This window comes from Enterococcus sp. DIV1316a (assembly GCF_050536915.1).
Taxonomy (GTDB): domain Bacteria; phylum Bacillota; class Bacilli; order Lactobacillales; family Enterococcaceae; genus Enterococcus; species Enterococcus faecalis.
The window spans coordinates 1611614-1669284 of sequence record NZ_CP172913.1 but is presented as its reverse complement, the minus strand read 5'-3'; the positions used below and the strand labels follow the sequence as shown (position 1 = coordinate 1669284).

Sequence of the window (57671 nt, the reverse complement as noted above, 5' to 3'; positions counted from 1 at the left end):
AAAAAAATTCTTGTCTTGCTTGCAGGTTTTTCTTTCCTGCAAGCAGTCTTTATAATTGGGCAAGCTTTTTTTCTTTCAAAAGCCATTGTCGGCCTTTGGAGTGGCGGGCATCTTAACCAACAACTACAGAGTATTTTACTCTTTTTTATTTTTTATCTTGGTCGACATGTTATTACGTATTTTCGTGAGAGAATGCTCGATACATTTAGTTATGAACGCTCGAAAGAATTACGCGAACAATTATTAACCAAAATTTTCCGTTTGGGGCCAAATGTTGTTCAAAAAAATGGAACTGGAAATATGGTTACCATGGCTTTAGAAGGCATCAGTCAAACCGAAAATTATTTACAATTGATTTTGACAAAAATGATGAATATGATGATTATTCCTTGGATTATTTTGGCCTTTGTTTTTACACAAGATATTCGTTCAGGCGTAACATTGCTGATTGTTTTTCCGATTATTATTATTTTTATGATTGTGTTAGGTTATGCAGCACAAAGTAAAGCGGACAAGCAATATGCGGCGTTTCAAATGCTTTCCAATCATTTTATTGATTCCTTGCGAGGAATTGACACGCTGAAACTGTTTGGGTTGAGTAAAAAATATGCTGGAAGTATTTACCATACAAGTGAACGATTCAGAAAAGCGACCATGAGTACATTGAAAATTGCTATTTTATCAACCTTTGCGTTAGACTTTTTTACGACATTATCGGTAGCTGTTGTGGCAGTTTTCCTTGGATTAAGTTTATTAAACGGCACGATTTTATTATTTCCTGCCTTGGTTACTTTAATTTTAGCACCTGAGTTCTTTTTACCGATTCGTGATTTTTCAAGTGATTATCACGCAACCTTAGATGGAAAAAACTCTTTTCAAGCGATCCAAGCGGTATTAGCATTGCCAGAAGCAGAACAGACCGATGTGCTCACGTTAGATGATTGGCATCAAGAAAGTCAGTTGTCAGTCACAGCGTTAAATTTTTCCTATGAAGATGCAACGCAAGAAGCGATTCAATCGTTGCAATTCTCTGTTGATGGTCGCAAAAAGATTGGAATTATCGGGGCGAGTGGTTCTGGTAAGTCAACGTTAATTAATTTATTAAGCGGCTTTTTATTACCAACAGAAGAAACGAGTCAATTGGCGATAAATGGCCAAACGATTCCACATTTTTTACAAAAAGACTGGCAAAAACAAATCCTTTATATTCCGCAAGCACCATATATTTTTCAAGATACTTTGGCAAACAATATTCGCTTTTATACACCTGAAGCAACAGATGAGGCGATTCAGCAAGCGATTCAGTTAGTTGGCTTAGACGAGCTGGTTAAAGACCTTCCCGAAGGAATTCATACCTTGATTGGGGAAAGTGGTCGAATGTTAAGTGGGGGACAAGCGCAACGAGTAGCGTTGGCCCGCGCCTTTGTCGATCAAAAACGCCACGTCTTGCTGTTTGATGAGCCGACAGCGCATTTGGATATTGAAACAGAAGTTGAAATGAAAGAGCGCATGTTGCCATTAATGAACAATCATCTTGTCTTTTTTGCGACACATCGTCTGCATTGGATGGAAGAAATGGATTACATTTTAGTGATGGAAAAAGGTCAATTAGTGGAACAAGGAACGCTAGCAGAGTTGATTGAAAAAGATGGCTACTATGTTCAATTAATGAAGCAAATGAGGGGAGGACGCCAATGATGGAAAAACAGCCGACAACGAAAGACGTTTGGAAAAACGATCAATGGGTTCGTCCTTTCTTAAAACGCTATAAAAAAACCTTGTATTTTGCCTTACTTTTAGGCTTCTTGACGTTCTTTAGCGCAGGGGCATTAATGTTTACGTCTGGTTACTTAATCAGTCGTGCGGCTTCCTTACCAGAGAATATTTTATTAATTTATATTCCCATTGTTTTAACAAGAGCATTCGGGATTGGCCGTCCTGTTTTTCGTTATGTGGAGCGTCTAACGAGTCATAACTGGGTGTTAAAAATGACCTCTGATCTGCGCTTGAAACTTTATAATGTACTAGAAAAAGATGCGATTTTCTTTAAGACAAAATATCGCACTGGGGATATCTTAGGTTTGCTTTCGGAGGATATTAATCATATCCAAAACTTGTATTTACGAACGATTTTCCCAACCGTTATTGCTTGGATTTTGTATATCTTTTTAGTGATTGCATTAGGTTTCTTTTCTTGGTGGTTTGCTTTATGCATGTTACTGATGTTAGGAGTGGTTGTTTTTCTATTACCACTTGTTTCAGTTCTAGTGAATGGTGCGCGTCAAGAAAAACATAAATATGCCAAAAATGAGTTATATCAAACACTAACCGACAATATTCTAGGTGTGTCTGATTGGGTATTTAGTCAACGTGGCTCTGAATTCGTTGCTCGTTATGAAACAGATGAAGCAAACGTTCGTGCATTAGATGAAAAAATGAAGCAATTTAACCGTGGCCGAGACTTTGTTTTACAACTTCTGTTTGGCGTGATTGCGATTGCTGTCTTAGCTTGGACTAGTGTGCGGTTTCCAGGTAATCATGGGGGCGCAGCCAATTGGATTGGTGCCTTTGTTTTAACCGTTTTTCCGTTAATTGATGCCTTTGCTCCGCTACCTGCTGCAGCACAGGAAACAACGATTTATAAGGATTCCATTCGTCGTTTTAATGAGCTTCCTGAAGGGGAAGATGACTCAACAGAAGCGCCTGTTCAGCCAAATGGCACCAGTTTATCGATAGAACATTTGTCTTTTGCATATGAAAATCAAGCGAAAAAGGTATTAAATGACTTATCGTTAACAATTCCTGAAAAACAAAAATTAGCGATTTTAGGGCGCAGTGGTTCCGGAAAGAGTACGTTGGCTTCGCTCATTCGTGGTGATTTACGGCCTACTTCGGGAGAAATCCTTTTAGGAAATATCCCAACTGAGGCATTTGGTGAGACGATGACTGAATATATTGGGGTTATGCACCAAGCACCGTACCTATTTCGAACAACCATTTTAAATAATATTCGGATTGGTAGAGAAGAAGCAAGCGAAGCAGAAGTTTGGGCGGTTTTAGAAAAAGTTGGCTTAAAAGAAATGGTTACCCAATTACCAGAAGGTTTACAAACAATGGTGGATGAAGCAGGTTTGCGTTTTTCTGGTGGCGAACGACATCGCTTGGCGCTAGCGCGGATTCTTTTGCAAGATACACCGATTGTGTTATTAGACGAACCAACTACTGGTTTAGATCCAATTACAGAACAGCAATTGCTGGAAACTTTTTTTGAGGCATTAAAAGATAAAACCGTCATCTGGATTACCCACCATTTGCAAGGTGTAACTTTGATGGATCAAGTGATCTTTATTGAAGATGGCCAATTAGAGATGAGTGGTACGCCAGAGGAATTACTTGCAACCAATGCGCATTATCAGAAACTTTACCGAATTGATCGTGGCATTAGTTCTTTCGAGGAATAAAAAACGACTGGTTGTTGATTAAAGCAAACAATCAGTCGTTTTTCTATTTCAATTAATGGCAATTCTTCTATAAAACGTTTAAAATGAACGATGTAATAAGAGCTCAGTTAAGGAAAGTAAGGTTTCTTTTGCTGTGCCATCAGGCAATTGTTGAATATCAGTGATTGCTTTGTTGGTTACTTTTTTAGCAAAAGCTTGTGCTTCTGTAACGCCATGATAGTCATTGACTAGCGCCGCAACTTCAGCTGCCTCTTCTAAGGTAATGGCACGTCCTTTATCCAAATAAGGGCTGAATACGTCAGGTGCTGCTTGATAAGCGAAGAGAAGAGGTAACGTATAAACACCTTGTGACAAGTCTTCTAAAGCGGGCTTTTTCAAGGTTTCCGTGTCGGCAGTATAATCTAAAATATCGTCATAGACTTGAAAAGCAATGCCAATATGACGGCCAATTCGTTTAGCTAAACGTTGGACTTCTTTTGAACTATGACCGAAATAGGCCCCTTCAAGACAGCTTAGTGAAAAAAGTTCGGCTGTTTTGCCGTTGACACTTCTTAAATAAGCAGGAATCGACATGCGGCGGTCAAATCGATGACTCATTTGATCGAGTTCACCAAGTAATAACCGTTTCATTCCTTGTGCATTGATTTTCATAAATTCAGAGCCATTCATGGCATCTGCAATCAAAGTAAAGAATTCAGTGAATAGTAAATCACCTGTGTAAACAGCAACGTCTTTACCATATTGTGATTGAATAGTCACAGCGCCTCGGCGCAATGGAGAATCGTCAATAATGTCATCGTGAATCAACGTAGCCATATGTAGGATTTCCAAAGATGCAGCTATTTTTAATAGTTGTTGTTTCTCTTGTTTTTCTTCATCACCCAGTTGAGTAAAAAGAAAGAAAAAAGCGGGGCGTAATAATTTGCCGCCAGAACGAGCCAAAGTTACTAAGGCTTCTTCAATGTCTTCGTTGCGTGTATGCAACGTTTGTTCAATTAATTCACATGTTTCCGTTAAAGAACGTTCAACGTCAGGAAACGACTTCCAAAATGTGTTCATAAATATACTACGATCCTTTCAGTGGTTCAATACTATTTGATTGTATACGAATTGGCGACAGAAATACAGTAATTAAGTTTTAAAAGTAACAAAGTTTGTAAAAAAGTAGCGGAGGGATAGTTTGAATCGAGAAATATTTTTTGAATTAGTAGAATTAAAAGCAAAAACAGCGAGTGTTTTGCCATTTTTGTTAGGAATTTGTTTTAGTTGGTACCAATATGGGCGGCTTCATGTTGGTTATGTTTTAATTTTTTTCATTGCGATGTTTATTTTTAATATGGCGGTCGATATTTTAGATAATTATAATGATTACCATCATGCCACAGAAGTTCATGATTATAAGGAAAAAACGAATATTATCGGTCGAGAAAATTTATCTTTGCCATTAATACGCAAAATGATTTTTTGGATGATTCTCGTTTCTGCTTTAATGGGGATTGGGTTGTCATTTATTGTCGGCTGGCCGTTATTAATTATGGGTCTTTATTGTTACTTAATTGGTATTTTTTATTCATCAGGACCGAAACCTTTGTCCAGTCTACCATTAGGGGAAGTTTTCTCAGGATTTACAATGGGGTTCATGATTACCCTTATTTGTGTCTACATTAATACGTTTGAAGTTTTCAATTGGTCAGCAGCTAATTTATGGGGGATTTTCTTAGTCGCTTTACCTAATACTTGTTACATTGCTAACTTAATGTTAGCAAATAATATCTGTGACTTAGAGGAAGATGAAAATAACAAGAGATATACATTAGTTCATTACCTTGGCAAAGCAAGTTCTTTGAAATTATTCGTCGGATTAAATACAATAGCAATGTTAGCCATTTTGTTAGCTGTCGGTTTAGGATTAACCCCGCCAACAATGTTACTCATGCTTTTAACTTTACCTTTTGTACGGAAACAAACCCAAGCCTTACTGAAGGAACAAGTGAAGAGTAAAACATTTGTTTGTGCTGTGAAGATCTTAGCTGTGGGAGCAACTGCACAAGTGCTATTTTTTGCCATAGGTTTGTGGTGGCTGTAAATTTTTTATAGAGTGGAAGGGAATCAAAATGAATAAGAAACATGTTGTTATTTTAGGTGCTGGTTATGCAGGCCTAAAAACATTACGCGAATTACAAAAAGGCGCCAAAGACGTCGAAATTACTTTAGTGGATCGTAACAACTATCACTACGAAGCAACGGATTTGCATGAAGTTGCTGCTGGAACACAACCAGCTGAAAAAATCACATACAATATTATGGATGTTGTCGATGAAAAAATGACCACCTTTATCCAAGGAACAGTTAAAACAATTGATGCTGCAACACAAACAGTTGCTTTAGAAGATGGCCAAACAATCAATTATGATTACTTAGTTGTTTCTCTTGGGTTTGAATCAGAATCATTTGGTATCCCTGGTGTGCAAGAACATGCTCTACAAATGGTAGATGTGAAAACGGCTTTAAACGTGTATGAACATATCCAAGAACAAATGCGTCAATACAAAGCAACTCAAAACGAAGAATTCTTAAAAATTGTTGTCTGCGGAGCAGGCTTTACAGGGATTGAATTATTAGGTTCTCTTGTTGAAAACAAACCAAAATTTGCTGAAATCGCAGGTGTCTCAGCAGATCAAATCCAAATTTATTGTGTCGAAGCAGTTACTCGCCTATTGCCGATGTTTAACGAAAAACTTGCGAACTATGGTGTGCAATTATTAAAAGATTCAGCTATTCATTTATTATTAGGTAAACCGATTAAAGAAATCAAACCAGGCGCAGTTGTTTATCAAGATAACGAAGCAGGCGACTTGGCAGAACTTTCTGCTAAAACAATTATTTGGACAACGGGTGTTAGTGGAAGCCACGTTGTAGGCGATTCTGGATTTGAAGCTCGTCGTGGTCGTGTCATGGTTCAACCAGATTTAACAGATGCGAACCATAGCAACGTCTATATTATTGGTGACTGCTCAGCAGTTATGGATACAGAAACTAATCGACCTTACCCAACGACAGCACAAATCGCCTTGAAAATGGGGGCGCATGCTGCTAAAAATATTCAAGCACAATTGAAAGGGGAAGCAACTAAACCTTTCAGCTTTAAATCACAAGGTTCTGTTTGTTCTGTCGGAAATACACGTGCTTTAGGAATTGTTGGTAAAACAGACATTAAAGGATACCCAGCTTCATTCATGAAAAAAATTATTATGAACAAAGCGCTCTTTGAAACAGGTGGTACCAAAGAAATGATGGCTAAAGGTCGTTTCGACTTATACCATTAAGAATCAGCAAAATAAGAAATAATGAGGTCGGGACAGAACCGTTTAGCTCCGAGAAATAAGAAGAAATTTCCGAAAATTGCTCTTTGATTTTTGGAGAATTTCGGCTTATTTCCGAAGGAGTTGGTTCTGTTCCCGCCGTTTATCAGTTTTTGAGCGTGGAGCAAAAATCCAAAGTGATTTTTGTCCCACGCTCATTTTTCTTAAATGAAAGTTTTTAAAAAATTTCCATGATTTTTCAAGTAAAATGAGGTGGGCACTTTTGTTCGATTCCATTTTTATGTATAATGAGAAGTGATGGAAAGAGGGAAGTTAAATGGCACAAAAAAGAGCAACAAATAAGAAAAAAAGTACGACAAAGAAAAAGACCAAAAAACAACAGCAACAACAAGAACGTTTAAATTATATGTTTCTTGGCCTGATTTTTATTTTATTCGGTGTCTTTGGACTCTTTCGCTTAGGGTTTTTAGGCACGTTATTAGCGAATTGTTTACGCTTAGTTGTAGGTAATACCTTTCCATTTGCAGCGATTTTACTAATCCTGTATGGCTTATTAGTCATGATTTATGGGAAAGATTTTCCGTTAAAAAGAGGGCGCCCTATTTTTGGGGCTGTTCTGATTTATATTAGTGTTTTGTTATTTTTCCATGCCTTTATGTTTCGAAATGTTAGTGGCAGTCAACCAGATATTTTAGGTAACACTTGGGAATTTTTGCAAAGCGATCTAAAAGCTAACCAAGTGACGCAAAACGTAGGGGGCGGTATGATTGGCGCACTGCTTTATCAAGGAACGTACTTTTTGGTGGCACAATTTGGTAGCTATTTAATTGCCACCTTGCTACTGTTAGCGGGTATTTTCTTGATGAGTATGTGGGATTTTCAGCAAATTGTTGATCATTTCCAAAGTATTCAAGATCGCCTAAGTCATGTTTCGGCAAAATCACAGGCGCGACAAGAAGAAAAAGAGGCGAAGCGAGCAGCGAAGAAAGAAGCCAAAGCTGCAGAACGCCAAGCAAAAATTGAAGCCGCTGCCCAACAAAAATTACAAGAGCGGGAACGCATGGAACAAGCGGCAGCCGAGCGCTTAACAAAAACACCTGTTGAAACCCACCAACCAATGGTGGAAGAACCGGCCGCACCAACGCCTGTTCAAATTGATTCGTTTCAACAGCAAAATCAGGCGATGCCTGTACCACCAATTGCAGCAACAAAACCGCAACGAGAGCAGGAAGAAGAGGCGGCAGATGAAGCTGGTGTTCTCGAATTTGAAATTTCTGAAGAAGCGGAAGATCGTGATTATCAACTACCACCAACTGATTTGTTAGATACAATTCAAGCAACGGATCAAAGTGGTGAATATGAAAAAATCGAAAAAAATATTGGCGTCTTAGAACAAACCTTCAAGAGTTTTGGTGTTGATGCTAAAGTAGTCAAAGCTAGTTTAGGACCATCTGTCACAAAATTTGAAGTTCAACCCGCTGTTGGGGTAAAAGTTAGCAAAATTGTTAACTTGACGGATGACATTGCTTTAGCGCTTGCGGCCAAAGACGTTCGTATGGAGGCTCCGATTCCTGGGAAATCACTAATCGGGATTGAAGTTCCTAATAGTGCAATTAGTACAGTATCCTTTAGAGATATTGTTGAGGCACAACCAAGTCATCCAGATAAACTATTAGAAGTACCTTTAGGTCGAGATATTTCAGGGATGGTTCAAACTGCAGATCTATCAAAAATGCCGCATTTATTAATTGCGGGATCGACAGGGAGTGGGAAATCGGTTGCTATCAATGGCATCATCACAGGTATTTTGATGCAAGCGAAACCTCATGAAGTAAAATTAATGATGATTGACCCGAAAATGGTAGAATTGAATGTGTATAACGGGATTCCTCATTTATTAACGCCAGTGGTTACTAATCCGAGAAAAGCAGCACAAGCCCTGCAAAAAGTAGTTCAAGAAATGGAATTTCGTTATGAAAAATTTGCAGCAACAGGCGTCCGAAATATCACTGGTTACAATCAACTAATTCAACAGAAAAATGCGGAAGATGGCGAAAATCGTCCAATTCTACCATTTATTGTTGTCATTGTTGATGAGTTAGCTGATTTAATGATGGTGGCAAGTAACGAAGTAGAAGATGCGATTATCCGTTTAGCCCAAATGGCACGGGCAGCAGGTATTCATATGATTTTAGCGACACAACGGCCAAGTGTGGATGTCATTACAGGAATCATCAAAGCAAATGTCCCTTCTCGAATGGCTTTTGCGGTCTCAAGTGGGACAGACTCGCGTACCATTATTGATACCAACGGGGCGGAGAAACTATTAGGTCGAGGCGATATGCTCTTCTTACCAATGGGAGAAAATAAACCAATTCGTATCCAAGGGGCCTTTATCTCTGATCAAGAAGTCGAACGAGTGGTTGCGTTTGTAACGGATCAACAAGAAGCTGAATATCAAGAAAGCATGATGCCAACAGATGAACCGACCACTTCAGGCGGTGGCGAAGCTCCTCAAGATGAGTTGTTTGAAGAAGCGAAAAACTTGGTGGTTGAAATGCAAACAGCTAGTATTTCATTGCTACAAAGACGTTTTAGAATTGGCTATAATCGTGCGGCTCGCTTAGTAGATGAATTGGAAGCACACGGAGTTATTGGACCATCAGAAGGTAGCAAACCAAGAAAAGTCTTTCTACAAGCGGAATCAGAAGAGGCAGCAACCGAGACGCCAGAACAATAAACAAAAGAACAAAAATAGATAAATTTATCTATTTTTGTTCTTTTTTTATAATTTCAGCAAAGCATCATGTTATAATCATCATTTTCTGGTAAAATAGAAAAGAATAGTGCGGTTGGGAGGGAGCGTATCATGAGAAGAAAGAGCGTGCTTTATTTAGAAGTAGCAGATCAGATTAAAGAAGATATTTTGAGTGGCAAGTATCCAGTAGGAACGTTTTTACCAACAGAAACAGAATTGGAAGAGATGTTTAACGTTAGTAAAATTACGATTCGGCGGGCAATCGAAATGTTAGCAACAGAAGAATTTGTTGAGAAAAAAAGTGGCCGGGGCACAACTGTGTTAAGCAATCGTCCCTATAATAAACTATCAAAAGCAGGGACATTCACTGAATTTTTGAATGAATCAGGTCAGAAAGTAACTAAAAAAGTTTTACAAGTTGAAAACTTGACGTTGTCAAAAGAGATGCCGGCTTATCAATTTTTAGGAGAAGAAGTGGTTCACCTTTCACGGTTATATTTAATCGATGAACAACCCTATATTTATTTTAATTACTATTTGCCAGCTGCCATGAAAGACGTATCATTGACTGAATACAAAGAAGAATCCTTGTATCGTTTGATGGATCGACATGCCATTGAAATTTATAAATTTGAAGACCGTTTTGAAGTTGCAACTTTGACAGAAGCAGAGCAAAAGATGTTGCAAACAACTGAAACAACGGGCTTAAAAAGAATTCGGCGTTCGTTAAGCCCAACAGGTCGTTGCGTAGAATATTCAGAAGCTATTTATAATACGAAGATTCATCCTTATGTGATTGAATATGAAGCATAACTTTTAAAAGAATAACAGTGCACTTACAGTAATGTAAGTTCATTGTTATTCTTTTCTATTGTCGTTTTTTTTCGTTTTCGATACACTAAATGAGTGAGAAGAATAGGAGTGGAAAATATGTTAGAAGTACAAAATTTGAAAAAAGTTTACGGAAACGAAATTAAATATGAAGCTTTAAAAGGGATTAATTTAACTGTCCAAGATGGTGAATTTATTGGTATTATGGGACCTTCTGGAAGTGGGAAAAGTACACTTTTAAATTTATTGGCAACAATCGATAGTCCAACAGACGGTGAAATACTTTTAAATGGAAAAAATCCAAACAATTTGAATCAAGAACAAATTGCTAAATTCCGTCGTACAGAATTAGGATTTGTTTTTCAAAGCTTTAATTTAATGCCAACATTAACTGTTGAAGAAAATATTATTTTGCCATTGACGCTTGATGGAGAAAAAGTCTCTGTAATGAAACGACAATTAGCAGAATTAAGTGAGCGTTTAGGTATCAATCATCTGTTGAAAAAACGAATTGCAGAAATTTCTGGTGGACAAGCACAACGGGTCGCCGTTGCTCGGGCAATGATTCATCATCCACAATTATTATTGGCTGATGAACCAACAGGAAACTTAGATACGAAATCATCTAAGGATGTGATGGGCTTGTTACAACAATTAAACGAAGAAGAAGCGGCGACTATTTTAATGGTAACCCATGATCCGCTAGCCGCAAGTTATTGCAAGCGCATCGTCTTTATTAAAGATGGTGAATTAATTGATGAAATTGTCCAAAATGGCAATCAAAAAGAGTTCTACGATTTAATCATGGTGAAACTGGCTGAGATTGAAGGTGTCGATAATGAATTTTAATCAGTTTGTTATAAGAAATACGATTCGAAATAAGCATTTATACTTGGCTTATTTCCTAAGTACAATGTTTTCTGTGATGATCTTTTTTACGTTCACTGGTTTTGTCTTTCACCCAGCCTTAGCTAATGGTTTAAATCCTAAAGCACAAATGGGAATGACGGCTGCGGCAATTATAATCTATGGTTTCTCTTTCTTATTCGTTTTATACTCGATGGATGTCTTTATCCAATCTCGGAAAAAAGAGTTTGGAACCTTGATGATTCAAGGGATGAGTCCAAAACAGTTAAAGAAAATGATTTTTATTGAAAACTTAGTGATTGGTTTCTTTGCTACAATTTTTGGTAGCATTTTAGGTGTTGGATTTTCACAATTTATTTTATGGATTAGCAATTTATTGATGCATCTAGGTTTAGGTTTTTATTTGCCAGTGATGCCGTTTATCATTACTGTCATTTCATTTGCGGTCTTGTTCTTAGTAATTTCTTTCTTTATTCAATTCCGCTTGCCAAAAGCGACACTTCAAGAGCTATTAAAAGCAGGAGAAATGGGTAAAGGTGAAATCAAAAGCTCTAAAGTTAAATCTTTCTTAGCCGTGTTGCTTTTAGTTGTCGGTTACGGAATTGCTTTAGTTGCTAAGGGACAGTTAGTTTTAATGGTGATGTTCCCAGTAATTTTCTTAGTTATTTTAGGGACAAAATTCTTATTTGACCAATTGAGTGTTTCTGTCATTGAACGTTTAAAACGGAAACCAAAAATCTTTTGGAAAAAAACCAATATGGTCGTTTTATCAGATTTAGCATTCCGCATGAAAGATAATGCACGTTCGTTCTTCTTGGTTTCGGTGATATCAACGGTTGCTTTTGCTGCCATTGGAACGTTATACGGCGTGAATGAGATGATTTTTAAAGGAATAAGTTCTGTACCGTACGAACTGACATTGTCTGATTCGACCAACCCAGAAAATCAAGAAATGAAACAATTTGCGACAAAAACATTCCAAGAAAAAAATATTCAGTTTGATCAGATTGATTACACAATGTACAAAACAAGTGCCGGTATCCAATTAATCAAAACATCTGAATATAATAAACTCGCAAAATTTATAGATGAACCAACTTTAACAGGTGAGAAAGTAGTTAATTTATCACAAAAAGATGCTCCTTCTGCTGCATCAGTAGATGTCAAATCTGTTCAATTGGCAAATGATCAAGTTTTAAACATTGATAAAACAGAAGAAACCAATGTATTACCGACTTTTGGCGGTGTGGTTGTTATCCCAGATAGTACCTCAACAGATGGAATCAAAGAGGAAACAGAAACAATTTGGCAACCAAAAGAAGGCACAGATAAAGAAACCTTAATTGATGCTGAAAATATTATTGGTGAAAAATACCCAATGTTACTAGGAACCGCGGCTACAGTTGCAGGCATTACGCAATTTTATACGCCAGTTCTTTTTGTCGGACTATTTATCGGTATCGTGTTCTTTGTTTCGGCGGGTAGTTTCTTATACTTCCGTTTATATAGTGATATGAATACGGACGTTGAAAAATTCAAGATGATTTACAAACTTGGCTTGACGAAAAGAGAATTGAAGAAAATGATTTACCAACAAGTAGGTATTTTATTCTTTACACCGATTGTTGTTTCATTTATTCATGGAGCTGTTGCTTTGAAAGCAATGTATGCCGTGTTAGATCAGCCAATGCAATTAGCTGGCTGGCAAGTTTTAGGCGTTTTCTTATTGATTCAGGTCGTTTACTATTTAATTGCCAGAACGTTCTACTTCAAAAAAGTTTATCACTTAGTGAAAGATTAATTATAAAAAATCGTTAAGTATGCACGCTTAACGATTTTTTTTTGAGGCTCTTCGTGATATTGCATTCAAAGTGAGAATACGTTATAGTTATGAAGCGAATGTAATAGCAGAAATGAGGAAAAGAAATGCAGAAAGAATCCATTTATGGACTGACGAGAGAACAGCTTGTGGACTGGTTTTTAGCCCATGGCGAGAAGAAATTTCGCGCAACACAAGTGTGGGAATGGTTGTATACAAAACGTGTTGCTTCATTTAGTGAAATGTCGAACATTTCTAAATCGTTGATGACTTTATTAGAAGAAAATTTTTCATTAAATCCATTAAAACAAGTCATTGTGCAAGAAGCGCAAGATGGTACCGTGAAATATTTATTTGAATTACCAGATAAAAATATGATTGAAACAGTCTTGATGCGTCAAGAATATGGATTATCTGTTTGTGTGACCACTCAAGTTGGCTGCAATATTGGGTGTACATTTTGTGCTAGTGGGCTATTAAAAAAACAAAGAGATTTAACTGCTGGCGAGATTGTTGCCCAAATTATGTGGGTGCAACATTATTTCGATGAACGTGGGTTGGATGAACGTGTTAGCCATGTCGTTGTGATGGGAATTGGTGAACCATTTGATAATTATGCCAATGTCATGAACTTTTTACGAACGATTAATGATGATAAAGGCTTGGCTATTGGTGCCCGCCATATTACAGTTTCAACAAGTGGTTTAGTGCCAAAAATTCGTGAATTTGCAGACAGTGGACTACAAGTAAACTTAGCAATCTCATTACATGCTCCTAACAACGAAGTTCGTACATCAATTATGCGGATTAATCGTAGTTTTCCAATTGAAAAATTAATGGCAGCAATTGATGAATACATTGAAAAAACCAATCGACGTGTTACATTTGAATATATTATGTTGAGTCAAGTGAACGACCGACCAGAACATGCTCAACAATTAGCAGATTTACTACGGAATAAGAAAAAACTTTCTTATGTTAATCTGATTCCGTATAACCCAGTGAGTGAACACGATCAATATAGCCGAAGCTCTAAAGAAGCGGTTTTAAAATTTTATGATGTACTCAAAAAGAATGGCATCAATTGTGTTATTCGTAAAGAACACGGAACAGATATTGATGCGGCTTGCGGACAATTACGCAGTAAACAAATGAAAAAAGAAAAAGTCAAAAACCAATAACGTAGTTAAAATCGGATCAGAAAGGTTTCTTTTTGATTCGATTTTTCGTTTATTTAATAAAAAATCGTCGGTTTTTCAATTCTTGTTTATAAACAAAAGATGAATGCTCTAAAACTTTTATGACAAATTTTCTTTTTGTGGTTTTCAAACTTGAAATTCTAAAAGAAATAGCTATACTGAAAAGAGATCGTCACAGAATTTTTCATGAAAACAGCTATTATTTTCGTTATCTTTTCAAGAAAGTGAAATTTTGTTACGCTTTTTTAGTTTAAATGAAATGAGGGAGTCTATGGAGAAAAAGCAATTAAAAAGAGAGATAACAACGTTTGGTGCGTTATCCACGGTAATGGGTACGGTGATTGGCGCTGGTGTTTTCTTTAAAGCTGCGAGTGTCGTTGGACACGCACAGTCAGCTAGTTTAGCTATCTTTGCTTGGGTGTTAGGTGGTGCCTTAACCATTTGTGCAGGATTAACCAGTGCCGAACTTGCTACAGCAATCCCTGAAACAGGTGGCGCAGTGAAGTATATTGAATATACATATGGTAAATTAGCTGGTTTTCTTTTAGGGTGGGCACAAAGTATCATTTATTATCCTGCCAACATTTCGGCGTTATCCATTATTTTTAGTACACAACTAATCAATTTGTTTCATTTATCGGCAAATTTATTGATTCCAATTGCCATTCTTGCGGGAACCAGTATCACGATAATTAATTTATTAGGAACAAAAATTGCTTCTTTGGTCCAATCAACGACATTGGTGGTAAAACTGATTCCAATTGCCTTGATTTCTTTAGTAGGATTATTTACTCCCGGACAGGTAGCTGTTTCACTTTTTCCTGTTGAAACAACAGCGAATACTGGCTTTTTAGTTGCTTTTAGTGGCGCCTTAGTCGCCACCATGTTTGCTTATGATGGCTGGCTAGGTGTGGGTAACGTGGCTGGTGAAATGAAGCGACCAGAAAGAGACTTGCCTAAAGCCATTATTTTTGGTTTGTTATTGATTACTTTAATTTATGCTTTAATTAATTTTGTATTTCTAAAAACATTACCAATTGAGCAAATCGCTGGGAATTTGAATGCAGCTTCGGATGCTTCTGTGGCTATTTTTGGACCAATTGGCGGCAAAATCGTAACTATTGGGATTTTAATCTCTGTATATGGTGCGTTAAACGGCTACACAATGACAGGGATTCGGATTCCTTATGCCTTAGCCTTAGATAATCTGATGCCTTTTAGTCGTCAGTTTCAAAAGTTGTCTAAACGCTTTGTTGTTCCTTACGTTGCTGGAATTTTCCAGTTAGCTGTAGCCATTATCATGATGTTTTTCGGAACCTTCGATTTATTAACGGATATGTTAGTTTTTGTTATGTGGCTGTTTAATCTATTAATTTTCTTAGCCGTTTTTATTTTAAGAAAACGCGAACCTGAATTAAAACGACCGTATAAAGTTCCTGGCTATCCAATTATTCCAATTATCGCAAGTCTAGGTGGTATCTTCATCTTGGTTACAACGAGTATTACACAGCCTATTCTAGCATTGATTGGTATAGGGATTACGCTTCTAGGAATTCCAGTTTATTTAGTTAATAAACAAAAAATGAAGCCAAAAACGTAAACGATCCAATCGGATTATCATAGTTTTTCTCAAAAATTTTGTGATTCAGAGAAATTTTTGAAAACTAAACGCAAGATTTTTTTAGTATAATATTAAGTGTCTAGGAGTTCCACTATTTTGGGGAAGATAGATGGACAGCGCAAACTTCAAAAAAAGAACCTTCATCTTATTGGTGAAGGTTCTTTTTTTTGCTGAAATCATAAAATAAATGCGTAGTTTATTAGTGAGAGGAGGAAATGAATGACTGAAAATGTAAAAAAATTGGCTCATCAATTAATTGAATGGGGCGTCCTTCATGGGGCGCAAGACGTTTATTTTTTACCCAATGATACCGAAATAGCCATCTCTTTTCGGACAGGGATGCAACGGACACTTTACACACAAGTTTCCGCAGAAATAGGCGAAAAGTTAATTTTCCACTTTAAATTTATAGGCGGCATGGATGTCGGAGAAAGACGAAAAGCACAATTAGGCGCGACAACTTATCTAATTGGCGAGACGAAGCAACGCTTGCGTTTATCATCTGTGGGAGATTTTCAGAATCGAGAGAGCTTGGTAATTCGTTTTTTGCACCGATTTGGTGAACAAGCTGAACATTTTTTCTTTCCCCACCAGCTGAATGAAATTGAAGCATCTTGTCAGAAACGAGGACTTTATTTATTCAGTGGGCCAGTTGGTTCCGGGAAAACAACAACCATGTATCGTGTGGCTAAACAAAGAAGTGGCGAACAACAAGTGATAGCGATTGAGGATCCTGTTGAAATTGAGGAAAAACAGTTTTTACAGTTGCAAACAAATGAAAAAATTCAGTTAACGTACGAAGCCTTGATAAAAGTTTGCTTGCGCCATCATCCTGATATTTTGATTATTGGTGAAATTCGTGATGGCGAGACGGCTCAAGCAGTTATTCGAGCCGCCTTAACGGGTCATACTATTTTTGCGACAATTCACGCCCGTAACTTATTGGGGGTGCAACGGCGTTTGATAGAATTAGGTGGCCCAGAGCATGAATTGGCTGAATGCTTGCAAGGTATCATTTATCAACAGATTTTGACAACCACGATTAATAAGGAACAAGTAGCGGGAATTCTTTATGATTATTTCTTCTTTAAGGAAGCCGTTATAAAGAGTAGTTGGCAAAAGAATCTAAGAAAGGCGTGGGCGTATGGGTTTATTACAGAAAAAACGTATTTTCAAGCCATCGAATAAATTAACGAAAAAACAACAGCAGCTTTTTCTGAAACTATTAGCGGATTTGCTTGCAAATGGTTTTAATATACAAGAAAGTTTTTCCTTCATGAAAAAATCAAACGCCTTACCTCAGCACAGTATAACTTTTTTAGTTGAAGGCTTTTCCTCAGGCATTGCCTTACAAGCTTTAGTTGAAGAATTAGGATTTTCAACAATGGTCTCGGCACAATTGTCGTTTGCTACTGCACACGGGGATTTGGTAGGGACACTACAAGCGATTTCCGAACATTTTTTTCAAACGGAAAAATATCGGCAACAGTTCTATAAAATAATTAGTTATCCGCTGCTCCTGATTGTTTTTTTGATTCTCGTCATTGTTGGTATTCGGCAATTTTTATTGCCCCAATTAATGGAAAATGATGCCAATAGTTATTCTAAAAATATTGGGATTCTTCTGATTGTTTACAGTCCATACATTCTGGTTACCTTAGTTTTTGTCCTCTCATTTAGTTTCTTCATTTTAAACCGTTATTTGAAGCATCAGTCTGCTATTCAGCGGGCCTTCGTATATCTGAAACTGCCAATTATCCGTGGCCTTTATCGGGAATACGTCAGTGCTTTTTTTGCACTAGAATGGGGGAAGTTGCTTGCGCAAGGATTAGAAATGAAAGAGGTCATCGATTTGATGCGCCATACAACCAATTACCCCTTAATGAAAGAATTAGCTGGAGCAATTAGTGAAGGACTGCTAGTTGGTGAAACCTTACATAGACAATTAGCTGCTTATCCTTTTTTTACGAAAGCATTGGGTTTAATGATTCAACAAGGGGAAGTAAAAGGAAAATTAGGCAAGGAGTTGATGGTTTATAGTAATGTCTGTTTCCAAGGTTTTTTCAAAAAAATTGAACGAGTCATTACTCTCGTTCAACCACTTATTTTTATCATAATTGCTTGTTTAATTATCGGTGTTTATGGGGCAATGTTGCTGCCTATTTATGGCAATATGGAAGGAGTTTTATAATGAAAAAGAAACAAAAATACGCAGGGTTTACATTATTAGAAATGTTGATTGTCTTATTGATTATTTCCGTATTGATTTTACTTTTTGTCCCTAACTTAGCGAAACATAAAGAAACAGTTGATAAAAAAGGCAATGAAGCAATCGTAAAAATTGTAGAATCACAAATCGAGCTCTACACACTAGAAAAAAATAAGACGCCTTCCTTAAATGAATTAGTCAACGAAGGCTACATTACTAAAGAGCAGTTAGATAAATATACAGCAGAAAAGCAATGAACAAGTCAGCAGGATTCACATTAATGGAAACACTTGTTAGTTTAACGATTGTTTGCTTTATGACTATGCTCCCGACACTCGCTATTCACCGCTGGCAAGAAACGTTAAAAATTGAACAGTTTCTTGCTACGGTAGAAAAACAACTTCGTTTTGCGCAACAGCAAGCAATTGTTTTAGAGGAAACACAAGAAGTTTGGTTTTTTGAAGAACAACAAAGCTTTTCATTTCCTGATAAATTGAACCAATCAGCTCGGAGGACTTTACTAGCTGTACCTGAAAAAATGACAGTGAGTGGTCCAAGCAAGCTCAGTTTTCTTCATTCGTCAGGGAACAATGGCCGTTTAGTGAAATATATTTTTACTTGGACTGAAAAGAAACAGCAACTTATTTTACAATTTCAGATGGGGAGTGGCAAATATACGAAGAAAATTAACTATTTATAGCGGTTTTATTTTATTAGAGAGTCTCGTTAGTTTTAGTATTGTATGTGTGATAGCAGGGATATTCTCCCTGACTATTACACAATTAATTCAGCAAAATTATCAACGGGAGCAAGAATTAACGCGCACTCGTCTAGGATACGAAGCAATTTTATTTTTAGAGCAGACGGGTGATTTACGTTTCAAAGAGCGGATATATCAAGGAGAAACTTACCGATTTTCTTTGATGGAGAACGATGGAAGAAGGATACTAAAAGTCACAGATTCAAGAGGAGCGATTTTGATTGGTCAATAAAAAATATGCGGGTTTTACGATGTTAGAGTGTTTAGTAGCACTAGTCGTTTTAAGTTGTATGTGTCAATTGTTTCAGTTGATGATTCAACAAAGTTTTATCGGAAATCAATATTTGAAAAACAATGATTCGAAATCCTGGCATATTTTTTTAATTCAATTAGAAAAAGAATGTCAAAAGCTCGTTTTCCAAACAGGCTCTGCTCAAGAGATTTCTTTCCTCGACTCAGAAACAAACAAGACTATTTCAATTCAAATCAAAGAAGATAAAATTATTAAGCGAGTCAATGGTAAAGGCTATCAACCGCTGTTAATTGGTATCAAAAATGGACAGTTTAAAAATGAAGGACAATCGTTTACTTTGGAAGTTACTTTTACTTCTGGAAAAACATTTGATAGTTTTTTTCCGATAAAGGGAGAATTTTAATGAGGCAAAAATATTCAGGAAACTTATTGTTCACGGCCATGGCCATTGTTTATTTGATGAGTTTTCTCGCCCTTCAGTTACTAGAAGAACGTCAGTTAACACAAAAATTTACGCAAGCTACCCAGGAATACTATGCAGGGAAAAGTATCTTTCATTTATTTCTTGCAGATGTTAAACAAAATAGACGAAAGTTAAAAACAGAAGAAAGGCTCGTATACGCGCAAGTGACCCTCGATTATACATACAAAAATGAACAATTAAGAATAACTGTTTTATTAAACAAATCTGGTCGAAAATACCAATATCAAGAGAGAGTTTCTCATCAAAAAAAAGCGGAAACAATACTGGAATAGCGTTGTTTTTCTACAAATTATTAGATTTTAGAAGAAAGACAGTAAAGGCATTGATTATTCTTTCTTTTTTCGTTAAAATAAAACAGGTATGGAAGTTGTTACATTTTGAATAGAATAGAGGTGCTAATTTGTTCCCAGAAAAAATTGAAGAGGCTTTCGAGCCAATGGAACAAGCAATCCAGTTATTGCAACAGTCATTGGATACTTCTTTTTTAGATGCGTATATTGAAAATGGTGAAAATATTTTAGATGATTTTCAAGTACGAGTACTTGACGGAGTACCTAATCCAGAGACAGTGAAACAATTAGAAACGCTGTATCATACGATTAAAAAAATTGATTTAGCTCCTGAAGATGTGCGACGCTTGTCCCAATTACTTTTGCTAAAAGGAACGAGAAAAGAGCAGCTTCAAGCAAATCATCAATTGACGCCAGACGGTATTGGCTTTTTGTTTGTTTATTTAGTAGAACAATTAACAAATAAATCAGAGCCATTAAAAATTTTAGATCCTGCTTCAGGAATGGGAAATTTACTGTTAACGGTTCTGCTGAACCTTGAAACAGCTGGTTACAAAGTTTCTGGTTATGGTGTGGATATCGATGAAACACTTTTGGCAGTATCTTCTGTGAACAATGCTTGGTCACAAGCCAATATTCAGTTGTTCCATCAAGACGGATTGCAAGATTTGTTATTGGATCCAGTTGATTTAGCATTAAGTGACTTGCCGATTGGCTATTATCCAAATGATGAGCGAGCAAAGGGATTTGCTGCTGCTGCGGAGGAAGGCCATAGTTATGCGCATCATTTATTAATGGAACAAGCCATGAAATACGTGAAACCAGCAGGGTTCGGCTTATTCTTAATCCCAACCAATATTTTAGAGACTGAGCAAAGTGAATTCTTTAAAAATTGGTTGACAAAAAACGTCTATTTACAAGGAATGATACAGTTACCTGATGAATTGTTTAAGTCAGAACAATCACGTAAAAGTATCTTGCTTGTTCAAAACAAGGGTGCAGATGCTGAGCAAGTGAAGGAAGTTTTGTTAGCAAAACTTGCCTCTTTGAAAGATATCAATAAAGTAACGGAGTTCTTTAAACAATTTGAAGCTTGGAAAGCTTCAAATTTAAAATAAAATAGTAACGAAGAGGAGAAAATTATGTCTAAAACAATTGCAATTAATGCAGGTAGTTCAAGTTTAAAATGGCAATTATACCAAATGCCAAATGAAGAAGTGATCGCTAAAGGAATCGTTGAACGTATTGGCTTAAAAGATTCTATCTTCACAATTAAATATGGTGAAGGACAAAAATATGAAGTAATTGTTGATATTGATAACCATGAAGTGGCAGTAAAAATGTTACTAGACCAATTAATCGACTTAAACATTTTAGGCTCTTATGATGAAATTACTGGTGTTGGTCACCGTGTAGTTGCTGGTGGAGAAGAATTTAAAGATTCTGTTGTTATTACAGACGAAGTATTAGAAAAAATTGAAGCTTTATCTGAATTAGCACCTTTACACAACCCAGCGAATGCAATGGGAATTAAAGCATTTAAACATATCTTACCAGAAATCATTAGCGTGGCAGTCTTTGATACGTCGTTCCACACAACAATGCCAGAACACAACTATTTATATAGTGTACCGCGTGAATACTATGAAAAATTTGCTGCACGTAAATATGGGGCACATGGAACAAGTCATCGTTATGTCTCTCAACGTGCTGCAGAAATGTTAGGTCGTCCAATTGAAGACTTAAAAATTATCACTTGTCACTTAGGAAATGGTGCTTCAATCACTGCAGTTGATGGTGGAAAATCAGTCGATACATCGATGGGCTTCACTCCTCTTGCTGGTGTTACAATGGGGACTCGTTCAGGAGATGTTGATGCGTCACTATTGCCTTATTTAATGACAAAACTTGGCTTGACTGATGTACAAGACATGGTTGATATTTTAAACAAAAAATCTGGTTTATTAGGTTTAACAAATGGTTTATCAAGCGACATGCGCGATATTCAATCAAACTTAGATAAACCTGAAGTTCAAACAGCATACAACATTTTTATCGATCGTATTCGTAAATACATTGGTAGCTATGTCACTGTTATGAATGGCGTTGATGCGATTGTCTTTACTGCTGGAATCGGTGAAAATGCAGTTGGCGTTCGTAAAGATATTATTGATGGCATGACTTGGTTTGGTTGTGAAATCGATGATGACAAAAATAATGTACACGGTGAAGAAGCAGTTATCTCAACTGATGATTCAAAAATCAAGCTTCTATTAGTACCAACTGATGAAGAGTTAATGATTGCCCGTGACGTAGAACGTCTAAAATAATTAAACGAACACACCTTGTGAGATGCTCTCACAAGGTGTGCTTAATAGGTAAATAAGAAAAAACTGAGCCAACTATCAAAAGTGATAGTTGGCTCAGTTTCTTCTTATTTTTTATTTTTCTTCATTTTTTGGTAATTTGTTGTCTAAATCCGTCCGTACAACGAGAACATCGCAGCTAGCGTTACGGATAACTGATTCAGAGACAGAGCCAATAAATAAACGCTCAACGGCATTTAATCCAGTTGCTCCTAACATAATTAAATCAATGTTGTATTCTTTTGGTAATTCTTTGGCAATAATGTTCTTAGGAGAACCATAGGCTAGAACGCTAGAGACTTTTGTTTGTCCCATATCCACCGCTTGTTGTTGGTAGGTGTCTAAGGTTTCTTTTGCCATTGACATTGCTTCTTCTGCTAGCGCACCATCAAAAGAGGACACTGATTGGAAAGAGCGCGTATCAACAACATGTGCTAATAGTAATTCAGCATCGTTTCGTTTAGCAACGTTGACCGCTTTTTTAAAGGCTAAGTCTGCTTCGTCAGAACCATCGATTGCTATCATAATTTTTTGATATTGTTGTAACATAATAACCGCTCCTTTCAGCGTAAAAAAAATCATTAATTGTTTCTATAATAATTGTAAAACAAACAAAGAAAAAAAGAAACTGAAACCGCTTCTTTTTTTCTGAATATTGGCATTTTTTTGTAAAAAAGAACCTGGGACAAAAATCACTTTGGATTTTTGTCCCAGGCTTAAAAATTGATAAACGGCGGAAACAGAAGCAACTCCTTCGGAAATAAGCCGAAATTCTCCAAAAATTAAAGAACAATTTTCGGAAATTCCTTCTTATTTCTCGGAGTTAAACGCTTCTGTCCCGACCTCTTTAAATTCATCGTCTTTTATGACATTTTTTTTGCAAAAGTTAAACTAAACAACGTTGAAAGTAATAAAACAAAAAAGATAAAACCAATTGACAATAACGGGCGATTAAAAATAGCCGCTAGAACACCTAGAATGGCGATAATCAAGTAATAACGCCCAAAACGTTCGATAAACTGTTGACTTTCTGTTGCAGTTTCTTTTTTTAAGAGTGGTAAAAAAGCTGCACTTTTCTTCATCAAATAATAACTGGCTACGCCTGTGACAACGGCGAGTAATAGTACGAGTATACGAATCATCTTGTCCTCCAAAAAAAAACAACTTGCCAGAGCAAATTGTTTAGAAATCTTCATAAAAATGGTAAAATCCGTCGATGCCGGTAATCGTCCTAGAGTATTGAACCCGCAAGATAAGCAGGTGGGTTCCTCGATCGCAGTATTGAACTACCAAAAGAAAAGGCATGTTACCAACTTTGATACAAGCAGGATCCCTAGATATCAATAAAAATGTTCGGTCAACACAGTGAAAGGACAACGCGTACATCACAGATTTACCATCTTTATAATAGCATACTCTCTCAAAATCGGCAACGAGATTGTTTCTTTTTTTGAAAGCGTATTATTTTGTTATTTTTTCTGTTTCCATTCTTGGATACGCTTGAGTTGCTGATGTAAGGCTTGTTCATATTTACCAATATCAATCGGTTCGTAATAACGTGCCTCTTTTAATTTGTCAGGTAAGTATTGCTGATTGACCCAACCGTTTTCAAAATTATGTGGGTATTGATAACCAATACCACGGTTTAATTCTTTGGCTCCAGCATAGTGGGCATCACGTAAATGATCAGGAACGTCTCCCACAGAGCCTTGTCGAATATCTGCCAAAGCAGCATCAATCGCTGTGACTGCAGAATTTGATTTTGGCGATAAACATAAATCAATGACGACACTGGCTAGAGGAATCCTAGCTTCTGGAAACCCTAGCTTTTCGGCGGCTTGAACAGCGGTGACCGTCCGAGCAGCGGCCGCAGGATTCCCAAGACCGATATCCTCGTAAGCAATGACCATTAAACGACGACAAATAATCGGTAAATCACCTGCTTCAACTAAGCGACCCAAATAATGAAGTGCAGCATCTACATCGCTTCCTCGAATCGACTTTTGGAAAGCGGAAATCACGTCATAATGGGCATCGCCATCTTTATCATGCGTTAAGGCTTTTCGTTGCACGCACTCTTCAATAATCGGTAAGGTGATCTTAATTTCGCCTTGTTCATTTTTGGGTGTTGATTTAACAGCTAATTCTAGTCCATTTAGCGCACTACGTAAGTCACCGTTCGTTGCGCGTGTCGAATGTTGTAATGCTTTTTCTTCTAAGTGGACAGGATAATCGCCTAAGCCACGTGTGCTATCGGTTAAGGCTTCTTGAATCGCTTGCTGAATGTCTGTTTCCGTTAAGGGCTTTACTTCAAAGATTTGCGTACGACTACGAATCGCAGGATTAATTGTGATATATGGATTTTCGGTAGTGGCTCCAATCATAATAATTCGTCCGTTTTCTAAATGAGGGAGCAAAAAATCTTGTTTTGTTTTATCTAATCGGTGAATTTCATCAAGCAGTAAAATCACTGTGCCACTCATTTTGGCTTCTTCAGCAACGATTTGTAAATCTTTTTTGGTATCTGTGGCCGCGTTCAACATGCGAAAGGCATAATTTGTTGAACCAGCGATTGCGCTGGCAATACTGGTTTTTCCAGTGCCAGGCGGCCCATAAAGAATCATCGATGAAAGCATTTTGGCTTCGACCATCCGACGAATAATTTTACCAGGGCCGACTAAATGTTGTTGACCAACTACTTCGTCTAAGTGACGAGGTCGCATTCGATAGGCTAAAGGTTGTTGCATAAAAGGACCTCCTTTTTCATAATCATCTTATTATAACATAAAGAACGTACATTCGCTTTTTGGTGGTTTTTTGGGTTTTAGATGGATATAGCGGAAGGTTTCGTGTATGATAGGGAGTGGTGAAAGAAATGAAAGAAACGATAAATATCTTTAACACAAAAACAACTGAAGAAGTGGCACAATACTTGTTAGGGATGTATTTAGAGCACGAAACAGCAACAGGCGTTTTAGGTGGGTACATTGTGGATGCAGAAGCTTATTTAGGTCCTGATGATGAGGCGGCCCATAGCTTTGGCTTGAGAAAAACGCCACGCTTACAAGCCATGTATGACAAACCAGGCACGATTTATTTATATACTATGCACACGCATTTAATTTTAAATATGGTGACACAAGAACAAGGCAAACCACAAGGGGTGATGATCCGCGCGATTGAACCTGTTGAAGGTGTCGATAAAATGATTGAAAATCGCCAAGGACGTCAAGGCGTGGAATTGACCAATGGACCAGGTAAATTAGTTGCAGCCTTAGGAATTGATAAGCAATTATATGGGCAGTCGATTTTTTCTAGTTCGTTACGGCTCGTGCCAGAAAAACGAAAATTCCCGAAAAAAATTGAGGCACTACCACGAATTGGAATTCCCAATAAAGGTCGTTGGACCGAGTTGCCTTTAAGATACGTCGTGGCTGGCAATCCATATATTTCTAAACAAAAAAGAACAGCAGTAGACCAAATAGATTTTGGCTGGAAGGATGAAGAAAATGAAAAAAGCAACAATGCTCACATACTTAGAGGAACAACTTGAAAAACACTTAGGAGATTACGAAGTAGGCCTTGATTGGGATCGCAAAAACCATACCATCGAAGTCATTGTTCGTTTATATGCAGAAAACAATGAGCAAGTGGCGATTGATGATGTTGATGGTACGCTTTCAGAAGAAGAATTCATTGAATTTGAAGATGGTTTGTTATTTTACAATCCGCAAAAGTCTGTCGTTGATGACGAAGAGTATTTAGTCACAATTCCTTATGAAGGAAAAAAAGGGCTACGCAAAGCAGTTTTAGACGGATTCATTCACTATTTAAAAGTGGTTTTAGATGAAGGGCAAAGTGATTTGTTAGACTTTTTATCAGATGAAACAGCGGAAGTTTTTGAATTGCATTGGGAGCCAGCAGATTTTGAAGCGATGATTAAAAAAGTGGCAGAAACAGAAAAAGAACAATGGATTGCGTATCCAAGTTATTAATTTAGAGGTGAGAACATGAAGTGGACAGAAGTAAAAGTAGAAACGGCTAGCGAAGCAGTTGAAGCAATTTCAAACATTATGATGGAAGCTGGCGCAAGTGGTGTGGCCATTGAAGATGCGTTGGACATTGAAAATTTTGAAAGTGATCTGTATGGGGAAATTTTAGATAAAGAGCAATTCACCCACATTAAAGAAGGGGCGATTGTGATGGCTTATTTTCCTGAAACAACCTTCTTACCAGAAATTTTACCATTTATGAAAGAAAATATTTTACGCTTGCCTGAGTACGGCTTATCCATTGGTAAAAACGAAATGACAATTAGTGAAGTAGCAGAAAGCGACTGGGCAACTGCTTGGAAAAAATATTATCATCCTGTCCGTGTCACACGATTCTTAACGATTGTGCCAAGTTGGGAAGCCTATCACGCACAAGATGAAGCAGAAAAAATTATCACATTGGATCCGGGCATGGCTTTCGGTACAGGCACGCATCCAACGACTCGTTTAACCTTGCAAGCTTTAGAAACTGTTTTACGTGGTGGCGAAACAGTTCTAGATGTAGGAACGGGTTCTGGTGTTTTGAGTATTGCAAGTCGCTATTTAGGGGCTAAAGACGTCTACGCATATGATTTAGATGAAGTAGCAGTTGCAGCGGCAAAAGAAAATATGGATTTAAATCCCATTGCGGCCGATGTTCATGTGTCAGCCAATGATTTACTAAAAGGGATTGACCATTCTGCTGATGTAATCGTCGCAAATATTTTGGCAGATATTATTGTGTTAATGATTGAAGATGCTTGGCGTTTGCTAAAACAAGACGGTACCTTCATTATTTCTGGAATTATTGAAGATAAAAAAGCAATGGTTTTAGAAGCACTAACGAAAGTCGGTTTTGTGGTGGACCAACTCTTTAATCAAGGCGATTGGTATGCGATTATCTTGAAGAAACCAGAGGAAGAGTAAAATGCAACGGTATTTCATGAAAGAAGATTATCAAGAAAAAGATTTGTATAAAGTCGCAGATGAAAACTATCATCATATTGTGCGAGTTATGCGAATGACGCCGAATGATCGTTGTTATTTAGTATTTCAAAATAAAACTGCCATTTTAGCTGAGATTGTGGAAATTGATTCAACATCTGTTTACTTTAAAGAAATTAGTAAAGAAGAAATGGACAAAGAATTGCCAATTGAAGTGACGATTGCGTGTGGGTTACCAAAAGGGGACAAGTTAGAATGGATTGTTCAAAAAGGCACGGAGCTAGGTGGCAATCAGTTTATCGGCTTTCCTGCGAAAACTTCCGTTGTCAAATGGGACCACAAAAAAAGAGCAGCCAAAGAAAAAAGATTACAAAAAATTGCCACAGAAGCGGCGGAGCAATCGCATCGGCAGCAGACACCAAGTGTTTCTTTGGTGGAAAAAACACAAGAAATCATTGCGCAATTTGACTCATATGACACAGTCTTGGTTGCGTATGAAGAATCAGCAAAACAAGGAGAAAAAAGTCAATTAGCACAAGTATTATCCACTTGCCAGCCAGGCGCACGTTTGTGTGTGCTCTTTGGACCTGAAGGTGGCTTTGCACCGCAAGAAATTGAACAATTTCTGCAGGCTGGGGCGAAACTTTGCGGGTTGGGTCCGAGAATTTTACGAGCAGAAACAGCACCGTTGTATCTTTTAAGTGCGGTTAGCTACCAAATGGAACTTTTAAATTAAACGAAAGCCCGCCTGTAAAATTCTTGTAGGCATTCTCTTTGAATAAACAGAGAGTAAAAAAGCGACAGTGATTGAAATTTAAGGGAAATTTAGTATAATAGAGTTGTTGAAAGTGCTACTGTTTCAAGTGGTACTTTTCTTTTTTATTAAAATAGATAAAACGTGAACGAAGTGTTCTTTATCCAAAGGTCACCTTCATAGAGGAGTGAATACCATGCCAAAAGAAGAAATACTGACAGGCCCAGCGGTCATCAAAATTGTAAGTACCTATATGGGACCAGAACATGTTGAGTTGGTTCAAAAAGCATTAACTTATGCTGAGAAAGCACACGAAGGTCAAGTCCGACAATCAGGTGAACCTTACATCATCCATCCGATTCAAGTGGCAGGCATTCTGGCTGAATTACATATGGATCCCCATACTGTAGCAACAGGATTTTTACATGATGTTGTCGAAGATACGGACGTAACACTGGACGATTTAAAAGAAGAATTTGGCGAAGACATCGCAATGTTAGTCGATGGCGTGACGAAACTAGGAAAAATTAAATATAAATCTCATGAAGAACAATTAGCCGAAAACCATCGGAAAATGTTATTGGCAATGGCGCAAGATTTACGGGTCATTATGGTGAAACTAGCCGATCGTTTGCACAATATGCGCACATTAAAACATTTACGTGAAGATAAGCAACGACGGATTGCACAAGAAACTTTAGAAATTTATGCGCCTTTAGCACATCGCTTAGGGATTAGTCGAATTAAATGGGAATTAGAAGATACTGCCTTACGTTATATTAACCCCAACCAATACTATCGAATTGTTAATTTGATGCAAAGCAAACGCGATGAACGTGAAGCTTATGTGGCAGAAGCAGTCGAAGATATTCGTTTAGCTACGGAAGATTTAGAAATTTACGCAGAAATATATGGTCGACCAAAACATATTTATTCAATCTATCGTAAAATGAAGGACCAAAAGAAACAATTTAATGAAATCTATGACTTATTAGCTATTCGTGTTATTGTCGATTCCATTAAAGATTGCTATGCCGTGTTAGGGGCGATTCATACACGTTGGACACCAATGCCAGGTCGCTTTAAAGATTATATTGCTATGCCAAAAGCGAATATGTATCAATCTATCCATACGACAGTTATTGGGCCAAAAGGGAATCCAGTAGAGGTCCAAATTCGGACCCATGAGATGCACCAAATCGCCGAATTTGGGGTGGCGGCTCACTGGGCCTATAAAGAAGGCAAAGCGGAAAAAATTGAAACAGATGAACTGACGAAGCAAGTCGATTGGTTCCATGAAATTATTGAATTACAAGATGAAAGCTATGATGCTTCTGAATTTATGCAAGGTGTGAAAGAAGACATTTTTAGCGACAAAGTCTATGTCTTTACGCCAAGTGGAGATGTAACCGAACTGCCAAAAGGCTCCGGACCACTAGATTTTGCTTACAGTATCCATACTGAAATTGGGAATAAAACAACCGGTGCGAAGGTCAACGGCAAAATGGTACAGTTAGACTATGTCCTAAAAAATGGGGATATTATTGAAGTCCTAACATCACCGAATTCTTTCGGACCTAGTCGCGACTGGTTGAAAATGGTTAAAACAAGTAAAGCTAAAAATAAAATCAAACGTTTCTTTAAAGAACAAGACCGTGAAGATAATATTATTAAAGGGCATGATGCTGTCATTAAATACATGACAGAAATCGGCTTTACACCAAAAGAATTTTTAACGAAGAATAAAATGGCGGAAGTGCTAGATAAATTCAAATTTCAAACGGAAGATGATTTATTTGCGGCAGTAGGTTATGGCGAAGTAAGTGCGCAAGTAGTGTGCAATCGTTTAACAGAAAAAGAACGCCGCGAACAAGAGTTGGAACGCCAACGTCAAGAAGCAGAAGAGTTGTTAAATCAGCCAGCTAAAAAAGAATCAGAAAAAATGAAAGTTCGTCATGAAGGCGGCATCGTGATTCAAGGGGTGGACAACCTATTGATTCGTTTAAGCCGCTGTTGTAATCCAGTGCCTGGTGATGAAATCGTTGGTTACATTACCAAAGGACGTGGCGTTTCAATTCATCGTGCGGACTGTCCTAACGTACAACATCAAGAAGAACTAGCACAACGTCTAATTGAAGTTGAGTGGGAAGATACCGAGCACAGTCGCAAAGAATACGCTGCCGATTTGGAGATTTACGGCTATGATCGTAGTGGCTTACTGAGTGATGTTTTACAAGTCATTAGTTCGATGACAAAAAATTTAGTTGGCGTTGAAGCTCGTCCATCCAAAGATAAGATGGCCCAGATTCATGTCACTGTGAAAATTCAAAACCTTTCTCATTTAAAAACCATCGTTGACAAAATTAAAAGTGTACCAGATGTTTATAGTGTTCGTCGAACCAATGGGTAAGTGTTAAAAGTGAGGCAAAAAAGATGAAAGTAGTTATTCAAAGAGTCAGTCAAGCACAAGTTGCGATAGAAGAGCAGATAGTGGGACAAATCAAACAAGGCTTCATGGTGCTGGTGGGCATTCATCAAGAAGACACGCCAGAAGATGTGGCTTATGTTGTTGGCAAAATCAGTAAATTACGTGTTTTTGAAGATGACGAAGGAAAAATGAATCGCAGTATTCAAGAGATTGAAGGATCAATTTTGAGTATCTCTCAATTTACCCTCTATGCAAAAACTAAAAAAGGCAATCGTCCCAGTTTTATTGAAGCGGCTCGTCCAGATGTGGCGATTCCTTTGTATGAATTATTTAATCAACAATTAGAAGCAGAAGGAATAGCGGTAGCCACAGGAGAATTTGGCGCGGATATGCAAGTGTCGTTGACCAATGATGGTCCAGTGACCATTGTGATCGATACACGAGAAAAATAATTGATTTTCCTGTCGGAACCACTTGACTTTCTAAGAGAACTTTAGTAGTTTATAGATAATATTAAAAATCTACGAAGGAACGAGTAAGTTTCATCTGTCTGCGAAGAGAGAGTTGCCGTGGCTGAGAGCAACTTCAACAGTGAAAGTGAAAGACATTCTGGAGATGGACGGAAGAAAAGCCGTCCCGTTACGAGCGTTAATCGTTGAGGAAAGAGTAAAATCTTTCAAAACTAGGTGGTACCGTGTAAAAGAGACTTTTACGCCCTTGTATGTTCAACATACAAGGGCTTTTTTCATTTTTAGAAAAAAGAAAATGACGCACACATTTTTGTGGAATGATAGAAGGAGAGAAAGACAATGAGTTATCAAAAACCAAAAGGAACAAACGATATTTTGCCAGGAACTTCTGAAAAATGGCAATTTGTGGAAGAAACAGCTCGTTTGATTTTTAAAGATTATCAATACCAAGAAATCAGAACCCCGATTTTTGAACATTATGAAGTAATATCTCGCAGTGTTGGCGATACCACAGATATTGTTTCAAAAGAAATGTATGATTTTTATGATAAAGGAGACCGTCACGTGACGCTACGTCCTGAGGGGACAGCGCCAATTGTTCGGGCCTTCGTTGAAAATAAATTATATGGTCCGGAATATACGAAACCATATAAAACCTATTACATGGGGCCGATGTTCCGCTATGAACGCCCACAAGCTGGTCGTTTGCGTCAATTCCATCAAATTGGTGTGGAAGCATTTGGTAGTGAAAACCCAGCATTGGATGTTGAAATCATGGCTATGGCTTTGGACTTCTTCAAACAATTAGGCATCCAACAAATCAAATTAGTTATTAATTCCTTGGGGGATAAAGAAACACGTGCTACGTACCGTCAAGCATTAATCGATTATTTAGAGCCCCATATGGCAGAATTAAGCGAGGATTCACAACGTCGCTTACACGAAAACCCATTGCGGGTGTTAGACAGCAAAGATAAAAAAGACAAGGTGATTGTCGCAGAAGCGCCCTCCATTTTGGAGTATTTAAATGAACCATCTAAAGCACATTTTGAAGCAGTAACTGATATGTTAGATTTACTAGAAATTCCTTATGAAATTGATAGTAATATGGTTCGTGGCCTGGATTATTATACACACACAATTTTTGAAATTATGAGTGAAGCGCCTAAAATGGGTGCGCAATCAACAATTTGTGCAGGGGGCCGATACAATGGTTTAGTTGAAGAATTAGGCGGCCCAGACACACCAGGTTTTGGTTTTGGTATGGGCATTGAGCGAGTGTTGTTAACAATGGAAGCTGAAGAAGTTGTGATTCCAGCGTTATCTGAATTAGACGCATATGTGGTTGGGATTGGTTCAGAAACCAACGTCGCAGCTTTGCAACTTGTTCAAAGCATTCGTAACTTTGGTTTCTCAGCTGATCGTGATTACATGAATCGCAAACCAAAAGCGCAATTTAAAACGGCCGATAAATTACAAGCAAAATTAGTTTTAACAATCGGTGAAAATGAATTGAATGAAGGCATTGTCAACGTAAAATCAATGGCAACACGCGAAGAAAAAGCCTTCCCGTTAAGTACTATTCATGATTCATTTGATGAAGTGTATGACGAAATGATGACAAAAATGATTGAAGAATAAAAAGGAGAGATTGAGAAATGGCAAAACGCACAACCTATTGCGGCAATGTATCTGCCGAATTTATTGAAAAAGAAGTTGTATTAAAAGGATGGGTTCAAAAACGTCGTGACTTAGGAGGCGTTATCTTTATTGATTTACGTGACCGTGAAGGAATCGTCCAAGTGGTCTTTAACCCAGAAAAGTCAAAAGAAGCATGGGAAATTGCTGATAAATGTCGTAGTGAATACGTCATCGAAGTTAAAGGTCAAGTCGTTTATCGTGATAAAGAAGCGATTAATCCCAAAATGAAAACTGGCGAGTTTGAAGTGATGGCGACTGACATTACGATTTTAAATACTGCGAAAACAACGCCATTTACCATTGAAGATGACAATAACGTTAATGACGAATTGCGCATGAAATATCGTTATTTAGATTTACGTCGTCCATCAATGACAAACAACATTAAATTACGTCACCAAGTAACGAAAACAATCCGTCACTATTTAGATAATCATGACTTTTTAGACATTGAAACTCCTTATTTAGGCAAATCAACACCAGAAGGCGCTCGCGATTATTTGGTTCCTTCTCGTGTCCATGCCGGTCATTTTTATGCTTTACCACAATCACCACAACTCTTTAAACAATTATTAATGGGGGCAGGCTTCGATCGCTATTACCAAATCGTTCGTTGTTTCCGTGATGAAGATTTACGAGGCGACCGTCAGCCAGAATTTACACAAATCGATATCGAAACGACCTTTTTAACACCAGAAGAAATTCAAACATATACAGAAAATATGTTGGCTGAAGTGATGAAAGAGACAAAAGGAATTGAGATTTCTGTTCCGTTTCCACGAATGAGCTATGACGAAGCGATGGCACGCTATGGTAGCGATAAACCCGACACTCGTTTTGCTATGGAATTAATTGATGTTGCAGAGGTAGTGAAAGACGTAGACTTCAAAGTTTTCCAAGCAGCGTTGGAAAATGGCGGACATGTGAAGGCTTTGAATGCAAAAGGCGCCGCAGATAAGTATTCTCGTAAAGATATGGATAACTTAGGTAAGTATGTGAGTCAATTTGGTGCAAAAGGCTTAGCTTGGTTAAAAGTTGAAGAAGATGGCTTAAAAGGACCAATTGCTAAATTCTTAACAGAAGTTAGTGATGAATTAATTGCTGCTACCAATGCAGAAGTCGGTGATATTTTAATGTTTGGTGCCGATAAACCTGAAATCGTAGCCGCTGCTTTAGGTGCGGTACGTACACGTTTAGGTAAAGAATTAGGTTTAATTGATGAATCGAAATTCAATTTCTTATGGATTGTGGATTGGCCGTTGTTTGAATATGATGAAGAAGCTGGCCGCTATGTTTCTGCTCATCATCCATTTACACAACCAAAAGCAGAGGATGTGGCCCGCTTAGCAACAGACCCAGCCTCTGTGTATGCGGAAGCTTACGATGTTGTCTTAAACGGCTACGAATTAGGTGGCGGCTCATTACGGATCCATACACGAGAATTACAAGAAAAAATGTTTGAAACGTTAGGTTTTACAAAAGAAGAAGCACAAGACCAATTTGGTTTCTTGCTAGACGCATTAGATTACGGCTTCCCGCCACATGGAGGGATTGCTTTAGGGCTAGACCGCTTAGCAATGCTATTGGCTGGGGAAGAAAATATTCGTGAAGTGATTGCCTTCCCTAAAAACGGGAAAGCAATTGACCCAATGAACAACGCACCAAGTTTAGTTTCTCCATTACAATTGTTTGAATTAAACATTGATGTAACAGCCATTGACGAATAAGTGTTAAATCCAAAGAAAGAGTGACTTCATTGACGGATGAGGTCACTCTTTCTTTGGGAAGGAAAAAGATAACGAAAGACTTAAAAAGTGGCTGAGCTAAAAATCTGCCAATTGGCTGTTTTTTCTTTTTAGAAAACTTTGTATGATAACTGAGTGTATAAAGGAGCGAAACAAATGACAAAAATAATTTTAACAATTGGCGGTTCCGATCCTTTTTCAGGTGGCGGGATTCAAACAGATTTAAAAACGTTTGAAAATCATCAAGTCTTTGGCTTATCAACTTTAACTTGCCTTGCTACAGCCCCCAAGAATCATTTTCAGATTCATGACCTTGAGACTTCTTTGGTGAAAGAGCAACTCGCTTCCATACCTGCCGGGAGTTTAGACGGCATCAAGATTGGCTTGATTCACAGTGAAGAAAGTATGCTACAAATTGCAACCTTTTTGAAAAAGCACGCAGGTCTGCCGGTGGTGTTGGATCCTGTCTTGGCTTTTAAAGAAACGACTTCAGTTTATGAAAAAAGATACATGCAGTTATTGATTGAAAAACTTTTTCCATTCGCAACGATTATAACGCCTAATTTAAAAGAAGCAGAATTACTCATTGGCAGAAAATTAACAACCGTCGAAGAAGTCCAACAAGCGGCGGAAGAGTTAAACTCTTTAGGAGCGGCAACGGTGGTGATTAAAGGTGGTAATCGTTGGCTTGGCCAAGAAGCACGTGACTTTTTTTATGATGGACAACAACATATTCAATTGGCCAAAGAAAAAGTAATGGCCCACACCATTGATGGCGCTGGTTGTTCCTTTGCTTCTGCAATTGGTGCGAATTTAGTTAAAGGATATCCGTTAATTGAAGCAGTTGATTTAGCAAAAACATACGTTCATGAAGCCATTGTTTCTGGGGTCCAGCTAAATGCAGCTTTTGGAAGTGTGTGGCATGAAGGATTACTAGCAGGAGGTGTGGCGGATAATGACAAGAAAAATTAGTCTATATGCAGTAATTACCGCTTTAACAGTGGCTGTGTCAATGGTCTTTATTATCCCCGTCCCAGCAACAAATGGCTTTGTTACATTGGCGGATGCAGGGATTTACATTGCTAGTTTACTTTTTGGTCCGATTGGTGGCTTGACAGTCGGAGCTTTAAGCGGTGGTTTAATTGATTTATTGTCAGGCTATCCACAATGGTTCGTTTTTTCGTTATTGATTCATGGCGGACAAGGTTGGTTAGCAGGGCACTTCTTTAATAAAAATAAAAAGATGCAAACGCTAGGATTACTTTTAGCCAGTCTCCTCATGATTAGCGGGTATGCTTTAGCGACTAGCTGGCTTTATGGCGTGGGTGCGGGGATTGCCTCATTACCAGGGAATATCATTCAATCCTTATTTGGGGTGATTGTAGCATTGCCTCTTAGTCAAACATTAAAACGTGTGTTACCAAAAAATGGTCGTTTAGAAGAAAGAAGGATGAACAAATGACTATCGATGAAAAAATGTTAAAAGAACAGTTAGTGACAATTACAGAAGAAGTCATTACAGCAGGAAATTTACAAAAAGGGGACCTATTTGTTTTAGGTTGTACCACCAGCGAGGTAGTAGGTGGCGTCATTGGTAAAAATTCCAGTGCCGAAGTAGGACAATGGATTGTCTCAACCTTAATTGAACAATTAGATAAAAAAGGCATCTCTTTGGCTGTCCAAGGATGCGAACATATTAATCGTGCTTTAGCGATGGAACGTCGTGTGGCTGAAGAAAAAGGCTTTGAAATTGTCTCGGTAGTACCACAATTGCATGCTGGCGGTTCTTGTTCAGTGGCTGCCTTTGAAAAATTTGATGAACCTGTGGAAGTTGAACATATTGTTGCTCAAGCAGGGATTGACATTGGCGATACATCTATCGGTATGCATGTAAAACATGTGCAAGTTCCTCTTCGCTTGAGCATTCGAACGTTAGGTGCGGCCCATGTTACAGCATTATATTCTCGTCCTAAATATATTGGTGGACCAAGAGCCCATTATGAAACAACCCAAGAACGAAATCGTTAAGATTTCGTTCTTTTTTCATTTCTATAAACATTTGATGAATCTTCCGTAATTATTATAGGAATCTCTTTTTTTCTCTCGGTAAACCACGTATAATATGAAAAGAAATGTAATTTATTGAAAACCTGAAACGAGGCTATTATTTATGAAAAAAATTTATGACGGACTGCCAGTTCATGACTATACAACAAAATTTTCCGTGTCGATTGTCTATGCTATTCTTGCATCAATTGCCATGAACTTTTTCTATCAACCAGGAAATATTTATTCCAGTGGCTTAACAGGCTTGGCACAAATTTTAACAACCCTCTCAACAAAAATTGTCGGTTTTAATGTGCCTGTCTCCATTACATTGTATCTGTTAAATGTGCCGTTATTCTTTATTGCGTGGAAAAAAATAGGTAAGAAGTTTACAATTTTTACTTTCATTACCGTGACTTTAACTTCATTATTTATGCATATTGTTCCGCAAACGGTGATGACCCAAGATCCAATTATCTGTGCTATTTTTGGTGGGGCGATTTCTGGATCAGGAATTGGTTTTGTCTTAAAAAACGGGGTTTCTTCTGGGGGCTTAGATATTCTAAGCATTACCATTCGGAAAAAAACGGGGCGTTCCGTTGGCTCGATTTCAATTTATTTTAACGCACTAATTGTCTTCGTTGCAGGTTATTTATTTGGCTGGCAGTACATGTTCTACAGTGCGTTATCAATTTTTGTAAGTGGAAAGGTCACAGATGCTGTTTATACTAAGCAAAAGAAAATGCAAGTTATGATTGTCACCAAGAACCCAGATCGAGTCGTGGATGAGATTCAAAAGAAAATGCGCCGCGGTATTACAATTATTCATGAAGCGGAAGGGGCATATCGCCACGACCGCCAAACTGTTTTGCTAACTATTGTGACACGTTTTGAGTTGCCAAGTTTAGAAGCAGCCATGAAAGAAAGTGATCCGAATGCCTTTGTCAGCATCTCAGATAATGTTAAAATTTTAGGACGTTTTTACGAAGAAGATTACAAATAAAAGGATATGAAGCAACGAGAGAATGGCTGTGTCTATTCTTTCGTTGCTTTTTTTGAAAAATAAGTAAAAAAATGCTTTGTGTGAGGACCTGAAATTCCCATTTAAACAAGAAGTTAATTGAAAGACGTTCGTGAATTCCTTTGCTTTTGGTTTAATTAGATCTGATTATTCGGAAATAAGTCGCTATTGTTTCTCACAAACGAATGCTTTGTTTGGATTTGAAAGAAAACGATGAAAAAAGAATCATTTTTATTGAAAAGACCTAAAAAAACTGGTACACTAAGTGTGTAATTGATAAGTACTTTTAATACTGTTATGAATAAATAGTAGGAAAAACGAACATCAATTCTATTTTTTTAAAGTTCATAGGTCGTTTTCAGTCTTACTTGGACATATTTCGACCCACAAAAGGAGCGCATCATGTTAAAAGAATTTAAAATGATTGAAGCAGTTGCTCCAGATATGCTCGATGTATTACAAGAAAGATTCCAAATTCTTCGCAATATTTATTGGATGCAACCTATTGGACGTAGAAGTTTATCAGAAACGATGGGAATTACAGAGCGAGTCTTGCGTACAGAAACAGATGTTTTAAAGCAACTCAACCTGATTGAACCTTCAAAAAGCGGAATGACATTAACAGAACGCGGTTTGGAAGTTTACCAAGGCTTAGAATTAGTCATGAATCAATTGCTTGGCATGCACCAAATCGAAAAAGAAATGACACAGTACTTTGGCATTCAACGTTGTATCGTTGTTGCAGGAGATAGTGATATCCAAAAGAAAGTTCTTTCGGACTTTGGAGATGTCTTAACCAATACGTTGAATTTACTCTTACCAAATGGTGAGAATACAATTGCGGTTATGGGTGGGACAACAATGGCCATGGTGGCCGAAAATATGGGATCACTAGAAACTGAAAAACGTCATAATTTGTTTGTTCCAGCCAGAGGAGGGATTGGTGAAGCAGTTTCTGTCCAAGCCAATTCAATTAGTGCTGTAATGGCCAACAAAACGGGTGGTAACTACCGGGCGTTATATGTCCCAGAACAATTGAGTCGTGAAACGTATAATAGTTTATTACAAGAACCCTCGATTCAAGAAGTTCTTACGTTAATTAGTCATGCCAACTGTGTGGTGCACAGTATTGGTCGAGCGTTGCACATGGCGGCACGCCGAAAAATGTCTGACGACGAAATGGTTATGCTCAAACAAAAAAATGCCGTGGCAGAATCGTTTGGTTATTTCTTTGATGAAGAAGGAAAAGTGGTCTATAAAATTCCACGAATTGGCCTTCAATTAAAAAACTTACAAGAAATTCCCTATGTCGTCGCAATTGCGGGCGGCAAAACGAAAGCCAAAGCCATTCGCGCATATATGAAAAATGCACCAAAACAAACGTGGCTCATCACAGATGAAGCTGCCGCAAACGAGATTTTAAAAGGGGTAACCCTTTAAAATAAAAAATTTTTGATTTTCATAAGGAGGAAATCTTTAATGACAGTTAAAGTAGGTATTAATGGATTTGGACGTATCGGACGCTTAGCTTTCCGTCGTATCCAAGATGTAGAAGGAATCGAAGTAGTTGCAATCAACGACTTAACAGATGCTAAAATGTTAGCACACTTGTTAAAATATGACACAACTCAAGGCCGTTTCAACGGTACAGTTGAAGTTCACGAAGGTTCATTCAACGTTAACGGCAAAGAAATCAAAGTTTTAGCTAACCGTAACCCTGAAGAATTACCATGGGGCGAATTAGGCGTAGACATCGTTTTAGAATGTACTGGTTTCTTTACTTCTAAAGAAGCTGCTGAAAAACATTTAACTGCTGGTGCAAAACGTGTAGTTATTTCAGCTCCTGGTGGTAACGATGTACCAACAATCGTTTACAACACAAACCATGAAACATTAACTGGAGAAGAAACTGTAATTTCAGGCGCTTCTTGTACTACAAACTGCTTAGCTCCAATGGCTAAAGCTTTACATGACAACTTTGGTGTTGTTGAAGGTTTAATGACAACTATCCACGCTTACACAGGTGACCAAATGACATTAGACGGACCACATCCTAAAGGCGACTTCCGTCGTGCGCGCGCTGCTGCTGCAAACATCGTACCTAACTCAACTGGTGCTGCTAAAGCAATCGGCTTAGTAATCCCAGAATTGAACGGTAAATTAGATGGCGCTGCTCAACGTGTTCCTGTAGCAACTGGTTCATTAACTGAATTAGTTACTGTATTAGACAAAGAAGTTACTGTTGATGAAGTAAATGCAGTAATGGAAAAAGCTGCTAACGAATCTTATGGTTATAACACAGACGAAATCGTTTCTTCTGATATCGTAGGTATGACTTACGGTTCATTATTCGATGCAACTCAAACAAAAGTGATGACAGTTGGCGACAAACAATTAGTTAAAACTGTTGCTTGGTATGACAACGAAATGTCATACACTGCTCAATTAGTTCGTACTTTAGAATACTTCGCTAACTTATAAGATTCATTCTTATCATTAGTGAAATTTGAACAATTGTGAAATAATAAGCGGGGAAGCAACGCGCTTCTCCGCTTTCTTTTTTTAAAAAAGAAAAATCCTAAAATTGACAATACAGGAGGTCTACTCATGGCTAAAAAGACAATTAAAGATGTAGATTTAAAAGACAAAAAAGTCCTTGTCCGTGTTGACTTTAACGTTCCGTTAAAAGATGGCGTGATCACAAACGATAATCGTATCGTAGCGGCTTTACCAACAATCAAATACGTGATTGAAAATGGCGGAAAAGCAATTCTTTTCTCTCATTTAGGTCGTGTAAAAACAGAAGAAGACAAAGCTGGCAAATCATTAAAACCAGTGGCTGAACGTTTAAGCGAATTACTAGGTCAACCAGTTACTTTTGTTCCAGAAACACGTGGTAAAGAATTAGAAGACGCTGTTAACAATATGAAAGATGGCGACGTTTTAGTATTTGAAAACACTCGTTTTGAAGATGTTGACGGCAAAAAAGAAAGCGGCAATGACGCTGAATTGGGTAAATACTGGGCTTCTTTAGGCGATGTATTTGTCAATGATGCTTTTGGTACTGCACACCGTGCACATGCCTCAAACGTTGGAATTGCTTCAACTGGTATCCCAACAGTTGCTGGTTTCTTAATGGAAAAAGAAATTAAATTCATCGGCGAAGCTGTTGAAAATCCAAAACGTCCATTCGTAGCAATCTTGGGTGGCGCAAAAGTTTCTGACAAAATCGCTGTCATTGAAAACCTAATTGAAAAAGCCGATAAAATTTTAATCGGTGGCGGTATGGCTTACACATTCATGAAAGCACAAGGCTATAGTGTTGGTTTATCTTTACTTGAAGAAGATAAAGTGGACTTAGCGAAAAGCTTAATGGAAAAAGCTGGCGACAAATTAGTTTTACCGGTTGATACAGTTGTCTCTAAAGAGTTCAGCAATGACGCTCCTTTCCACACGGTTCCTTCAACTGAAATCCCAGATGATGAAGAAGGCTTGGATATTGGTGAAAAAACAATTGAATTATTCGCTAACGAATTACAAGGTGCGAAAACAGTTGTTTGGAATGGACCAATGGGCGTATTTGAAATGAGTAACTTTGCCAAAGGAACAATTGGTGTTTGTGAAGCGATTGCTAATTTAGAAGACGCAACAACAATCATCGGTGGCGGGGACTCTGCTGCTGCAGCAATTCAATTAGGCTACGAAAACAAATTCTCTCACATCTCAACAGGTGGCGGAGCAAGTTTAGAATTATTAGAAGGCAAAACTTTACCAGGTTTAGCTTCTATTAACGATAAATAATCAGTTTAAAAGACAATATTTTTAAAAAAAGAAAAGGATGTGCTTTTCATGCGCAAACCAATTATCGCTGGTAACTGGAAAATGAACAAAACTTTAAGCGAAGCACAAAGCTTTGCAGAAGCAGTAAAAAATGCTGTTCCATCAAACGACGTTGTTGACGCTGTGATTGGATCTCCAGCATTATTCTTAGCTCCTTTAGCTTGGAACCTAAAAGATTCTGAAGTGAAATTAGCTGCACAAAACTGCTACTGGGAAAACGCTGGTGCCTTCACTGGTGAAAACTCACCAGCTGCAATTGCAGATTTAGGTGTAGACTATGTGATTATCGGACACTCTGAACGTCGCGAATATTTCCACGAAACAGATGAAGATATCAATAAAAAAGCCAAAGCAATCTTTGCAAATGGTATGACACCAATCTTCTGTTGTGGTGAAACTTTAGAAACGTATGAAGCTGGTAAAACAGCGGAATGGATCGAAGGTCAAATCACTAAAGGCTTAGTTGGTTTATCAAACGAACAAGTTGCTTCAATGGTTATCGCTTACGAACCAATCTGGGCAATCGGAACTGGTAAATCTGCAGATGCTAATATTGCAGATGAAATCTGTGGTGTTGTTCGTTCAACAGTTGAAAAATTATACGGCAAAGAAGTTTCTGAAGCTGTTCGTATTCAATACGGTGGTTCTGTTAAACCAGAAAACATCGCTGAATATATGGCAAAAGAAAACGTTGACGGTGCTTTAGTCGGCGGCGCAAGCTTAGAAGCAGATTCATTCCTAGCTTTATTAGATGCTGTAAAATAAGAAATCACTAACGGTAACGTTTTCTCAATGACTTTTGCAAAAAAATGTTTGCATAGTTTGCGAGAATTAACTACAATCATACATGAGGGAATCCCCTTAGTATAAATACAAACTCAAAGGAGAGACAAAACATGTCAATTATTACTGATATTTACGCACGCGAAGTCTTAGACTCACGCGGTAACCCAACAATCGAAGTAGAAGTTTACACTGAAAGCGGAGCTTTCGGCCGTGGAATGGTTCCTTCAGGAGCTTCAACTGGTGAATACGAAGCAGTTGAATTACGTGATGGCGACAAAGCTCGTTACTTAGGTAAAGGTGTTACTAAAGCTGTAGATAACGTAAACAACATCATTGCTGAAGCAATCATCGGTTACGATGTACGCGATCAAATGGCTATCGATAAAGCAATGATCGATTTAGATGGAACTCCTAACAAAGGTAAATTAGGTGCTAACGCTATTCTTGGTGTGTCTATCGCCGTAGCTCGTGCTGCTGCTGATTACCTAGAAGTGCCTTTATATCACTACTTAGGCGGATTCAATACAAAAGTATTACCAACTCCAATGATGAACATCATCAACGGTGGATCACATGCTGACAACAGTATTGACTTCCAAGAATTCATGATTATGCCTGTAGGTGCGCCTACATTCAAAGAAGCTTTACGTATGGGTGCAGAAGTATTCCACGCATTAGCTTCAATCTTAAAAGGTCGCGGTTTAGCTACTTCAGTAGGTGACGAAGGTGGTTTCGCTCCTAACTTAGGTTCAAACGAAGAAGGTTTCGAAGTAATCATCGAAGCTATCGAAAAAGCTGGCTATGTTCCTGGTAAAGACGTTGTTCTTGCTATGGATGCTGCTTCTTCAGAATTCTACGACAAAGAAAAAGGCGTTTACGTTTTAGCTGACTCAGGCGAAGGCGAAAAAACAACTGAAGAAATGATCGCGTTCTACGAAGAATTAGTTTCTAAATACCCAATCATTTCAATCGAAGACGGCTTAGACGAAAACGACTGGGACGGATTCAAAAAATTAACTGAAGTATTAGGCGACAAAGTTCAATTAGTTGGTGACGATTTATTCGTAACAAACACAACTAAATTAGCTGAAGGTATCGAAAAAGGTATCGCTAACTCAATCCTAATCAAAGTTAACCAAATCGGTACTTTAACTGAAACATTTGAAGCAATCGAAATGGCTAAAGAAGCTGGCTACACTGCAGTTGTATCTCACCGTTCTGGTGAAACAGAAGATTCAACAATCTCTGATATCGCTGTTGCAACAAACGCTGGCCAAATTAAAACTGGTTCATTAAGCCGTACTGACCGTATTGCTAAATACAACCAATTATTACGTATTGAAGATCAATTAGGCGATGTAGCTGAATACAAAGGCTTAAAATCTTTCTACAACTTAAAAAACAAATAATTCATTAAATGAATAACGCTTAAAGGGACAATTGGTTAATGAACCAATTCTCCTTATACTCGGACGTAAAAACACGCCTTTCTGCAAAGAAAGGCGTGTTTTTTTATATTTATAAAAATATTGAAAAAATAGATTAGAAATAACTTCAACCGTACATCGCTCTATAATCACTTGTTTAAAAATAACAAAACATTAACAAAACAACATTATATAAAAATTTAATAAAACAAAATAATTGTTATTTTATAATTTTAGTATTGACTGGTTTCAGATAACGCTGTACGCTTAAAGAAATAGTATAGAATTTCACAAAAAAATGAAAACACAAATTTAACTTGGAGGATGTTGAGCAGTGAGCAACGGGAAAAAGATTTTTATTAGTCATAGTTCAAAGGATCAAGAATATGTGGATGCGTTTATCCAATTATTGAAAAAGTTTGGGTTTCGAACACAGGATATTTTTTATAGTTCCACTATTGAAACAGGTGTACAGCCAGGAGAATTAATTTTTGACACGATTAAAAGGGAGCTAACCAATCAACCTGTCATGCTGTATTTTTTATCTGATCATTATTATCAGAGTATTCCATGTTTAAACGAAATGGGTGCTTCTTGGATGCTATCAGATAAACACTATCCAATTGCGTTAAATAATTTTTCTATGAAAGATATGAAAGGTGTTATTAGTAGTGAGCGTTTGGCGATTGCGTTTAATGATAAGACAAGTACTAATGAAATAAACTGCTTATTAAAAAAGTTATCTCATGACACAGATGTACAAGCTGAGCCAGATTTTGAACTAAACGTTGAGAAAAATATTCAGCCATTCCAAAATAAACTGACACAACTGATTCGGCAAGCAAGTTATTTAAAACCTGATGAAAAGGGATATTTTGAAACGATTCTTAGCACTCATCGTCCTGTGTATGGCACAGCAAAAGGGGTCTATGACTGTTTTAAATTACCTAGCTTAATTGAGCCTAAAAGTTTAGGTTTAGACACGCTATCAGAGGATGAAAGCCATTGGCTATTCTTTTTTCTTACGTGGGGAACTTTTCAAGAAGGCGAAAAAGTGCGGTTTAAATTGAAAAAGGATAAGGCGTATAACAATCGGGAATTCAGTGATATTGGTAAATGTAAAAATATTTACGTCTCTTATTTAGAGAAGGTAGAGTAATTGGAGGAGGTAATAAATGAAAATGAATTGGCGTCAGTTGGTTGGTACATATCGTATTTCTGATAATGGTAAACAATATCAAAATGACTGGTTAAATAAGCAAGTTGATTTAGCCACAGAACTTCGTAAATCTTTTGATAGTGACTATCGTAGAGTAATTAAAAGTGATGCATTTAGACGCTTACAAGATAAAACACAAGTTTTTCCTTTAGAACGTAATGATTTTGTAAGAACACGTTTAACACATAGCTTAGAAGTGGCAATGCATAGCAGGGATATACTTAGATTAGTTATTTCACAGTTGAACGAACGAAACATTGAGGTTATGGAATTATCAGAATGCTATCGGTTGTTAGAAACAGCTGCATTAATCCATGATATCGGCAATCCCCCTTTTGGACATTTTGGGGAAGAAGCCATTCGTATTTGGTTTGAAAAAAATGGTCCTTTGTATGCTTGTTGGTCTGATTTTTCGGAGCAACAACAAAATGATTTTCTTAACTTTGAAGGAAACGCTCAAACCATCCGACTTTTAACAAAACTGCATCATGATAATGGGACTTCTAAAGCAGGAATGAAACTAACAGCCACGACATTAGATACAGTTATCAAATATACGGCATCTTCAGATCAATTAAATAAGCAACAGCTTTTGTCTAAAAAAGTTGGCTATTTTTACTCGGAAAAACAAGTGTTTAACGCCATTAAATTTGCGACAGGAACACAAAATAAGCGACACCCATTAGTCTTTTTGTTAGAAGCTTCAGATGATATCGCCTATACTTTTTCAGATATCGAAGATGCCTATAATTATGGTTTATACAGCTATCAAGATTTAAAGCAGTTTGTTGATGCGCAAACAGGAACAAAAAAATTTTTAATGTTAGAAAAAGATAAAACAGAAGAAGCTACCTTACAAGAATTTTTGAGAAAGACACAAAGAGCTGTTTGTCAAAGCGTAGCGAAAAATTTTGCTAATCATTATGACTTAATTATGAGAGGTATCTATCATAATGAAATTATCATTGAAGATTGTGATGAAGTGAAATGCTTTCAGGCATTAAAAAACTTTTCTAGAGTCTATGTTTTTCAAACAAAAACAATTTTGGATCAAGAGGTATTGGGCTTCAATATCATCAATCGTTTACTAGATGAATTTGTTCCAGTCGTACTGAAATATGAAAAAGTTTCCATGAATAAGTATGAGGAGCGAATCTTTAATAATATTTCGGAAAGCGCGAAAGCGTTGTATAGAAGAGAAGCAAAGAACGCTACAGAAGCAGAAAAAGACTATTATCGTTTGAAAATGGCGGTGGACTTTGTATGTAATATGACGGATGGATATGCCAAAAAAGTTTATGATACATTATTCACTTAAAATTTGAGAAAAAGCTTCTCAGCGGTTGCCGCCGCTGAAGAAAACTAGTTCATTGCACAGGCTGATCGTTTCAGTAAAAATTTTAAAGATGCTAGTAATTTCACTGAAAATCGGGTACACTAAAATTAGCTAGTGTAACTAGCAAAAAAGGCAACTGGAATAGATAGGTTGTGCTGTCTATGAAGGGCTTTGTTTGTCAGGTGGTGCTGACATGCAAAGTGCCTTTTTTCTTTTTCTCAACATTTTAAGGACAAAAAACGATTGCAACATGTCACAATCGCTAACCTCGGAGAAAAAGGAATTTTTCTCCAATGGCCATTTCGATAACCTGTTGTGTGTTTCGAAACATTCAGAACGGTGGTGCGTTCTTTCAGTGCCTAATTATCCAATTCGTTTCTTGTTCCTCTATTTACAGTATACTGAATGAAAGCCTATTCTGCAATGATAGAATCAGGTTCCTGTGATTAAATAACATAAAAAATGGGCTCCTTATATAAAGAAAAATAACAAAAGAAATTTTGAATATTGACGTTTTTTTTAGGTACGTTATGATAAACGAGAGGTGATTTTATGTTAAAAACGCAAATTGTTGATTATTTACGCAATCAAACAGCTTTTTTTGAACCATCTTTAGTCAGTGAAATTTTCACAGCAAGCAATATTGCAACGACATTTTCTATCAAACGAAATACAGCTAGTCACTATTTAAATCAGTTAAACGAAGAAGGAATTCTAGTTAAGATCAATACACGACCGGTTTACTTTTTTCATAAAGAAGCGTTTCAACAACAAAACTATCTTTTAAAAAGAACTGTTTATCAAAGTTTCCAAGAAATGATCGATGAACAGCCTGCTTTTGATCGCAAAAGTGATTTTTTTCAGTCGGTCATTGGTTATCGCGGTAGTTTAGCTCAGACCATCGAACAATTAAAAATGGCAGCGCTTTATCCTGGCGGTGGATTGCCTGTCTTAATTACAGGTGAAAGTGGTACGGGTAAAAGTTTTTTAGCATCCTTATATTATCAGTTTTGTCTTTCAAAAGAACTACTTGACGATTCAGCACCTTTTGTGACAGTTAATTGTGCGCAATATGCCAACAATCCAGAGCTTTTAACTAGTCAATTATTTGGGCATCTTAAAGGCGCTTTTACGGGAGCAGATTCCGATAAAATTGGAGCCTTTCAAAGTGCAGAAGGGGGCGTTTTATTTTTAGATGAAGTTCATCGTTTGAGTCCTGAAGGGCAGGAAAAGTTGTTTACATTTTTAGATCAGGGTATCATATATCGGATGGGTGAAACCAATCGGCCCATTCCTGTTACGTGTCGGTTGTGCTTTGCCACAACTGAAGAAATTTCTAGCACCTTTTTAACGACATTTTTAAGACGAATTCCTATTCAAATTAAAATCCCAAGTCTTGCTGAACGCACTCAAGCGGAAAGAAAACAATTAATTATGCGAGCATTTTATGAGGAACAGCAAGCTATTCAAAAAGCAGTTACTATCACGCCACAAGTTATCCAACTTTTAGAAAATCACCATTATGTAGGCAATGTAGGTGAATTAAGAAATAATATAAAAATTATTACTGCACGCAGCTTTGCCGCCAATCTTGATAAACGTGTTATTCCAATCACTTTGCACGATCTACCGAAAGAATTTCTGGATCAATCGATCAGACTAGCTCCTGATGAAAATGAATTGCCTATTCGTTTAGATGAGCAAACAAATCTGGTTAGTTTGTTAGAGGAAACAGAGCTTGCGCAAAGAAGAATTATCCAGAGTTATGAACGAATCCTTCGTCTTTATGTCTCTCACCATCATCATCTTTCCACTGCCAATAACGACATCTCGAAAGAAATTGAACGCTTATTCGATGATTTATTATTTGAAAAGAAGCGAGAGAAAAATCACGAAATGCTATTGTTTATTACGCAAAATATCCGTCAATTATTGGAAACGATTGAATCGTCTTATCAAATTCGGTTTAATGGCAGTTTAGTCTATGCATTAAGCACCTATCTGTTTCAACGAAGATGTATTGATTGGTTTCCAGAAAAAGAACCTACAACAGTCATTGACGAACTTTTAACAGAAGTTCAAACTAAATTAGCAACTAGTTATGGCTACGCTGAACAACTGTTAACTTTAGTGAAACGTTCATTAGATATTGAACTATCCCAGATGGATCGAATTATTGTCACCATTTATCTTCACTATTCGGGTTCAGTAAAGGAAAGTCACTATCCGAAAGCGGTGATTGTTGCCCACGGATATGCCACAGCAAGTAGTATTGCGAATGTTGCAAATCGGCTGTTAAATTTGCCAATTTTTCAATCGTTTGACATGCCGTTAGATGTTACTCCCAAAAAAATTTCCGAACACTTAATTCACTATATGGAACGTCAAGAAACGAGGAATGGTTTAGTAATTCTTTTTGATATGGGTTCATTGAAAGAAATTTATCAGTATTTTCCGGCAGAAGAAGAAGGTCCTTTTTTATTAATGAATAATGTGACAACAAGCTTGGCTCTGTCTATAGGAGAAGCCATTAAAGACGAAGTTTCTTTTGAAGAATTGCCCCAAAAAGCGTTAACGGTTCATCCAAATGAATGGGAAATCATATTACCTGAAAATAAAACGGAACGTGTCATTTTAACAACGTGTAGTACCGGAATTGGTACAGCCGTTAAAATTAGAGATTTACTTGAAAAAAGTTTACCTGCAGAAGCACAATTAAAGATTATTCCTTGGGAATATAATCAATTACGTAATGCAGAATCGATCAAAGAAAGTTTCCCAGAATTTGAGATTGTCGGCATCATCGGTACAAACAACCCGTCTTCAAATGACCTCCCGTATATCTCTTTAGAAGAGTTGATTGCAGGAAAAGGAATTACGACCCTTTTAGAATGGACAAAGAGAGAATTAACTAAAGATATGCTGTCCTATGTAAATCATGAGTTGATTCGTAACTTTTCATTAGATCGGGTCATTCAATCAGTGACGATTTTAGATACAGAAAAAATTATTCGACAAGTAGAAGTCTTTTTAATTCAATTAGAAGAGCGGTGGCAACAAACGATTCAAAATGATCGTAAATTGGCGGTATATGTCCATGTCAGTTGTTTAATTGAACGATTAATCCGGAATGAACCTATTGAAAATTATAATGGCGCCGAACAATTAAAGCAGTGTCAAAGAACGGTCTTGCAAGAGTTAAAAGAGGCGTTTAGTGTCATTGAAAAAGTTTATAGTGTCAATATACCTGAATCGGAGCTTTTTTATGTCTATGATGTGTTGTTTGGAAAAACGGAGTTTAACAACGCAGAAAGCGATTTTTAAAATAAAAAGGAGGGAGTGCCACTTTTTTGGCACTCTTTTTGCTATGTAAAGAAGTAAGTGAGGTGAAGAAAATGGAACGTAAAATTATTCTGGCAACACATGGTAATTTCGCTGCAGGGATTCAGACATCATTAGCTTTAATTTGTGGTGAAACAAAGAATGTGGAATGTCTTTGCGCTTATATGGAACAACCTTATGATTTAGCCAAGACGGTCAAAGACATTTTAAAGAACAATCAACAAAATGAATTAATTGTGATTACAGACCTATTTGGCGGAAGCGTGAATAACGAATTCTTTAATTATGTGGGGAAACAAGCAATGCATTTAATTTCAGGATTAAATTTAGCAACGTTAATTGAAATATATACCCAAATAAATACTGTTGATTCATTAGTTGATTTAGTAAAACGTGCCGTTGAAAACGGACAAGAAAGTCTTTGTTATTGTAATGAGTTATCTAGTAAAGAAATTTTAGAAGAAGAATTTTAGGAGGAAATGAAATGATTAAATTGTTAAGAGTCGATCATCGCTTGTTACATGGTCAAGTGGCTTTTTCATGGACCCAAGGCTTAGGCGCCGATTGTATTTTAATCGCAAATGATGACGTACCTAAAAATGATATTCGAAAAACAACCATTAAGCTAGCTAAACCAGCAGGAGTAAAACTGGTCATTAAAACGATTGAAGATGCGATTGCCGCACTAAAAAGTGGTGTTACAGAAAAATACAAACTTTTTATTGTAGTTGAAAGTGTGGAAGATGCTTATCGATTGGCTACTGCTTATCCAGAAATAAAAGAAATTAACTTAGGAGGGATGAAAGTAAGGGAAAATACTCGAAACATTTCTAAAGCAATTAATATCACACCGGATGAAGAAAAAATGGTTAAAGAATTGGTCGCAAATGGTTGTGAAGTTGAAATTCGACAAGTCCCAAATGACAAAAAAGTAGCAGCATTAAATGTCTTGTAGAAAGGAGAAATAAAAATGATAGGACAAGCGATTCTTTTAGGTTGCATCGCTTTTATTGCGCAGTCGGAATATGCTTTAGGAACCTCGTTGCTTTCAAGACCAATTGTAACCGGTTTATTTGTCGGAATTGTATTAGGTGATGTCAAAACGGGCGTAATCATGGGCGCGACCTTAGAGTTAGCTTTCATCGGTTCTTTTTCAGTGGGCGCATCAATCCCACCTGATGTAGTGACTGGTGGGATTCTTGGTACAGCGTTTGCTATTACTGCTGGCGCAGGAACAGAAACAGCCTTAGTTTTAGGCTTGCCAATCGCAACGTTAACGTTGATTCTTAAAAATATTTATTTGGGTTTGCTCATCCCAATCATGAGTCAAAAAGCTGATCAGTATGCTGAAGAAGGAGCATATAAAGGGGTGGAGCGCATGCATTTACTTGCAGGCTTTGGCTTATCGTTCATGCTAGCGCTCATTGTAACTATTTCATTTGCCGTGGGCAGCAACACCATTAAAGGCTTACTTGATCTGATCCCTGAATTTATTCAACATGGGTTGTCTGTTGCAACGGGGATTATTCCAGCGCTAGGATTTGCGATGCTTGCACGCTTACTGATTAACAAACAAGTGGCGCCATATTTCTTTTTAGGCTTCGTCTTAATGGCTTACTTTAAGTTACCTGTAACAGGAGTAGCAATTTTGGGTGCCATTACAGCAGTAATTGTTGTGAATATCATGAATTATGCCAAAGGAAAGAATGAAACAATACAAACAACAAGTGGGGAGGTAATTGATGATGACGAAGACTTCTAAAACTAAGACAGAAAACTTAATTACAAAAAAAGAGCTTAATCAAGTCTTTTGGCGTTCATTTCAAATGGAATTTTCATGGAATTATGAACGTCAGATGAATATGGCTTATGTCTATGCCATGATCCCTATTTTAAAGAAATTATATCCTCAAAAAGAAGAGATGGCGGCAGCTTTAAAACGGCATCTTGCTTTCTTTAATACCACGCCGCATATCGTGACGTTTATTTTAGGAATTAATGCTGCAATGGAAGAAGAAAATGTTCTGGACGAAAATTTTGAAGTTGGAACAATCGATAGTATTAAAACTTCGTTAATGGGACCTTTAGCTGGTTTAGGTGATTCCTTTTTCTGGGGAACCTTACGCTTGATTGCAACAGGTGTTGGAACTTCGTTAGCTTTACAAGGGAATGTGTTAGGGCCAATTCTATTTTTACTCATTTTTAACGTCCCCCATGTGATTGTTCGTTATTTACTGAATCGTTGGGGCTACAAATTAGGAACTGGTTTTCTCAAAAAGATTCAAGCAAATGGCATGATGGAAAGTCTCACATTAGGCGCTTCAATAATTGGCTTGATGGTGGTAGGTGCTATGACCGCCTCCATGATTGATTTAACTATCCCGATTACAATCAGCGGAAGTGGCAAAAATGCAGTCACGGTTCAAAGTATCTTTGACGATATCATGCCTAAATTATTACCGCTTGCATCTTTTGGTTTTGTTTTTTATTTATTGAAAAAAGAAGTAAAACCTTTAGCGATTTTAGGTGGCATGGCAATTGTCGGAATTCTTGGCTCATTAATTGGTCTATTTTAGGAGGCAAAATATGAAAACGATGCTGGATTATATAAATGAGGAGCAAGCAGCTCTAACTCAGATTCTTAACCAATTTCAATTAACTGATACAGACGTTTCAAAAGTCACGCACTGTCTAATTTTAGCAACTGGCTCGTCACATAACGCTTGTCAGGCGGCTAAAGTTTACCTTGAAGAAGTGGCGCCTATTTATGTGGAAATCCAAGAGCCGTTCAATTTTGCTCATTATGGCAAAGTGGATGATCGGTTTGATCTGGTCGTAGCGGTTTCGCAAAGTGGTAAAAGTACTTCAACAATTGATGCCATTGCAAAAATTAAAAACCAAACGTCTGTAAAAACAGTGGCCTTGACAAGTGATGTCACCAGCCCGATTACGGAGGTTGTGGATGAAGTCCTGGATTTAAAAATGGGGCTTGAAACAGTTGGTTTTGTCACAAAAGGCTATACGGCAACACTTTTAAATTTATTTCTATTTGGTTTGAAACTGGGCTATCAAAAGCATCAATTAACAAAAGTAGAGGTTGAAGAAGAATTAGCAAAACTTGCCAAAGCAATTCAGGAAATCGATTCGGTGATTTATAAAACCGAACAATTTTGGCAAAAAACGAAAAAAGAATTAACAGAGGGGACACGATTTATCGCAATTGGTTATGGGCCCAATATTGGTACGGCGAAAGAGTTTGAGACGAAGTTTACAGAAACAGTTCGCTTACCTTCCCAAGGATTTGAAGTAGAAGCCTATATGCATGGGCCTTATCTTGAAGCGGATACTACACATCTTTTGTTTTTTATTGAGAATCAAAGTCCTATTCAAGCACGTAGTCAAGCCTTGAGAAACTATCTAGCCAGTTATGTTGGCCAATGTTACACAATTACAACGCGTTCAACGAGGGCATCAAATACGTTAGAGTTAGCAAGTGATGTCGAAGAAAAAATTAGTCCTTTATTGTTAGTTATTCCATTTCAATACTTGGCGTATCAAGTAGCTACAAGTAAAGGAATTGATTTATCTCAACGGATTTTTGATGATTTTGATTGTGTCCTAAAAAGTAAAATAGCAAAGAAAGAGGGAAATCAGCCATGTTAAAATTTAATGAAGAACAACAAATCAAAGACATACGAGGTGCCTTAGCCTTGCGTTCAGATGTTGAAAAAGTTGTTGATCAAGTTTGGACGAAAGGATTTGATGCGGTCTATTATTTAGGAATCGGCGGTACTTATGCTTCAGCCATGCAAGCAGTTACTTATGCGAATGGAAAAAGTAATTTACCAATCTATGTTCAACATGCTGCTGAGTATTACACAACAGGCAATAAACGTTTAACAGAAAAATCATTCGTCATCTTGTCTTCCGTTACTGGGACAACACAAGAAGTGGTGCAAGCCGTTCAAGAAATCAAAAAGGTCGGCGCAACGTTATTTGGTTTTATCGATGCAAAAGACAGTCTTTTAGCAGATTTATGTGATTATGTGGTGACTTATCCAGCTCCAGGAACTGAGCAAATCAAGTTCTTTATGGTAGCTGATCGTTTAATGCAAAAAAACAACGAATTTACAGATTACGAAAATTATTACCAAGAATTGGAAGAATATTTGCCTACAGGTTTAGCTGAAGCCGAAAAAAGTGCCGATGCGTTTGGCTTAGCTTTTGCGGAAAAACATCGTCATGATAGCATTCACTATTTTATTGGCGCAGGGAACCAATGGGGAGCGGTCTATTCTTATGCAATGTGCTATTGGGAAGAGCAAAGTTGGCTTCGCTCAAAATCAATTCATGCAGCAGAGTTCTTACATGGAACGCTAGAAATTGTAGATGAAACTACGCCAGTAACGTTGTTTATTGGAGAAGACGAGCAGCGACCGTTGGCAGAACGAGTAGCAAAATTATTGCCGAAAATCTGTGCCAATTATACAATTATTGATTCGAAAGCGTATGAACTTCCAGGAATTAGTGAAAAATATCGTGGCCGAGTTATTTCATTTCTCCTAATGCATGCGGTAACGCAACGCATTGATGCGCATGTAGAAAAATTGAATTGTCACCCATTAGAGATTCGTCGTTATTATCGTCAATTTGATTACTAAGACAAAATAGCCTCTTTTTCCAGCAAGCCTGTGGTAGACTGAAGAGAGAATACTTCAGAAAGTAGGAAAACCAATGACAAAACCGAAAATCTATACAATGACCTTTGCCAGTGTTTACCCGCTATACATCCAAAAAGCAGAACGTAAAAATCGAACGCAAGCGGAGGTTGACGAAATTATTTACTGGTTAACTGGTTATGATGAAAAAGGCTTGCAACAACAATTGGCTCAAAAAGTAACGATGGAAACATTTTTTGAAGAAGCACCCAATTTTAATGAAAATGCCCAATTGATCAAAGGCGTAATTTGTGGCTATCGCGTGGAAGAAATTGAAGATCCTTTAATGCAAAAAATCCGTTACCTAGATAAGTTAATCGACGAGTTGGCCAAGGGAAAAGCGATGGAAAAAATTTTAAGAACATGAAAACAGGGTCTCAATGAGACCCTGTTTTCATGTTCTCTTGTACACGGAATTTAACTATTTCCTGTATTAATGAAAGAGGTAACTCTTGCGTGTAGGGAAATTGAATGGCACCTTTCGAGGTTTTAAAAGGGCGTAATTCTTTGCTGAAACGTTGGATGGCTGATGGCGTAGGATAGAAACCTAAATGTTGCTTGGCCGCCGCAAAATGCACTAAATTGCCATTTAAGTAAAAGGTCGGCATTCCATAAGCGATTTTTTCAGTAGTCTCCTGAGGAACAACCGCTAAAATTGCTTGGTAGATTTCTGTTAACTGTGTTTGATGTTGGGGTTGCTGGCGAATATAGTTTGCAATGATGGTCATATAAAAACACCTCCGTTTGTTTCAGTATACTATGTAAAAAATAAAAGGCGAAGAAGATACAAAAAAACCGTCTAGTATTTTTTCTTTACTAAACGGCTTTTAGCTTAAATAACTACCTAAAGGGTCTTGCATGGAAATGTTTGTCACTCCTTAGTTTAATTGTTTTAAGTGTGCAATTGCTTCTTCAATTGTGTGACCAGTTGCTGTTTTACTTTCATTTTTTGCATCAAAAACAATGAAAATATTTTTGTCTGTGTCTAATTGAATACGGTATTGAATGTTTTTTACTTTGTAAGTCATAGTTATTCTCCTTTCATAAAGTACTCTAAAAAGGCGACGATAACTGATAACGAAATTCCATTGTTACTATACCACTGGAAAATTATTTTTGCAACAAATAACATTTTTTCTTTACCATTCCTTAGACTTCTTTGCTAGCTACTTCTTTACATTCTTTTTCAAGAAGCATAAAATAAATACATTACTAGTTTTTGAATAGGAGATCGATGTGAAAAAGAGAGTTGAGAAATTTAGACGATGGCCTTACCGCTACCTTTTGTATGGAATCGGGTTCATCTTATTAATTATTTTTAGTAATTTATATTTGCAATGGTGTCAGAATAACTTGTCTGTTGATTTAGCCTTCAAGTTTGCTTTTTCGTGGCATACGGAAAAGTTTTTCTTAGGTTGTTTTGTGCTAAGCGTTTTTTTACTTTTTTTATGTAGTTTGGCAGGTTCATTAGGAGTTGGCGCTCTTTTATATAGTGTCATAATAGGTGTTTTAGGATTTGCTGACTATCAAAAGATGTTTTATCGTGTCGAACCTATTTACCCAGACGACTTAAAAATGATCACAGAAGTTAGTTTATTAAAAGAAATGGTTGGTTTATGGCCGTTTATTTTTGTGGTAGCGTTAGGTTGTGTAGCACTTTTTTTCTTAGGAAAAGCCTTTTATAAAAGTTTCTTTTTATCGAAGAAAAAACAAACGATTCGTGTGTTAAGTCTTGTTCTTTCGATTGGTCTATTTTCATATATTGGTGATTTTAACAATCCGCAAAATTTGTTACGTAAAGCCTATAATAAAACCGCGTTATGGATTCCTTACAGCCAAAAAATGAATTACTACAATACAGGATTTATTGGTGGTTTTCTATATAATTTAAAAGTAGAGGCTATGGACCAACCAAAGGGTTATTCAAAAGAAGCTATTTCAGAAATTACTCAGAAATATCAAAAGTTGGCCGAGGCGAAAACAGTGCCGAGCAATGAGCAACCAAATATTGTGTTTGTCATGAGTGAAAGTTTTTCAAATCCAGATCATCTGAAAGGTTTGTCCATTATTGGTAATCCTTTAGCTGATTATCAGCAAATCGCTGATAAAACTTACAGTGGCCAGATGCTTTCACAAAACTACGGGGGCGGAACTGCGAATATTGAATTTGAAGCCCTAACAAGTTTTTCGATGGAATTAATGAATGCCCAAATGACTACACCTTATACAATGATGATTCCTAAGATGACGGAATTGCCTTCCATTGTTTCATTACTTAAGGAACAAAAGTACCAAACAACGGCTATTCATCCGTACAATACATCTATGTATAAACGAAAAGATGTGTATAAAATTTTAGGTTTTGATCAATTTATCAATGAAAAAACAATGAACTATACGGATAAACTAGAAAATAATCCTTACATTTCAGATCAAGCAGCGTATCAGGAAGTGACGACACTGCTTAAAGAAAAAGAGCAACCGCAATTCATTCATTTAGTTACTATGCAAACACATATGCCCTATGAAAATAAATACACAACGTCCAATTATTTTTCTCAAGGAAACGGCAATCAAGTCGCGCTCAATAATTACTTGCAAGATATTGCCTACAGTAGCGAAGCTTTGAAAAATTTCCTACAAGAAATCGAAAAAATGCCCAAACGCACATTAGTCGTTTTTTGGGGAGATCACTTACCAAGTATTTATGATGAAAACATTCAAGCGTTGAATGAAGGGGCAGCCCTTCACCAGACCGAATTTCTAATGTATGATACGGCGAATCAGTTAACAGAAAAAAATCAGCATCAAGCAACTATTAGTCCATTTTATTTTGCTCCCTCACTGTTCCAACAAAGCGGCTTACCGCAATCGGGATTTTACGCTATGCTAAATGAGGTACAAGAACAATTGCCTGCTTTTGAAAAGGGGAATTACTATCTCGGTGGGGAATGGAAAAAAACAGTAGAAATGAATAAAAAGCAAGAACAACTATATGAGGAATACCGACTGATTCAATATGACATTGTTTCAGGGAAGCAATATAGTTTAGAAAATCAATTTTTTAGCTAAAAAAAACACACGAAATATTCGTGTGTTTTTTGATTTTTATTTTAAAGTTTTACGATAAACAATGACATAATAGCTGAAAGCTAACAGGCAAGCAAAACTTAAAAAGTAAAGCGGCAAGACCCAAATGGTACCATTGTGAAAGTAACTAATCAAATAGGTAAAGAAACTAACAAACAAGTAATAGACAAAACTAAAAATCCCACTGGCAGTACCAATCACAGATTCATAGCCTTTTAAGGCCATACTTAAGGCATTGGGCAAAGTAATATTAATCCCTAAGAAAAAGAGAAAAATAAACAAAATAAGACCAATGATTGATTCAAATTGTGTCATTATCAATAAACAGCAAGCCGCAAAGATACTTAGCAGCAAACCAGCAAAGGCAATTTTTTCCGCTGACCAATATCCTAGCAACCAATTGATAAGAACTGCAGCAAGAATACTAGACACAGCTAAAACTAAACCAAGAAAGCCATATTGGACACTGCTAAAGCCAAAGTGATTGATGAAAATAAACGGAGCTTCTGCATAGTAGCTAAACAATAAACC

The 57671-nt window shown here is 37.2% G+C and carries 56 protein-coding genes and 1 other RNA gene (2 of these 57 running past the window's edge); 49 read left to right on the top strand and 8 right to left on the bottom strand.

Annotated features, from left to right (window positions below):
- Both cydD and cydC read left to right on the top strand, forming a co-directional pair.
- Positions 1 to 1698: the 3' portion of a thiol reductant ABC exporter subunit CydD gene (gene cydD / locus IGL56_RS08065; protein WP_002364369.1), read on the top strand. 36 nt of this gene lie to the left of the window's left edge; the window shows 1698 of its 1734 coding nt (coding positions 37–1734); its start codon lies off the left edge, out of view; its stop codon occupies positions 1696 to 1698.
- Positions 1695 to 3461 (top strand): thiol reductant ABC exporter subunit CydC, encoded by a 1767-nt coding sequence (gene cydC, locus IGL56_RS08060; protein ID WP_002364368.1) that lies wholly within the window; start codon positions 1695 to 1697, stop codon positions 3459 to 3461. Before cydD ends, cydC begins: the two co-directional genes overlap by 4 nt.
- Before the next feature lie 78 nt (positions 3462 to 3539).
- Here cydC and IGL56_RS08055 read toward each other — a convergent pair whose 3' ends face one another.
- Entirely contained in the window at positions 3540 to 4520 is a 981-nt protein-coding gene (locus IGL56_RS08055) for a polyprenyl synthetase family protein (protein WP_002356979.1), read from the bottom strand.
- Positions 4521 to 4641: 121 nt separating this feature from the next.
- On the opposite strand from IGL56_RS08055, the gene IGL56_RS08050 reads away from it, so the two are divergent.
- The 17 genes from IGL56_RS08050 (at position 4642) to IGL56_RS07970 (ending at position 22205) form a co-directional block, all read left to right on the top strand.
- Positions 4642 to 5547 carry a prenyltransferase gene (locus IGL56_RS08050; protein WP_002360016.1) on the top strand — a complete coding sequence of 302 codons (906 nt, stop codon included), beginning with the start codon at positions 4642 to 4644 and terminating at the stop codon, positions 5545 to 5547.
- Positions 5548 to 5575: 28 nt separating this feature from the next.
- Positions 5576 to 6787: an NAD(P)/FAD-dependent oxidoreductase gene (locus IGL56_RS08045; protein WP_002360017.1), complete on the top strand. Its 1212-nt coding sequence runs from the start codon at positions 5576 to 5578 to the stop codon at positions 6785 to 6787.
- 313 nt (positions 6788 to 7100) lie between these two features.
- Positions 7101 to 9524, top strand: a complete 2424-nt coding sequence (locus tag IGL56_RS08040; RefSeq protein ID WP_002364367.1) for a DNA translocase FtsK — start codon at positions 7101 to 7103, stop codon at positions 9522 to 9524.
- A 129-nt stretch (positions 9525 to 9653) separates the two neighbouring features.
- Positions 9654 to 10355, top strand: a complete 702-nt coding sequence (locus tag IGL56_RS08035) for a GntR family transcriptional regulator (RefSeq protein ID WP_002356983.1) — start codon at positions 9654 to 9656, stop codon at positions 10353 to 10355.
- A gap of 117 nt (positions 10356 to 10472) precedes the next feature.
- On the top strand, positions 10473 to 11222 hold the full coding sequence (locus IGL56_RS08030) for an ABC transporter ATP-binding protein (protein ID WP_002381711.1): 750 nt from the start codon (positions 10473 to 10475) through the stop codon (positions 11220 to 11222).
- Positions 11212 to 13041 (top strand): ABC transporter permease, encoded by a 1830-nt coding sequence (locus IGL56_RS08025; RefSeq protein WP_002392355.1) that lies wholly within the window; start codon positions 11212 to 11214, stop codon positions 13039 to 13041. Before IGL56_RS08030 ends, IGL56_RS08025 begins: the two co-directional genes overlap by 11 nt.
- A 125-nt stretch (positions 13042 to 13166) precedes the next feature.
- Positions 13167 to 14240, top strand: coding sequence for a 23S rRNA (adenine(2503)-C(2))-methyltransferase RlmN (rlmN, locus tag IGL56_RS08020; protein ID WP_002356987.1), 1074 nt, complete (start codon positions 13167 to 13169; stop codon positions 14238 to 14240).
- Positions 14241 to 14529: 289 nt separating this feature from the next.
- The gene (locus IGL56_RS08015; protein WP_002356988.1) at positions 14530 to 15858 is read left to right on the top strand and encodes an APC family permease; all 1329 of its coding nucleotides are present in this window, start codon (positions 14530 to 14532) and stop codon (positions 15856 to 15858) included.
- A 240-nt stretch (positions 15859 to 16098) separates the two neighbouring features.
- Complete coding sequence (comGA, locus tag IGL56_RS08010) at positions 16099 to 17067, top strand: competence type IV pilus ATPase ComGA (protein ID WP_002364362.1); 969 nt, start codon at positions 16099 to 16101, stop codon at positions 17065 to 17067.
- Complete coding sequence (gene comGB / locus IGL56_RS08005; RefSeq protein ID WP_002356990.1) at positions 17024 to 18070, top strand: competence type IV pilus assembly protein ComGB; 1047 nt, start codon at positions 17024 to 17026, stop codon at positions 18068 to 18070. The genes comGA and comGB overlap by 44 nt, the downstream gene beginning before the upstream one ends.
- Complete coding sequence (gene comGC, locus IGL56_RS08000; protein WP_002356991.1) at positions 18070 to 18345, top strand: competence type IV pilus major pilin ComGC; 276 nt, start codon at positions 18070 to 18072, stop codon at positions 18343 to 18345. Before comGB ends, comGC begins: the two co-directional genes overlap by 1 nt.
- Positions 18342 to 18788: a competence type IV pilus minor pilin ComGD gene (gene comGD / locus IGL56_RS07995; protein ID WP_002379576.1), complete on the top strand. Its 447-nt coding sequence runs from the start codon at positions 18342 to 18344 to the stop codon at positions 18786 to 18788. Before comGC ends, comGD begins: the two co-directional genes overlap by 4 nt.
- Entirely contained in the window at positions 18754 to 19080 is a 327-nt protein-coding gene (locus IGL56_RS07990) for a type II secretion system protein (RefSeq protein WP_002393943.1), read from the top strand. The genes comGD and IGL56_RS07990 overlap by 35 nt, the downstream gene beginning before the upstream one ends.
- The gene (gene comGF, locus IGL56_RS07985) at positions 19070 to 19504 is read left to right on the top strand and encodes a competence type IV pilus minor pilin ComGF (protein ID WP_002357060.1); all 435 of its coding nucleotides are present in this window, start codon (positions 19070 to 19072) and stop codon (positions 19502 to 19504) included. Before IGL56_RS07990 ends, comGF begins: the two co-directional genes overlap by 11 nt.
- Entirely contained in the window at positions 19504 to 19857 is a 354-nt protein-coding gene (gene comGG, locus IGL56_RS07980; protein WP_002357061.1) for a competence type IV pilus minor pilin ComGG, read from the top strand. Before comGF ends, comGG begins: the two co-directional genes overlap by 1 nt.
- A gap of 128 nt (positions 19858 to 19985) precedes the next feature.
- Positions 19986 to 20993, top strand: a complete 1008-nt coding sequence (locus IGL56_RS07975; protein ID WP_002357063.1) for a class I SAM-dependent methyltransferase — start codon at positions 19986 to 19988, stop codon at positions 20991 to 20993.
- A 24-nt stretch (positions 20994 to 21017) separates the two neighbouring features.
- Positions 21018 to 22205 carry an acetate/propionate family kinase gene (locus tag IGL56_RS07970; RefSeq protein ID WP_002357064.1) on the top strand — a complete coding sequence of 396 codons (1188 nt, stop codon included), beginning with the start codon at positions 21018 to 21020 and terminating at the stop codon, positions 22203 to 22205.
- A 111-nt stretch (positions 22206 to 22316) separates the two neighbouring features.
- Here IGL56_RS07970 and IGL56_RS07965 read toward each other — a convergent pair whose 3' ends face one another.
- The 4 genes from IGL56_RS07965 to IGL56_RS07950 all read right to left on the bottom strand — a co-directional run bounded on the left by IGL56_RS07965 (position 22317) and on the right by IGL56_RS07950 (position 24988).
- A complete protein-coding gene (locus IGL56_RS07965) occupies positions 22317 to 22790 on the bottom strand; it encodes a universal stress protein (RefSeq protein WP_002357065.1) in 474 nt (157 codons plus the stop codon).
- A 314-nt stretch (positions 22791 to 23104) separates the two neighbouring features.
- Positions 23105 to 23437 (bottom strand): hypothetical protein, encoded by a 333-nt coding sequence (locus tag IGL56_RS07960; protein WP_002357068.1) that lies wholly within the window; start codon positions 23435 to 23437, stop codon positions 23105 to 23107.
- Between the two features lie 7 nt (positions 23438 to 23444).
- Positions 23445 to 23638, bottom strand: a non-coding RNA gene (gene ssrS, locus IGL56_RS07955) — 6S RNA.
- A gap of 72 nt (positions 23639 to 23710) precedes the next feature.
- Positions 23711 to 24988: a replication-associated recombination protein A gene (locus IGL56_RS07950; RefSeq protein ID WP_002357069.1), complete on the bottom strand. Its 1278-nt coding sequence runs from the start codon at positions 24986 to 24988 to the stop codon at positions 23711 to 23713.
- Between the two features lie 128 nt (positions 24989 to 25116).
- Here IGL56_RS07950 and IGL56_RS07945 point away from each other — a divergent pair, with 128 nt between their 5' ends.
- The 29 genes from IGL56_RS07945 to IGL56_RS07805 all read left to right on the top strand — a co-directional run bounded on the left by IGL56_RS07945 (position 25117) and on the right by IGL56_RS07805 (position 54417).
- Positions 25117 to 25794: a DNA-3-methyladenine glycosylase gene (locus IGL56_RS07945; protein ID WP_002364174.1), complete on the top strand. Its 678-nt coding sequence runs from the start codon at positions 25117 to 25119 to the stop codon at positions 25792 to 25794.
- Complete coding sequence (locus IGL56_RS07940) at positions 25751 to 26236, top strand: DUF3013 family protein (RefSeq protein ID WP_002388170.1); 486 nt, start codon at positions 25751 to 25753, stop codon at positions 26234 to 26236. The genes IGL56_RS07945 and IGL56_RS07940 overlap by 44 nt, the downstream gene beginning before the upstream one ends.
- Before the next feature lie 15 nt (positions 26237 to 26251).
- Positions 26252 to 27199: a 50S ribosomal protein L11 methyltransferase gene (gene prmA / locus IGL56_RS07935; protein WP_002357075.1), complete on the top strand. Its 948-nt coding sequence runs from the start codon at positions 26252 to 26254 to the stop codon at positions 27197 to 27199.
- Between the two features lies 1 nt (position 27200).
- Complete coding sequence (locus IGL56_RS07930) at positions 27201 to 27953, top strand: 16S rRNA (uracil(1498)-N(3))-methyltransferase (protein ID WP_002357078.1); 753 nt, start codon at positions 27201 to 27203, stop codon at positions 27951 to 27953.
- A 214-nt stretch (positions 27954 to 28167) separates the two neighbouring features.
- The gene (locus tag IGL56_RS07925; RefSeq protein WP_002357079.1) at positions 28168 to 30381 is read left to right on the top strand and encodes a RelA/SpoT family protein; all 2214 of its coding nucleotides are present in this window, start codon (positions 28168 to 28170) and stop codon (positions 30379 to 30381) included.
- Between the two features lie 23 nt (positions 30382 to 30404).
- Entirely contained in the window at positions 30405 to 30851 is a 447-nt protein-coding gene (gene dtd / locus IGL56_RS07920; protein ID WP_002357080.1) for a D-aminoacyl-tRNA deacylase, read from the top strand.
- A 139-nt stretch (positions 30852 to 30990) separates the two neighbouring features.
- Entirely contained in the window at positions 30991 to 31212 is a 222-nt protein-coding gene (locus IGL56_RS07915; protein ID WP_002385834.1) for a hypothetical protein, read from the top strand.
- On the top strand, positions 31209 to 32510 hold the full coding sequence (gene hisS / locus IGL56_RS07910) for a histidine--tRNA ligase (protein ID WP_002357082.1): 1302 nt from the start codon (positions 31209 to 31211) through the stop codon (positions 32508 to 32510). The genes IGL56_RS07915 and hisS overlap by 4 nt, the downstream gene beginning before the upstream one ends.
- Positions 32511 to 32527: 17 nt before the next feature.
- Positions 32528 to 34297 carry an aspartate--tRNA ligase gene (gene aspS / locus IGL56_RS07905; protein ID WP_002357083.1) on the top strand — a complete coding sequence of 590 codons (1770 nt, stop codon included), beginning with the start codon at positions 32528 to 32530 and terminating at the stop codon, positions 34295 to 34297.
- 153 nt (positions 34298 to 34450) lie between these two features.
- The gene (locus tag IGL56_RS07900; protein WP_173961882.1) at positions 34451 to 35287 is read left to right on the top strand and encodes a bifunctional hydroxymethylpyrimidine kinase/phosphomethylpyrimidine kinase; all 837 of its coding nucleotides are present in this window, start codon (positions 34451 to 34453) and stop codon (positions 35285 to 35287) included.
- Entirely contained in the window at positions 35271 to 35777 is a 507-nt protein-coding gene (locus IGL56_RS07895) for an ECF transporter S component (protein ID WP_002357086.1), read from the top strand. The genes IGL56_RS07900 and IGL56_RS07895 overlap by 17 nt, the downstream gene beginning before the upstream one ends.
- Positions 35774 to 36343: a TIGR01440 family protein gene (locus IGL56_RS07890; RefSeq protein ID WP_002365825.1), complete on the top strand. Its 570-nt coding sequence runs from the start codon at positions 35774 to 35776 to the stop codon at positions 36341 to 36343. Before IGL56_RS07895 ends, IGL56_RS07890 begins: the two co-directional genes overlap by 4 nt.
- A 142-nt stretch (positions 36344 to 36485) precedes the next feature.
- On the top strand, positions 36486 to 37364 hold the full coding sequence (locus IGL56_RS07885) for a YitT family protein (protein WP_002357090.1): 879 nt from the start codon (positions 36486 to 36488) through the stop codon (positions 37362 to 37364).
- Positions 37365 to 37784: 420 nt separating this feature from the next.
- Positions 37785 to 38822: a sugar-binding transcriptional regulator gene (locus tag IGL56_RS07880; RefSeq protein ID WP_002357092.1), complete on the top strand. Its 1038-nt coding sequence runs from the start codon at positions 37785 to 37787 to the stop codon at positions 38820 to 38822.
- 39 nt (positions 38823 to 38861) lie between these two features.
- Positions 38862 to 39863: a type I glyceraldehyde-3-phosphate dehydrogenase gene (gene gap / locus IGL56_RS07875; RefSeq protein WP_002357093.1), complete on the top strand. Its 1002-nt coding sequence runs from the start codon at positions 38862 to 38864 to the stop codon at positions 39861 to 39863.
- 126 nt (positions 39864 to 39989) lie between these two features.
- Entirely contained in the window at positions 39990 to 41183 is a 1194-nt protein-coding gene (locus IGL56_RS07870; protein ID WP_002357094.1) for a phosphoglycerate kinase, read from the top strand.
- A gap of 48 nt (positions 41184 to 41231) precedes the next feature.
- The gene (tpiA, locus tag IGL56_RS07865; RefSeq protein WP_002357096.1) at positions 41232 to 41987 is read left to right on the top strand and encodes a triose-phosphate isomerase; all 756 of its coding nucleotides are present in this window, start codon (positions 41232 to 41234) and stop codon (positions 41985 to 41987) included.
- 131 nt (positions 41988 to 42118) lie between these two features.
- Complete coding sequence (gene eno / locus IGL56_RS07860; RefSeq protein ID WP_002357098.1) at positions 42119 to 43417, top strand: phosphopyruvate hydratase; 1299 nt, start codon at positions 42119 to 42121, stop codon at positions 43415 to 43417.
- 352 nt (positions 43418 to 43769) lie between these two features.
- Complete coding sequence (locus IGL56_RS07855) at positions 43770 to 44594, top strand: toll/interleukin-1 receptor domain-containing protein (RefSeq protein WP_002357099.1); 825 nt, start codon at positions 43770 to 43772, stop codon at positions 44592 to 44594.
- 16 nt (positions 44595 to 44610) lie between these two features.
- Positions 44611 to 45972 (top strand): deoxyguanosinetriphosphate triphosphohydrolase, encoded by a 1362-nt coding sequence (locus tag IGL56_RS07850; protein ID WP_002357101.1) that lies wholly within the window; start codon positions 44611 to 44613, stop codon positions 45970 to 45972.
- Positions 45973 to 46183: 211 nt separating this feature from the next.
- Positions 46184 to 46399, top strand: a complete 216-nt coding sequence (locus IGL56_RS07845; RefSeq protein ID WP_002357102.1) for a hypothetical protein — start codon at positions 46184 to 46186, stop codon at positions 46397 to 46399.
- A 143-nt stretch (positions 46400 to 46542) separates the two neighbouring features.
- Entirely contained in the window at positions 46543 to 49314 is a 2772-nt protein-coding gene (locus IGL56_RS07840) for a sigma 54-interacting transcriptional regulator (RefSeq protein ID WP_375344974.1), read from the top strand.
- Between the two features lie 71 nt (positions 49315 to 49385).
- Positions 49386 to 49805: a PTS sugar transporter subunit IIA gene (locus IGL56_RS07835; protein ID WP_002389037.1), complete on the top strand. Its 420-nt coding sequence runs from the start codon at positions 49386 to 49388 to the stop codon at positions 49803 to 49805.
- Between the two features lie 11 nt (positions 49806 to 49816).
- Positions 49817 to 50287: a PTS sugar transporter subunit IIB gene (locus IGL56_RS07830; protein ID WP_002357106.1), complete on the top strand. Its 471-nt coding sequence runs from the start codon at positions 49817 to 49819 to the stop codon at positions 50285 to 50287.
- A 15-nt stretch (positions 50288 to 50302) separates the two neighbouring features.
- Positions 50303 to 51094 carry a PTS mannose/fructose/sorbose/N-acetylgalactosamine transporter subunit IIC gene (locus IGL56_RS07825; protein WP_002357107.1) on the top strand — a complete coding sequence of 264 codons (792 nt, stop codon included), beginning with the start codon at positions 50303 to 50305 and terminating at the stop codon, positions 51092 to 51094.
- A complete protein-coding gene (locus tag IGL56_RS07820) occupies positions 51075 to 51908 on the top strand; it encodes a PTS system mannose/fructose/sorbose family transporter subunit IID (protein WP_002384383.1) in 834 nt (277 codons plus the stop codon). The genes IGL56_RS07825 and IGL56_RS07820 overlap by 20 nt, the downstream gene beginning before the upstream one ends.
- Before the next feature lie 10 nt (positions 51909 to 51918).
- A complete protein-coding gene (locus IGL56_RS07815; protein WP_002385836.1) occupies positions 51919 to 52995 on the top strand; it encodes an SIS domain-containing protein in 1077 nt (358 codons plus the stop codon).
- The gene (locus IGL56_RS07810; RefSeq protein WP_002357110.1) at positions 52989 to 53993 is read left to right on the top strand and encodes an SIS domain-containing protein; all 1005 of its coding nucleotides are present in this window, start codon (positions 52989 to 52991) and stop codon (positions 53991 to 53993) included. The genes IGL56_RS07815 and IGL56_RS07810 overlap by 7 nt, the downstream gene beginning before the upstream one ends.
- 73 nt (positions 53994 to 54066) lie before the next feature.
- On the top strand, positions 54067 to 54417 hold the full coding sequence (locus tag IGL56_RS07805; RefSeq protein ID WP_002360043.1) for a DUF2200 domain-containing protein: 351 nt from the start codon (positions 54067 to 54069) through the stop codon (positions 54415 to 54417).
- Between the two features lie 10 nt (positions 54418 to 54427).
- Here the strand turns inward: IGL56_RS07805 and IGL56_RS07800 are convergent, their stop codons facing one another.
- Both IGL56_RS07800 and IGL56_RS07795 read right to left on the bottom strand, forming a co-directional pair.
- Complete coding sequence (locus IGL56_RS07800) at positions 54428 to 54778, bottom strand: iron chaperone (RefSeq protein WP_002357112.1); 351 nt, start codon at positions 54776 to 54778, stop codon at positions 54428 to 54430.
- Between the two features lie 150 nt (positions 54779 to 54928).
- On the bottom strand, positions 54929 to 55078 hold the full coding sequence (locus IGL56_RS07795) for a hypothetical protein (protein ID WP_002357118.1): 150 nt from the start codon (positions 55076 to 55078) through the stop codon (positions 54929 to 54931).
- Positions 55079 to 55286: 208 nt separating this feature from the next.
- Here IGL56_RS07795 and IGL56_RS07790 point away from each other — a divergent pair, with 208 nt between their 5' ends.
- Positions 55287 to 57122 carry an LTA synthase family protein gene (locus IGL56_RS07790; protein ID WP_002357120.1) on the top strand — a complete coding sequence of 612 codons (1836 nt, stop codon included), beginning with the start codon at positions 55287 to 55289 and terminating at the stop codon, positions 57120 to 57122.
- 36 nt (positions 57123 to 57158) lie between these two features.
- Here the strand turns inward: IGL56_RS07790 and IGL56_RS07785 are convergent, their stop codons facing one another.
- On the bottom strand, positions 57159 to 57671 hold the end of the coding sequence (locus tag IGL56_RS07785) for a multidrug effflux MFS transporter (protein ID WP_002357121.1). It continues 669 nt past the right edge of the window; 513 of the gene's 1182 nt are visible here — the last part of the coding sequence; its start codon lies off the right edge, out of view; it ends in the stop codon at positions 57159 to 57161.

Coding starts and splice junctions, on each gene's coding strand:
- cydC (WP_002364368.1), top strand. CDS start 1,695: ATGATGGAAAAACAGCCGACAACGAAAGACGTTTGGAAAAACGATCAA.
- IGL56_RS08055 (WP_002356979.1), bottom strand. CDS start 4,520: ATGAACACATTTTGGAAGTCGTTTCCTGACGTTGAACGTTCTTTAACG.
- IGL56_RS08045 (WP_002360017.1), top strand. CDS start 5,576: ATGAATAAGAAACATGTTGTTATTTTAGGTGCTGGTTATGCAGGCCTA.
- IGL56_RS08040 (WP_002364367.1), top strand. CDS start 7,101: ATGGCACAAAAAAGAGCAACAAATAAGAAAAAAAGTACGACAAAGAAA.
- IGL56_RS08035 (WP_002356983.1), top strand. CDS start 9,654: ATGAGAAGAAAGAGCGTGCTTTATTTAGAAGTAGCAGATCAGATTAAA.
- IGL56_RS08030 (WP_002381711.1), top strand. CDS start 10,473: ATGTTAGAAGTACAAAATTTGAAAAAAGTTTACGGAAACGAAATTAAA.
- IGL56_RS08025 (WP_002392355.1), top strand. CDS start 11,212: ATGAATTTTAATCAGTTTGTTATAAGAAATACGATTCGAAATAAGCAT.
- rlmN (WP_002356987.1), top strand. CDS start 13,167: ATGCAGAAAGAATCCATTTATGGACTGACGAGAGAACAGCTTGTGGAC.
- IGL56_RS08015 (WP_002356988.1), top strand. CDS start 14,530: ATGGAGAAAAAGCAATTAAAAAGAGAGATAACAACGTTTGGTGCGTTA.
- comGA (WP_002364362.1), top strand. CDS start 16,099: ATGACTGAAAATGTAAAAAAATTGGCTCATCAATTAATTGAATGGGGC.
- comGB (WP_002356990.1), top strand. CDS start 17,024: ATGGGTTTATTACAGAAAAAACGTATTTTCAAGCCATCGAATAAATTA.
- comGC (WP_002356991.1), top strand. CDS start 18,070: ATGAAAAAGAAACAAAAATACGCAGGGTTTACATTATTAGAAATGTTG.
- comGD (WP_002379576.1), top strand. CDS start 18,342: ATGAACAAGTCAGCAGGATTCACATTAATGGAAACACTTGTTAGTTTA.
- comGG (WP_002357061.1), top strand. CDS start 19,504: ATGAGGCAAAAATATTCAGGAAACTTATTGTTCACGGCCATGGCCATT.
- IGL56_RS07970 (WP_002357064.1), top strand. CDS start 21,018: ATGTCTAAAACAATTGCAATTAATGCAGGTAGTTCAAGTTTAAAATGG.
- IGL56_RS07965 (WP_002357065.1), bottom strand. CDS start 22,790: ATGTTACAACAATATCAAAAAATTATGATAGCAATCGATGGTTCTGAC.
- IGL56_RS07960 (WP_002357068.1), bottom strand. CDS start 23,437: ATGAAGATTTCTAAACAATTTGCTCTGGCAAGTTGTTTTTTTTTGGAG.
- IGL56_RS07950 (WP_002357069.1), bottom strand. CDS start 24,988: ATGCAACAACCTTTAGCCTATCGAATGCGACCTCGTCACTTAGACGAA.
- IGL56_RS07945 (WP_002364174.1), top strand. CDS start 25,117: ATGAAAGAAACGATAAATATCTTTAACACAAAAACAACTGAAGAAGTG.
- IGL56_RS07940 (WP_002388170.1), top strand. CDS start 25,751: ATGAAAAAAGCAACAATGCTCACATACTTAGAGGAACAACTTGAAAAA.
- prmA (WP_002357075.1), top strand. CDS start 26,252: ATGAAGTGGACAGAAGTAAAAGTAGAAACGGCTAGCGAAGCAGTTGAA.
- IGL56_RS07930 (WP_002357078.1), top strand. CDS start 27,201: ATGCAACGGTATTTCATGAAAGAAGATTATCAAGAAAAAGATTTGTAT.
- IGL56_RS07925 (WP_002357079.1), top strand. CDS start 28,168: ATGCCAAAAGAAGAAATACTGACAGGCCCAGCGGTCATCAAAATTGTA.
- dtd (WP_002357080.1), top strand. CDS start 30,405: ATGAAAGTAGTTATTCAAAGAGTCAGTCAAGCACAAGTTGCGATAGAA.
- hisS (WP_002357082.1), top strand. CDS start 31,209: ATGAGTTATCAAAAACCAAAAGGAACAAACGATATTTTGCCAGGAACT.
- aspS (WP_002357083.1), top strand. CDS start 32,528: ATGGCAAAACGCACAACCTATTGCGGCAATGTATCTGCCGAATTTATT.
- IGL56_RS07895 (WP_002357086.1), top strand. CDS start 35,271: ATGACAAGAAAAATTAGTCTATATGCAGTAATTACCGCTTTAACAGTG.
- IGL56_RS07890 (WP_002365825.1), top strand. CDS start 35,774: ATGACTATCGATGAAAAAATGTTAAAAGAACAGTTAGTGACAATTACA.
- IGL56_RS07885 (WP_002357090.1), top strand. CDS start 36,486: ATGAAAAAAATTTATGACGGACTGCCAGTTCATGACTATACAACAAAA.
- IGL56_RS07880 (WP_002357092.1), top strand. CDS start 37,785: ATGTTAAAAGAATTTAAAATGATTGAAGCAGTTGCTCCAGATATGCTC.
- gap (WP_002357093.1), top strand. CDS start 38,862: ATGACAGTTAAAGTAGGTATTAATGGATTTGGACGTATCGGACGCTTA.
- IGL56_RS07870 (WP_002357094.1), top strand. CDS start 39,990: ATGGCTAAAAAGACAATTAAAGATGTAGATTTAAAAGACAAAAAAGTC.
- tpiA (WP_002357096.1), top strand. CDS start 41,232: ATGCGCAAACCAATTATCGCTGGTAACTGGAAAATGAACAAAACTTTA.
- eno (WP_002357098.1), top strand. CDS start 42,119: ATGTCAATTATTACTGATATTTACGCACGCGAAGTCTTAGACTCACGC.
- IGL56_RS07850 (WP_002357101.1), top strand. CDS start 44,611: ATGAAAATGAATTGGCGTCAGTTGGTTGGTACATATCGTATTTCTGAT.
- IGL56_RS07845 (WP_002357102.1), top strand. CDS start 46,184: ATGCAAAGTGCCTTTTTTCTTTTTCTCAACATTTTAAGGACAAAAAAC.
- IGL56_RS07840 (WP_375344974.1), top strand. CDS start 46,543: ATGTTAAAAACGCAAATTGTTGATTATTTACGCAATCAAACAGCTTTT.
- IGL56_RS07835 (WP_002389037.1), top strand. CDS start 49,386: ATGGAACGTAAAATTATTCTGGCAACACATGGTAATTTCGCTGCAGGG.
- IGL56_RS07830 (WP_002357106.1), top strand. CDS start 49,817: ATGATTAAATTGTTAAGAGTCGATCATCGCTTGTTACATGGTCAAGTG.
- IGL56_RS07825 (WP_002357107.1), top strand. CDS start 50,303: ATGATAGGACAAGCGATTCTTTTAGGTTGCATCGCTTTTATTGCGCAG.
- IGL56_RS07820 (WP_002384383.1), top strand. CDS start 51,075: ATGATGACGAAGACTTCTAAAACTAAGACAGAAAACTTAATTACAAAA.
- IGL56_RS07815 (WP_002385836.1), top strand. CDS start 51,919: ATGAAAACGATGCTGGATTATATAAATGAGGAGCAAGCAGCTCTAACT.
- IGL56_RS07810 (WP_002357110.1), top strand. CDS start 52,989: ATGTTAAAATTTAATGAAGAACAACAAATCAAAGACATACGAGGTGCC.
- IGL56_RS07805 (WP_002360043.1), top strand. CDS start 54,067: ATGACAAAACCGAAAATCTATACAATGACCTTTGCCAGTGTTTACCCG.
- IGL56_RS07800 (WP_002357112.1), bottom strand. CDS start 54,778: ATGACCATCATTGCAAACTATATTCGCCAGCAACCCCAACATCAAACA.
- IGL56_RS07795 (WP_002357118.1), bottom strand. CDS start 55,078: ATGACTTACAAAGTAAAAAACATTCAATACCGTATTCAATTAGACACA.